Source organism: Paraburkholderia sp. SSBN10T (assembly GCF_056619545.1).
This window is the reverse complement of record NZ_JBWQQI010000008.1, coordinates 57672-114682: the sequence shown is the minus strand read 5'-3', so window position 1 is coordinate 114682 and position 57011 is coordinate 57672. Positions and strand designations below refer to the sequence as shown.

General features: G+C 62.9%; 51 protein-coding genes, 1 tRNA gene and 2 pseudogenes (2 of these 54 cut by a window edge). 26 read left to right on the top strand and 28 right to left on the bottom strand.

What is annotated here, in order from left to right:
• Positions 1-577, top strand: partial view of a hypothetical protein gene (locus tag AC1ECK_RS14860; protein WP_480320332.1) — the 3' portion only. Its footprint begins 971 nt before the window's first position; the window shows 577 of its 1548 coding nt (coding positions 972-1548); the start codon falls outside the window, past its left edge; it ends in the stop codon at positions 575-577.
• A gap of 202 nt (positions 578-779) precedes the next feature.
• Positions 780-1886, top strand: coding sequence for a porin (locus AC1ECK_RS14855; protein ID WP_480320330.1), 1107 nt, complete (start codon positions 780-782; stop codon positions 1884-1886).
• Positions 1887-2083: 197 nt separating this feature from the next.
• Here the strand turns inward: AC1ECK_RS14855 and AC1ECK_RS14850 are convergent, their stop codons facing one another.
• The 5 genes from AC1ECK_RS14850 to AC1ECK_RS14830 form a co-directional block, all read right to left on the bottom strand.
• On the bottom strand, positions 2084-2779 hold the full coding sequence (locus AC1ECK_RS14850; RefSeq protein WP_480320328.1) for a GntR family transcriptional regulator: 696 nt from the start codon (positions 2777-2779) through the stop codon (positions 2084-2086).
• A 192-nt stretch (positions 2780-2971) separates the two neighbouring features.
• Positions 2972-3925 (bottom strand): alpha/beta hydrolase, encoded by a 954-nt coding sequence (locus AC1ECK_RS14845; RefSeq protein ID WP_480320326.1) that lies wholly within the window; start codon positions 3923-3925, stop codon positions 2972-2974.
• Positions 3919-4197 (bottom strand): 2Fe-2S iron-sulfur cluster-binding protein, encoded by a 279-nt coding sequence (locus tag AC1ECK_RS14840; protein WP_480320324.1) that lies wholly within the window; start codon positions 4195-4197, stop codon positions 3919-3921. Before AC1ECK_RS14840 ends, AC1ECK_RS14845 begins: the two co-directional genes overlap by 7 nt.
• 52 nt (positions 4198-4249) lie before the next feature.
• The gene (locus tag AC1ECK_RS14835) at positions 4250-4573 is read right to left on the bottom strand and encodes a hypothetical protein (protein ID WP_480320323.1); all 324 of its coding nucleotides are present in this window, start codon (positions 4571-4573) and stop codon (positions 4250-4252) included.
• Positions 4570-4875, bottom strand: a complete 306-nt coding sequence (locus tag AC1ECK_RS14830; protein ID WP_480320321.1) for a 2Fe-2S iron-sulfur cluster-binding protein — start codon at positions 4873-4875, stop codon at positions 4570-4572. The genes AC1ECK_RS14835 and AC1ECK_RS14830 overlap by 4 nt, the downstream gene beginning before the upstream one ends.
• 271 nt (positions 4876-5146) lie before the next feature.
• On the opposite strand from AC1ECK_RS14830, the gene AC1ECK_RS14825 reads away from it, so the two are divergent.
• The 6 genes from AC1ECK_RS14825 (at position 5147) to AC1ECK_RS14800 (ending at position 11676) form a co-directional block, all read left to right on the top strand.
• The gene (locus AC1ECK_RS14825; protein ID WP_480320319.1) at positions 5147-5878 is read left to right on the top strand and encodes an iron-containing redox enzyme family protein; all 732 of its coding nucleotides are present in this window, start codon (positions 5147-5149) and stop codon (positions 5876-5878) included.
• An 87-nt stretch (positions 5879-5965) separates the two neighbouring features.
• Positions 5966-7423, top strand: a complete 1458-nt coding sequence (locus AC1ECK_RS14820) for an aldehyde dehydrogenase family protein (RefSeq protein ID WP_480320317.1) — start codon at positions 5966-5968, stop codon at positions 7421-7423.
• A 53-nt stretch (positions 7424-7476) separates the two neighbouring features.
• Positions 7477-7956 carry a GlcG/HbpS family heme-binding protein gene (locus AC1ECK_RS14815; RefSeq protein ID WP_480320315.1) on the top strand — a complete coding sequence of 160 codons (480 nt, stop codon included), beginning with the start codon at positions 7477-7479 and terminating at the stop codon, positions 7954-7956.
• Positions 7957-8026: 70 nt separating this feature from the next.
• Complete coding sequence (locus tag AC1ECK_RS14810; RefSeq protein WP_480320313.1) at positions 8027-9031, top strand: 2Fe-2S iron-sulfur cluster-binding protein; 1005 nt, start codon at positions 8027-8029, stop codon at positions 9029-9031.
• 69 nt (positions 9032-9100) lie between these two features.
• Entirely contained in the window at positions 9101-10051 is a 951-nt protein-coding gene (locus AC1ECK_RS14805; RefSeq protein ID WP_480320311.1) for an ornithine cyclodeaminase family protein, read from the top strand.
• A gap of 2 nt (positions 10052-10053) precedes the next feature.
• Positions 10054-11676: an MFS transporter gene (locus AC1ECK_RS14800; RefSeq protein WP_480320634.1), complete on the top strand. Its 1623-nt coding sequence runs from the start codon at positions 10054-10056 to the stop codon at positions 11674-11676.
• 16 nt (positions 11677-11692) lie between these two features.
• Here AC1ECK_RS14800 and AC1ECK_RS14795 read toward each other — a convergent pair whose 3' ends face one another.
• From AC1ECK_RS14795 to AC1ECK_RS14730, 14 genes are all read right to left on the bottom strand, one after another.
• On the bottom strand, positions 11693-13237 hold the full coding sequence (locus AC1ECK_RS14795) for a methyl-accepting chemotaxis protein (RefSeq protein ID WP_480320310.1): 1545 nt from the start codon (positions 13235-13237) through the stop codon (positions 11693-11695).
• 100 nt (positions 13238-13337) lie between these two features.
• Positions 13338-14375, bottom strand: coding sequence for an XdhC family protein (locus AC1ECK_RS14790; protein WP_480320308.1), 1038 nt, complete (start codon positions 14373-14375; stop codon positions 13338-13340).
• A 51-nt stretch (positions 14376-14426) separates the two neighbouring features.
• Positions 14427-15785 carry an MFS transporter gene (locus AC1ECK_RS14785; protein ID WP_480320306.1) on the bottom strand — a complete coding sequence of 453 codons (1359 nt, stop codon included), beginning with the start codon at positions 15783-15785 and terminating at the stop codon, positions 14427-14429.
• Between the two features lie 59 nt (positions 15786-15844).
• Positions 15845-17503: a UbiD family decarboxylase gene (locus tag AC1ECK_RS14780; protein ID WP_480320304.1), complete on the bottom strand. Its 1659-nt coding sequence runs from the start codon at positions 17501-17503 to the stop codon at positions 15845-15847.
• A gap of 122 nt (positions 17504-17625) precedes the next feature.
• On the bottom strand, positions 17626-19098 hold the full coding sequence (locus AC1ECK_RS14775) for an NAD-dependent succinate-semialdehyde dehydrogenase (protein ID WP_480320302.1): 1473 nt from the start codon (positions 19096-19098) through the stop codon (positions 17626-17628).
• 81 nt (positions 19099-19179) lie between these two features.
• Positions 19180-19773: a UbiX family flavin prenyltransferase gene (locus AC1ECK_RS14770; RefSeq protein ID WP_480320300.1), complete on the bottom strand. Its 594-nt coding sequence runs from the start codon at positions 19771-19773 to the stop codon at positions 19180-19182.
• On the bottom strand, positions 19760-21427 hold the full coding sequence (locus AC1ECK_RS14765; RefSeq protein WP_480320298.1) for a UbiD family decarboxylase: 1668 nt from the start codon (positions 21425-21427) through the stop codon (positions 19760-19762). Before AC1ECK_RS14765 ends, AC1ECK_RS14770 begins: the two co-directional genes overlap by 14 nt.
• 123 nt (positions 21428-21550) lie before the next feature.
• Positions 21551-22279, bottom strand: a complete 729-nt coding sequence (locus AC1ECK_RS14760) for an enoyl-CoA hydratase/isomerase family protein (RefSeq protein ID WP_480320296.1) — start codon at positions 22277-22279, stop codon at positions 21551-21553.
• 65 nt (positions 22280-22344) lie between these two features.
• A complete protein-coding gene (locus AC1ECK_RS14755; RefSeq protein ID WP_480320295.1) occupies positions 22345-24711 on the bottom strand; it encodes a xanthine dehydrogenase family protein molybdopterin-binding subunit in 2367 nt (788 codons plus the stop codon).
• 4 nt (positions 24712-24715) lie between these two features.
• Positions 24716-25228: a (2Fe-2S)-binding protein gene (locus AC1ECK_RS14750; protein WP_480320293.1), complete on the bottom strand. Its 513-nt coding sequence runs from the start codon at positions 25226-25228 to the stop codon at positions 24716-24718.
• A 19-nt stretch (positions 25229-25247) separates the two neighbouring features.
• Complete coding sequence (locus AC1ECK_RS14745; RefSeq protein WP_480320291.1) at positions 25248-26129, bottom strand: FAD binding domain-containing protein; 882 nt, start codon at positions 26127-26129, stop codon at positions 25248-25250.
• A gap of 30 nt (positions 26130-26159) precedes the next feature.
• A complete protein-coding gene (locus AC1ECK_RS14740; protein ID WP_480320289.1) occupies positions 26160-26858 on the bottom strand; it encodes an SRPBCC family protein in 699 nt (232 codons plus the stop codon).
• A gap of 113 nt (positions 26859-26971) precedes the next feature.
• On the bottom strand, positions 26972-27766 hold the full coding sequence (locus tag AC1ECK_RS14735) for an alpha/beta fold hydrolase (RefSeq protein ID WP_480320287.1): 795 nt from the start codon (positions 27764-27766) through the stop codon (positions 26972-26974).
• A 164-nt stretch (positions 27767-27930) separates the two neighbouring features.
• Entirely contained in the window at positions 27931-28332 is a 402-nt protein-coding gene (locus AC1ECK_RS14730; protein WP_480320285.1) for a carboxymuconolactone decarboxylase family protein, read from the bottom strand.
• Between the two features lie 136 nt (positions 28333-28468).
• Between AC1ECK_RS14730 and AC1ECK_RS14725 the strand changes: the two genes are divergently transcribed.
• The 5 genes from AC1ECK_RS14725 to AC1ECK_RS14705 all read left to right on the top strand — a co-directional run bounded on the left by AC1ECK_RS14725 (position 28469) and on the right by AC1ECK_RS14705 (position 35010).
• Positions 28469-29155, top strand: a complete 687-nt coding sequence (locus AC1ECK_RS14725; RefSeq protein WP_480320283.1) for a GntR family transcriptional regulator — start codon at positions 28469-28471, stop codon at positions 29153-29155.
• Between the two features lie 429 nt (positions 29156-29584).
• Complete coding sequence (locus tag AC1ECK_RS14720; RefSeq protein ID WP_480320281.1) at positions 29585-30883, top strand: MFS transporter; 1299 nt, start codon at positions 29585-29587, stop codon at positions 30881-30883.
• 162 nt (positions 30884-31045) lie between these two features.
• The gene (locus tag AC1ECK_RS14715; RefSeq protein WP_480320279.1) at positions 31046-32443 is read left to right on the top strand and encodes a uracil-xanthine permease family protein; all 1398 of its coding nucleotides are present in this window, start codon (positions 31046-31048) and stop codon (positions 32441-32443) included.
• A 218-nt stretch (positions 32444-32661) separates the two neighbouring features.
• Complete coding sequence (locus AC1ECK_RS14710; RefSeq protein WP_480320277.1) at positions 32662-33705, top strand: porin; 1044 nt, start codon at positions 32662-32664, stop codon at positions 33703-33705.
• A gap of 207 nt (positions 33706-33912) precedes the next feature.
• Entirely contained in the window at positions 33913-35010 is a 1098-nt protein-coding gene (locus tag AC1ECK_RS14705) for a porin (RefSeq protein WP_480320275.1), read from the top strand.
• Positions 35011-35163: 153 nt separating this feature from the next.
• Here AC1ECK_RS14705 and AC1ECK_RS14700 read toward each other — a convergent pair whose 3' ends face one another.
• The 4 genes from AC1ECK_RS14700 to AC1ECK_RS14685 form a co-directional block, all read right to left on the bottom strand.
• Positions 35164-35664, bottom strand: a complete 501-nt coding sequence (locus AC1ECK_RS14700) for an aromatic-ring-hydroxylating dioxygenase subunit beta (RefSeq protein ID WP_480320273.1) — start codon at positions 35662-35664, stop codon at positions 35164-35166.
• Positions 35661-36947 carry an SRPBCC family protein gene (locus AC1ECK_RS14695; RefSeq protein ID WP_480320271.1) on the bottom strand — a complete coding sequence of 429 codons (1287 nt, stop codon included), beginning with the start codon at positions 36945-36947 and terminating at the stop codon, positions 35661-35663. Before AC1ECK_RS14695 ends, AC1ECK_RS14700 begins: the two co-directional genes overlap by 4 nt.
• Before the next feature lie 71 nt (positions 36948-37018).
• Positions 37019-38236 carry an NAD(P)/FAD-dependent oxidoreductase gene (locus AC1ECK_RS14690; RefSeq protein WP_480320269.1) on the bottom strand — a complete coding sequence of 406 codons (1218 nt, stop codon included), beginning with the start codon at positions 38234-38236 and terminating at the stop codon, positions 37019-37021.
• A 48-nt stretch (positions 38237-38284) separates the two neighbouring features.
• Positions 38285-38593: a non-heme iron oxygenase ferredoxin subunit gene (locus AC1ECK_RS14685; protein ID WP_480320267.1), complete on the bottom strand. Its 309-nt coding sequence runs from the start codon at positions 38591-38593 to the stop codon at positions 38285-38287.
• 345 nt (positions 38594-38938) lie between these two features.
• On the opposite strand from AC1ECK_RS14685, the gene AC1ECK_RS14680 reads away from it, so the two are divergent.
• From AC1ECK_RS14680 to AC1ECK_RS14660, 5 genes are all read left to right on the top strand, one after another.
• The gene (locus AC1ECK_RS14680; RefSeq protein ID WP_480320266.1) at positions 38939-39829 is read left to right on the top strand and encodes a LysR family transcriptional regulator; all 891 of its coding nucleotides are present in this window, start codon (positions 38939-38941) and stop codon (positions 39827-39829) included.
• 63 nt (positions 39830-39892) lie between these two features.
• Complete coding sequence (locus AC1ECK_RS14675; protein WP_480320264.1) at positions 39893-40795, top strand: LysR family transcriptional regulator; 903 nt, start codon at positions 39893-39895, stop codon at positions 40793-40795.
• Between the two features lie 125 nt (positions 40796-40920).
• On the top strand, positions 40921-41253 hold the full coding sequence (locus tag AC1ECK_RS14670; protein ID WP_480320262.1) for a RidA family protein: 333 nt from the start codon (positions 40921-40923) through the stop codon (positions 41251-41253).
• A gap of 26 nt (positions 41254-41279) precedes the next feature.
• A complete protein-coding gene (hutH, locus tag AC1ECK_RS14665) occupies positions 41280-42818 on the top strand; it encodes a histidine ammonia-lyase (RefSeq protein WP_480320260.1) in 1539 nt (512 codons plus the stop codon).
• Entirely contained in the window at positions 42802-42945 is a 144-nt protein-coding gene (locus tag AC1ECK_RS14660) for a hypothetical protein (RefSeq protein WP_480320258.1), read from the top strand. The genes hutH and AC1ECK_RS14660 overlap by 17 nt, the downstream gene beginning before the upstream one ends.
• 158 nt (positions 42946-43103) lie before the next feature.
• On the opposite strand, the gene AC1ECK_RS14655 is transcribed toward AC1ECK_RS14660, so the two are convergent.
• Entirely contained in the window at positions 43104-43907 is an 804-nt protein-coding gene (locus AC1ECK_RS14655) for an alpha/beta fold hydrolase (RefSeq protein ID WP_480320256.1), read from the bottom strand.
• A gap of 296 nt (positions 43908-44203) precedes the next feature.
• Here AC1ECK_RS14655 and AC1ECK_RS14650 point away from each other — a divergent pair.
• The 6 genes and pseudogenes from AC1ECK_RS14650 to AC1ECK_RS14625 form a co-directional block, all read left to right on the top strand.
• Positions 44204-44281: pseudogene (locus tag AC1ECK_RS14650) on the top strand (IS6 family transposase); the annotation flags it as partial.
• Positions 44282-44720: 439 nt separating this feature from the next.
• A complete protein-coding gene (locus AC1ECK_RS14645; RefSeq protein ID WP_480320254.1) occupies positions 44721-45332 on the top strand; it encodes a TetR/AcrR family transcriptional regulator in 612 nt (203 codons plus the stop codon).
• A gap of 67 nt (positions 45333-45399) precedes the next feature.
• Positions 45400-45714: a hypothetical protein gene (locus AC1ECK_RS14640; RefSeq protein WP_480320252.1), complete on the top strand. Its 315-nt coding sequence runs from the start codon at positions 45400-45402 to the stop codon at positions 45712-45714.
• 48 nt (positions 45715-45762) lie between these two features.
• Complete coding sequence (locus tag AC1ECK_RS14635; RefSeq protein ID WP_480320250.1) at positions 45763-46353, top strand: DUF6622 family protein; 591 nt, start codon at positions 45763-45765, stop codon at positions 46351-46353.
• Complete coding sequence (locus tag AC1ECK_RS14630; protein ID WP_480320248.1) at positions 46350-47024, top strand: DUF4410 domain-containing protein; 675 nt, start codon at positions 46350-46352, stop codon at positions 47022-47024. Before AC1ECK_RS14635 ends, AC1ECK_RS14630 begins: the two co-directional genes overlap by 4 nt.
• 124 nt (positions 47025-47148) lie before the next feature.
• Positions 47149-47446, top strand: a pseudogene (locus AC1ECK_RS14625) (IS5/IS1182 family transposase); the annotation flags it as partial.
• Positions 47447-47944: 498 nt separating this feature from the next.
• On the opposite strand, the gene AC1ECK_RS14620 reads toward AC1ECK_RS14625, so the two are convergent.
• Entirely contained in the window at positions 47945-48385 is a 441-nt protein-coding gene (locus tag AC1ECK_RS14620) for a response regulator (RefSeq protein ID WP_480320246.1), read from the bottom strand.
• A 196-nt stretch (positions 48386-48581) separates the two neighbouring features.
• Here AC1ECK_RS14620 and AC1ECK_RS14615 point away from each other — a divergent pair, with 196 nt between their 5' ends.
• Positions 48582-48869: a hypothetical protein gene (locus AC1ECK_RS14615; RefSeq protein WP_480320244.1), complete on the top strand. Its 288-nt coding sequence runs from the start codon at positions 48582-48584 to the stop codon at positions 48867-48869.
• Between the two features lie 69 nt (positions 48870-48938).
• Positions 48939-49015, top strand: a tRNA-Met gene (locus AC1ECK_RS14610).
• Positions 49016-49325: 310 nt separating this feature from the next.
• On the opposite strand, the gene AC1ECK_RS14605 is transcribed toward AC1ECK_RS14610, so the two are convergent.
• The 3 genes from AC1ECK_RS14605 to AC1ECK_RS14595 form a co-directional block, all read right to left on the bottom strand.
• Entirely contained in the window at positions 49326-51074 is a 1749-nt protein-coding gene (locus AC1ECK_RS14605) for a ShlB/FhaC/HecB family hemolysin secretion/activation protein (RefSeq protein WP_480320242.1), read from the bottom strand.
• Between the two features lie 78 nt (positions 51075-51152).
• Entirely contained in the window at positions 51153-51446 is a 294-nt protein-coding gene (locus AC1ECK_RS14600) for a hypothetical protein (protein ID WP_480320240.1), read from the bottom strand.
• Positions 51443-57011: the 3' portion of a hemagglutinin repeat-containing protein gene (locus AC1ECK_RS14595; RefSeq protein WP_480320238.1), read on the bottom strand. The gene runs 3071 nt beyond the window's last position; the window shows 5569 of its 8640 coding nt (coding positions 3072-8640); its start codon lies beyond the right edge, outside the window — the gene reads right to left on this strand; it ends in the stop codon at positions 51443-51445. The genes AC1ECK_RS14600 and AC1ECK_RS14595 overlap by 4 nt, the downstream gene beginning before the upstream one ends.

Sequence of the window (57011 nt, the reverse complement as noted above, 5' to 3'; positions counted from 1 at the left end):
CGGTGGTCTCGCGGCCATGTTGGTGGTGATCGTCGCCGCCGCTCGCGATTACCGTTCCGTGTGCCGAAGTACGGCAGAGCACATCACGGAAGGATTCGTCTTCTCATTTCGCGCGATGAGTTCGGTGTTGCCGATCGCCGGTTTTTTCTTCATCGGCGTCGCGGGAACGGCGGCGCCTATCCTGGGGCTGTCGACAGGTACGGTCGCGCCTGGGCTCCTGGCCGATCTGGTGAAGGCTGGCGAACACATGATTCCGCACGACAAGTTCTTCGTGTCGTTCGGGATCCTGATCTCCGGCATGGTCACGGGCATCGACGGATCGGGATTCGCAGGACTGCCTTTGACCGGGGCGCTATCGGGCGCGTTGGGGCGCGCGGTTGGCCTCGATGTGTCGACGCTAGCCGCAATCGGTCAGATGGGCTCGGTCTGGACCGGGAAGACTTTGACCGCCTGGTCGGCGCTGGCGGCGGTAGCGAGCTTTGCGCGTGTGCCGGTGTTGGAGGCGGTGCGCAATCTGCTCGTGCCGGTGGTGTGCGGCCTTCTGATCTCGACGTTGATTGCGGTTCTGATCTGGTGACGGCAAGCGGGTTCTGACGCTGCGCCTTCGATTTCGAACTACAACTGAACTCGCCGTAAACGAAGAGAGTGCAGAGCGGATCATAAATCAATAAGCTAAACAATAGGTACGACTAATTAATATTCAATGGTCATGAATATGATTGGTAGCAACTGCACCTTGTATTGATGGAAAACACGACAATCTAACGGAGAAAACCCGGATGAAAACACTTGGAAGGTCGATGATCGCGGCAGGTGTCGCATCGGCATTTTGCGCAAGTGCGCACGCGCAATCGAGCGTGACCCTGTATGGGTTGCTCGATGCTGGCCTCACGTTCACGACGAACCAGAAGGGCGGCCAAACCTGGCAGGAAATGAGCGGCATCACGCAGGGGGATCGCTGGGGATTGAAGGGCAACGAAGATCTCGGCGGTGGACTGCATGCGGTGTTTGTGCTGGAGAACGGCTTTTCGATCGCTAACGGCACGTTGGGTCAGGGCGGATTGATGTTCGGGCGCCAGGCGTACGTGGGGCTCAGCAGCGATCAATACGGGACGATCACGCTCGGCCGACAGTACGAAGAAATGGTCGAAAACATCTCGCCGGTCACCACTGATCAATGGAGCGTGCTGTTCGAACACCCCGGCGATAACGACAACACCAACCGCGGCTTCCGCGTGAACAACACGGCCAAGTACACGTCGCCGGTTCTGGCCGGTGCGCAACTGACAGCGATGTATGCGCCGGGCGGCCAGTCGGGATCTATCGCACAGGACAGTGTCTGGAGCCTGGGTGGGCACTACCAGGTCAACGGTTTTTACGCGGGCGCGGCCTATACGCACGTCGATCATCCGGGCGCGCTAGCCACCGGCACGTTCTGGACCACGGCGAACAGCGCCGACGGCAGCTACGCGTTGGCCGCTCATGCGTATGACGTGTTCGGCGTCGGTGCGAGCTACCAGTTCGGGCAGGCGAAGATCGGAGGTGCGTTCACACAATCGACGTTCAAAGGCGGTTTCGAAACGCAGGATGTGACGTTCCGCAACTATGAAATCAACGCGTCGTATCGCTTCACACCGGCCTTTCTGCTGGGCGTGGCATTTGTCTATACCGACGGAAAAGTCGATGCCGGCGACACCCATCCGCGCTATGAGCAGGCGGATCTGTTCCTCGACTACAACTTGTCCAAGCGCACGGACGTATATCTGATGGGCACGGGACAGCGCGCGAGCGGCTCGGCGCGATTCGCACAGGTCAGTCAGTTCCTCACAGCGTCGACGACCGACAAGCAGGCGACGATCGCGCTAGGCATGCGGCACAGGTTCTGACGACGCCCTGCGTGATGGTTTGCCGCGGACGACCGGCGCTCCCGCACGGAGCGTCGGTCGCTGCTGCGTGTTTGTATACTGTATCGGAGTTTTGCGCGCGAACGCGGGCCGTTTGAAGTGAGGAGGCGGCGCCCGTCGTCGGCCAAAGGGAAGGGACGGTTGATGCAGTGCTGTGGCCCCGCGCAAGACATGCTGATCTACGTCTCAGCCTTGCTCAGGTAATACTGCGCGGCGCGCATGACGTGCCGTTCGGCCAGCATGGCGGCCAATGCGCCGTCGCCGGACTGCACCGCGCGCAAGATCGCCGCGTGTTCGTCCCAGGTATGCCGGATCTCTTCATCGCTCGTGGTGAGGAAAAGTCTGCGAGTGCGCTCGCGCAACGAGCGCATCAGATCCGCGAGCATCGAATTGGCGCCTGCCGCATAGAGCAGATCGTGAAAGCGCGAATTGAGTTCCAGGAAACCATCTGCCGGACCTGACTCGATTTGAGTCCGTCCCTGCTCGAGCACCTGCTCGATGCGGGAAATGAGTTCGGGCGTACGGTGTTCGGCGGCGAGGCGCGCATTCAACCCCTCGAGCGTCGCGCGGATCTGGATCATTTCGCGCGCGGCGGCCGGTTCCAGCGACGCAACGACCGCGCCGAGACGCGGTCGTATCTCGACCAGCCCTTCGGCGCCCAATGCTCTTAATGCCTCGCGAACCGGAACGCGCGAGACATTCAGGTCCTCAGCAATCCGACCTTCGACCAGCCGGTAGCCGGGTTCGAGCTGCCCGGACAGAATCATCTCCCGCAGCCGCGACGTGACGAGCTGAGATAGCTGTTGATGCCCGAGCGGGGCGCCCGGAATGCCCTTCGATTCAGGACTCTCGACCGGCGCATCGACGATTTTCATAGGGACACTCAAAGCAGACGCGTACGGATCCTGTGATCTGTACAGCAGTTCCAGCCGACGGGCGCGGCATACAGTCGTCAGTATAATATATCCCCGATGCTATTCACTATGGCTGTAAGCCTAGCTTGACGCCGCGCAAATTGTCTCTGATCCCGCGTAATCATCCGCAGCGAGCGCCGCACGCAACGTGCATCAGTCAATGCTTTCGATGAATTGAAGGATTTCGCGCCCAAGGTATTCTTCGCCCGAGTTGAAATGGGCGACGATCGACGTGTGGTTGTGTCCGCGCATCTGGATGAAGCGGGGAGGGACGCCGCGATGACGGAGCGCTTCCACGAAGCATTGCGCGCCGTATTCGTCCAGATACGGATTTTCGAATTCGGCGACCGCTATCATCAAGGGCACGTTTGAGCGTGCGACATGCGTCAACGCGGAGCGTGCTTCGTACAATCGTTCGTTGTCCCCGAAATAGGCGCGGACCGGATTGGCATTCGGATTGCCCGGACGTACATCGGCGACGAGCCGGGCGCTGATCAACACGAGTCCCGCGACTGTTGGGGCGGGTTGCCGCGCACACAGTGCCGGGTCGAAGAGGCAGGTCGCGGCATGCGCGCCGCCGGCCGAGTGACCGATCAGGAACAGCTTGTCAGGATCGATGCGCCAGTTGTCAGCCTGACGGATCACGAGGTCCAATGCGTCCCTCACATCCTCCGCGCCGCCGGGATAGGGTGCAACATCGGCCAGCCGATATTCGACGTTGATTGCCATCAGGCCTTGAGCCGCGAACCAGTAGCAGACATTGTCGTAAATCTCTCCGTTGACGCTCTTGTTGCCGCGCACGAAGGCCCCGCCATGCACGAACACGACTGCCGCGCGCGGTGCCGATTCGCGCGGATTCTCGTCGAGATCGCGCGGCGTGAAAACGTCGAGGACTTGCCGCGCATGCGGACCGTATGGAATGTCGCGTCGCACGACGACATTGTCCTTGGGCGCCGACGCCACCAGCGGCGTGTAGCAGTCGATCACCAGCTTGCGATGTCCGACGATGTCGCTTCCCCAGCGCGGCCCTATTTCCAGCATCAGACGACGTTCGGCGTCGCTCAGCGAGCCGAGCGGCTCGAGGGTGAGGTTCGAGAGATTCACCATGACACGCTGACGTCCCCGTGGATGAAAGTCTGGCAGGCCATCCGGTAGCCTGCCTCGAAGTCCGCCGCGCTGAGATGGCGCTTTTCCTTTTCCTTCACCGCATCGGTGTGCTCGACGCCTTCTTCAATCCTGCACTTGCAGGTGCCGCAAAGGCCGCCGCCGCATTTGAACGGAATCCCGCCCTGTTCACGGATCGACACGCGCAGCAGATTGCTGTTGACGGGCGCGTCGACTGCCTTGCGATCCTTGTTGATGAACGTAATCCTGACCATGCCAAACCCTGCCGTTTCGAAGTGAATGCTGTTTCTTTTGCCCCGGTCGCAACTAGCGCTGCCTGAGTTCGATCTCGGGCTGTCCGGAACCCAGCAGGACGCCGAGCGCCGCCACAGCCGCGGCGCGGCCGCGATATTTCTCAAGAAACCGGATAGGCATCACGGTGACGGGATATGGAAACCCGGCTTCGTCGGTCACGCGAATTCGGGCGTCTCCCTGCACGACCGCGATCACGAAGGTGGCCAGATGGCGGCCGTAATACAGGTAGTCCCACGCTTCGACCGGGATGAGTTCGCCGATCGGTTCCGTTCGGTACTGACCAGGCTTGCTGGGCAGAATGACGCAGACTTCGCCACCCATTTCGACGCCGTTCATTGCGCGCTCTCCTCGATCTGTTCCAGTTCGACGTCGTGCTCGACCCACAGTTGACACACGAGCCGATACCCCTGCTCGAGCCGCTCGCCGAGCTGCTTCTTTTCCTTCCAGTTAGGCGGAGGCAGGTGTTCTGCGCCGGCTTTGACAAGGCATGCGCATTTCGAGCACTTGCCCATGCCGCATTCGTAGCGCAGATGAGGATAGGGAAACTGCTTTATCCCGGCGCGGACCACGAGGTTGGTGTGCTCCGGCACCTCGTCGCGATGTGTCGAGCCGTTCTTGTGAAATATGACGATGGGCATATAAAACCTGTCTCTCCGACAACACGGGTGCTCAGCCACCCTAAACAAAAACGATTGTATCGATTTCATAGAACATTGTATACTTAAAACTGTTTTAGAGGATGCGGTGGGCAAGGAAGGCTGCCAAGTTGTTGAGAAGCGGTCTTTCACAAGTCTTTCTGGCCGATTGACATCAATAACGGTATACAATATTCTGAAATTGATCTAATCTAGGCGTATCGAGGGTCAAAGGTGCCCATCGAGTCGTTTCCACCCGAATCAGGAGCAAAAAATGGCTGAGTTGATGAACCGTGACGATTTCCGCAAAGCGCTCGAAGAAGCGATCAAGGGCAAGAGCGCCAATAAGGCGCCGTTCAGCATTGCATGGGCGAGCGGCAAGCTGAGCCGCGCCCATCTGGCGCGCTGGGCTGAAAACCACTACCACTATGTCGGCCCGTTTGCCGACTACCTTGCCTATATGTATGCGCGCATGCCCGATCATCTGACGGACGCAAAGGACTTCCTGCTCGCCAACATGTACGAAGAAGAAATCGGCGGTGACCGGCATACCGATCTGCTGATCCGTTTCGCCGAAGCGTGCGGCACCACGCGTGAGCGCGTGGTCGATCCCGACAACATGTCGCCGACGACGCGCGGTCTGCAGGCGTGGTGCTATTCGGTCGCGATGCGTGAAGACCCGATAGTCGCGGTCGCGGCGCTGGTGGTTGGACTTGAATCTCAGGTGCCGTCGATCTATCGCAAGCAGACGCCGACCCTGCGCGAGAAATATCAATTTAGCGACGAGGAAGTCGAGTTCTTCGATCTGCACATCGTCTCGGACGAAATCCACGGCGAACGGGGCTATCAGATCGTCCTCGAACAGGCGAACACGCCCGAGTTGCAGCAGCGTTGCCTGAAGATCTGTGAAATCGGCGCGCAGATGCGCCTGCTTTACACGACGGCGCTCTACTACGACTACGTGCAGAGCGAGCTTCCTCTGCCCGAACTCGGGCTCGCCGCCTGAGCGGATGTCTGCTGCGGACGGCCCCTGGCCGTTCGCCAATTTGTTGTGCAAACGCGTATCAGACGTTATTTGGGCTGAGGTATTGTCATGAGCCAGTCGGCGACAGAATTCAAGAATCTGATTGGGGGCGAATGGATTGCCAGCGTCAGCGGGCAGACCTTTGCGAACATCAATCCGGCAGACACACGGGACGTGGTCGGCCATTTCCAGGCGTCGGAAGCCGCCGATGCACGCGCGGCCGTCCACGCCGCATCTGAAGCCTTTCCGATGTGGCGCCGGACCTCCGTGAGCCAGCGCGCCAAGATCGTCAACAAAGCGGCCGCGTGGCTCGAAGCCCATGCGGATGAATTCGCCATCGAGTTGACGCGCGAGGAAGGCAAGCCCCTCGCGCAGAGCCGGGACGAGATTCTGCGTTCGGCACAGGTGCTGCGCTTCTATGCAACCGAGGCGCAGACCTTCACCGGCGAAACCTTTCCGAGCGACGATCCGGATCAAGCCGTCTACACGCAGCGCGAACCGCTTGGCGTGGTGACGGTCATCACGCCGTGGAATTTCCCGATCTCGATCCCCGCACGCAAGATCGCGCCGGCACTGATGGCCGGCAACACGGTCGTCTTCAAGCCGTCATCGGATGCGCCGTTGATTGGCTACCGGCTCGCAGAAGCATTCGCTCAAGGGGGCGTTCCATCTGGGGTACTGAATTTCATTACCGGAAAATCCAGCTCGATCGGTTCCGTGATCACCACGTCTGCTGCGGTTCGCGCCGTCACCTTCACGGGCTCGACACCGGCCGGCGAATATATCCACAAGTCGGTGCCGATCACGACCCGCACCCAGATGGAACTCGGCGGCAAGAATCCGCTGATCGTGATGGACGATGCCGACCTGGACAAAGCCGTCGATCTGACGATCAGAGGCGGCTTGTCGCTTGCCGGCCAGGCCTGCACGGGTACGAGCCGGGTGCTGGTGATGGAGTCGATCCGGGAGGCCTTCACCGAGAAGCTGGTGGGCCGCATCAAGACGCTCAAGATCGGCAGCGGTATGACGCCCGGCATGGATATGGGGCCGCTCGCCACGAGGCAACAGCTTGAAACTGTCCTCATGTACGTCGAAGCGGGCAAACAGCAGGCGACGCATCTGATCGGCGGCGAACGTCTCACCGGACTGGAATACGAACACGGCTACTACATCACGCCGGCCGTCTTCACGGATGTCACCCAGGAGATGCGAATCTGCCGTGAGGAAATTTTTGGTCCGGTGATCGCGATTGTCTCGGTGACGGGCTATGAAGACGCGATCGCGAAGGCCAACGACACCGAATACGGTCTGGCCGCAGCGATTGCGACATCGAATCCGCGCTACATGCATCGCTTTGCCGAGGACATCGAAGCCGGCACCGTCAAGATCAATCGCACCACAACGGGCAACGTGATCAATGCGCCATTTGGCGGACTGAAGCGCTCGAGCACGTCGACCTTCCGCGAGTCCGGACGCGCCGGGCTCGAATTCTTCACGCAGATCAAGACGGTATATCGCGGCATCTGAGGTGCGTCACGCATGTCGCACCACGACTATCGAAACAAGAGATGACGAATTTCATGAAAACTATCCTCCGACTCGAACTATCCGAAGCGCGCGACATGGTGCGCGCCGCGCTCGAACGGGCGCAGCAGATCGGCGTCCCGGAATCCGTGTGTATCGTCGATGAAGGCGGCTTTCCGATCGTCCTTGAACGGATGGACGAAGGGCGCATCACCGGCCCGCAGATCGCATGGAACAAGGCCTTCACGGCCGCAGGTCACAAGCGTTCGACCCATCTGTTCACCAAGGCGCCGAATGGTCCGGCGCTGCCGGGCAATGAAGCGTTCGGTATCCAGCTCAGCTTCGAAGGCCGATTTGCGGCATTCGTCGGCGGTTTTCCGATCGTCGTAGATGGACGGGTGATTGGCGGCGTGGGCCTGAGTGGCGGCAATGGCGACCAGGACACGCAGTGCGGACTGGCCGCGTTGCAGGCGCTTCAGGAACGTTTGCGAGCGGCGGGCCATACGGTGCTGGTCGAAGCGGACATCAAGAAATAAGCCGTCTGCGCCCGTTCCCGTTGAGTCGTTGAATCACTGGGTTGAGCGTTGTACCGTATTCGAGGCAGATATGGATTTTCAGATCAGAGTGCACGAGACCGGAGCACATTTCGACGTACAGGGTGAAGAATCGCTGCTGGACGGCGCGTTGCGCGCGGGCGTCCGGATTCCTCATGATTGCATGTTGGGCGGCTGCGGGACCTGCCGCGTTCGCGTGCTGGAAGGGCAGCTCGACTACGACGAGTTTCCGATGGCGCTTGCGCCTGAAGAGGCCGCAGCGGGTTTCGCGCTTGCCTGCCAGGCGAAGCCGAAAAGCGATCTGGTGATCGGCAACGCGGATACTTCGACGGAGGTGCCCAAGCCGGTACGCGTGGTAGCGAAGGTGGTCGAGGTGAAAGGCTTTAGCCGCGATGTCACGCATCTCAGTCTGCGCATTCCCGGCGACGAGCCGGCGCGCTTTCGCCCTGGCCAATACGTGAACATCATCCTGGACGACGGTACGCGGCGCAGCTTTTCGATGGCATCGGTGACGCGCTCGACAACACTCGATTTTCACGTTCGACGCATTCCCGGGGGCTATTTCACGGATGGCGCCGTGTCGGCATTGCGGCCGGGGCAGTCTCTCGAAGTCGAGTTTCCGCTGGGCGGTTTCCGCTACCACCACGAGGACTACCGTCCGATCCTGATGGTGGCAACGGGAACCGGACTCGCGCCGTTCAAGGCGATGCTCGAATCGTTGATGGACGATCCGGACTGTCCACCCGTTTCGTTATATTGGGGCGGCAGGACTCAGGCGGATCTCTACCTTCACGATCAGATTCCCGCATGGGGCAAGCGGCTCTACGAATTCCGTTACGTTCCGGTCCTGTCGCGCGCCGGCAGCGGTTGGGACGGACGGCGTGGCTACGTTCAGGATGCCGTCTGTAGCGACTTTGTAGACCTTGCGGAATGCTCGATCTATCTGTGCGGGTCGCCGCAGATGATCAGTAGCGCGAAGCACGCGTTTATCTCCAGAGGCGCCAGCATTGATCATCTTTACGCCGACGGCTTCACGTTCCAGCACGTCACGGCCTGACCGGTTCGCGCCCGCCTCGACGGGTGTGGACGCAATCACTTCAACCGCAAGCACACGAGACTTCTCTTCATGATTCACTTGACCGACAGCCAGATCGACAAGCTGATCGACATCACCGACGCGATTCCGGTGCTGGACCAGGCTTTCAAGGATCTGGCCGGTGGCAACGCGGCAGTTCAAAAGCGCGTGCGCACCGAAGCGAACGGCGTCAAGCTGTCCACGCTCGGCGCGGTGCTGCCGTCGCAAGGCGTGACGGGTGCGAAGGTCTACTCGACTGTCGCAGGCCAGTTCAATTTTTCGATCGTTCTTTTCTCCACGCACGACGGCAGCCTGCTCGCAACATTCGACGCGAACGCGATCACGCGTATCCGCACGGCGGCCACAACGGTGCTTGCAGTCCGTGCACTCGCGAGAAAGAACGCGACGACCGTCGCGATCTTCGGAACAGGCATTCAGGCGCAGGCGCATGCACGTGCGCTGGCAGGGTCGAGCGGATTGACGCGATTCCGGATCGTCGGGATAGAAAAAACAGATGAACTGGCGCAGAGCCTGAACCGGGAATTTTCGAGTCGTGGCGTCGATGCCAAGGTATGCGAATCAACTGATGCCGTGCGTGACGCAGACGTCATCGTGACAGCAACGCGGGCGACAGGGCCGCTGTTCGACGGCCATTCCGTTTCCCCGGGTGCGCTGGTCGCTGCCATTGGTTCGAGTCTTCCGCATACGCGGGAGCTCGATGACGCACTCGTCGCAAGAGCATCGCGTATCGTTGTCGAGCTGAGAGAGCAGGCGCGAGAAGAGGCGGGCGATCTGGTCCAGGTCAACGCAGGCGTCTTCGACTGGGCCGACACCATCGAACTCGGCGACATTCTCGCCGGCAAAGAAAGCGGTCGTACGCATGTCGACGACATCGTGCTCTATAAGGCGGTCGGGATCGGCCTGCAGGACATTGCGCTGGCTGGTTTGGCGTGGACGAAGTACACAGCGCAACCGGCCTCGCATCCGGGGAGTCTACGCTGATGATGAACCGGTCGCAGCCCGCGCACGTGGGTAGCCAGGGTCGAGAGATACATGCCCGAAGCTTCCGGCAATCGCTCCTTGCGATGCTCGGCCTCTCGTGCATCGTCATGATGGTTGCGATCGATCAAACCGTGGTCGGCACTGCGTTGCCGACGATCGTCGCGGAACTGAAGGGCTTCGATCTGTATGCGTGGGTCGCGACGTCCTATCTGGTGACGTCGGTGATCACCGTGCCGATCTTCGGTCGACTAGGCGACTGGTACGGGCGCAAGCCTTTGGTGGTCGCCGCGATCGTGGTGTTTACGGTGGCGTCGGTGTTATGCGGCGCCGCCGGCAACATGACCGCACTGGTCGCCTTCAGGGCGTTGCAGGGCGTGGGTGGCGGAATGCTGGTCGGGACCGCTTTTGCATCGATCCCCGATCTGTTTCCCGATCCCGTCGTCCGGTTGCGGTGGCAGGTGCTGTTCTCCAGCGCCTTCGGCATCGCCAACGCCATCGGCCCGTCGCTGGGCGGCATTCTGAGCCAGCACTACGGCTGGCGGTCGGTTTTCTTCGTGAATCTCCCAGTGGGCGTCGTGAGCCTGTATCTCGCGGCGGCGCATCTGCCGCATATCCGCCATATGCATCTCGAAAGGACGAAGCTGGACTGGCGAGGCGCGCTTTACCTGGCCGTCACGCTGTATGCGCTACAACTGCTGGTGGAAGCGCTAGGACGTGGCGACATCGAACTGCGCGCGGTGACGTATGCAATCGCCGTCATCGGCGGCCTGGCGCTGCTGATTCGCGAGGAACGGCGTGCAGCAAATCCGATCGTGCCACCCGCGCTGGTGCGCGAAAGAGGGCTGGTGATCTTGCTGCTGCTGTCGGCGGCGATGGGCGTCGCGCTGTTTTCGTTGCTCTTTTATGTGCCACTGCTGCTGCAAGGTGGAAACGGCGTCAGCGCCGCACAGGCCGGCATTGCGGTGACGCCGCTGGTGGTGTGCATTACGGTCGGCACGATTACCAACAGCCGCTTCGTGACCCGCCTCAAACGACCCAACACGCTGCTCTATCTCGGGTATGCGTTGCTGGTCCTGTCGTGTGCCGGCGTTGGCTCGACGCACGCCACCGTAGAAGACCCGGCCTTCGTACTTGCGATGATCGCGGGTGGCGTGGGTATCGGTTTCATCATGCCGAATCTGACCGTGTTCGCGCAGCAGGTCGCCGGCAAGCGGCAACTGGGCATTGCGACTGCGATGATCCAGTCCGCACGCATGATCGGCGGCATGCTGGGCACTGCGCTCGTCGGAACGACGGTGCGCGTGAGCTATCACGCGAGTCTTTCGGCCATGCTGGCCAGCCACACGGGTGGGGCGTCGGCGGCGTGGATCGCCCAGTTGCAAAACCCCCAGGTGCTGATGAATGCTGGGACTACTGCTCATTTTGCGTCGATCCCGGGCCGATCCAGCGCCGATGCCGATGCGCTATTGGCTCTCGCGCGTCTCGCGCTGACCCACGCGTTGCACGTCGCCTTTTTTGCCGTAGCTTGCGGCATGCTGCTCGCGTGTGTGGGTGTCGTGCTGGTGCCGATCATTCGACTGGTCGCGCCGGCGGCCGAGACACAACATCTGTCAGTGCCGGAATAGGGCGCTTCCGCGCTGATCACTTCAGCCGGAAGACCGAAACCGCGTCGCGCAACAGATTCGCCTGAGTGTCGAGCGAGGCGGCTGCGGCCGCTGCCTCCTCGACCAGCGCCGCGTTCTGCTGCGAGACCTGATCCATCTGCGACACGGCAAGGCCCACCTGCTCGATGCCGTCGCGCTGCTCGTCGGACGCGTTCGCGATCTCCCGCATGATCGTCGCGACACGTGTGATCGAGTCGCTGATCTCCTGCATCGTCTCGCCCGCGACGTTGACGAGTTGCGAGCCCGACGCCACACGCTCGACCGAAGCGTCGATCAGCGTCTTGATCTCCTTCGCGGCCGTGCCGGCGCGCTGCGCGAGTGAACGCACCTCGGACGCGACCACGGCGAACCCGCGGCCATGGTCGCCGGCGCGGGCGGCTTCCACGGCGGCGTTGAGCGCAAGGATGTTGGTCTGGAACGCGATGCCTTCGATCACGCCCGTGATCTCGGCGATCTTTTGCGAGCTGCGGTCGATTTCCGTCATCGTATGCACGACGTCGCCCACGACCTGCGAGCCGCGGGCGGTCACGCTATGCGCAGATTCGGTCAGCGTTTGCGCGGTGCGCGCGTTGTCCGCATTTTGCCGGACTGTCGCGGTGAGCTGCTCCATGCTCGCCGCCGTTTCCTGCAGCGACGCCGCCTGCTCCTCGGTGCGCTGCGAGAGGTCGTTGTTGCCGGCAGCGATCTGCCGCGTAGTGGCGGCAATGGAATCGGAGCTGCGAGTGACTTGCCGCACCGTCTGTTCGAGGCCACCCTGCATCTGTTCGAGTCCCTCGACGAGCTGTCCCATTTCGTCGCTCGTGCGCGCCTTCAGCGGCACGGTCAAATCGCCTTGCGCAATGCGCTGGAGCGCCGAGAGCAGGCCGGCGAGCGGCACCGCGATCGAGCGGCGCAAGCCGTACGCGCAGCCCACGCACACGACCAGTCCGAGCGCGATCAACACCACGCCCGCAAGGCGCAGCCGTGCATTGAAACGCTGCGCGGCGGCGAACGCCTGCTTGCCGTGCTCGGTCTGCCAGTGGTCGAGTGCGTCGGTGCTGGTCGAGAGCACAAGCGAGAGCGGCGACATCGTCTTCGTTGCGATGCGGTCCGCAGTCTCGCGATCGCCTTGTTTGAGTGCCGCGGCCAACGGCACGATCCCACGCTGTACCAGTGCCGAGCGCGCTTCGTCCACATGGTCTGCGAGCACCTGTTCCTCGGACGCAAGCTTGATGCTTCGGTAGGTGTGCCACGCGCGATCGGAGTCCGAAAGATGGCCGAGCGCCTTCGCGATGGCCACCGGCAGATCCGGCGCCTCAGGGTGCATCAGGGCGCGATCCAGGACCACGCGCGCGATCTCCAGGTCCAGATTGGCTTGCCCCACGGCAATCGATGCCGCCAACTGGTTCGAGTAGGCGTAATCCAGCGCATCGTTCGAACGCTTCATGCCGAGCTGCCCGAGCGCGCCGACCATGATGATCAGCAGGCCCAGCACGGCCATCGTGGCCAAAAGTCGGCCGGAAATGGAGAGACGAGAAAACATGTTGCCCCCGATCGTTATGCTTGTTCTGGAAAGATTTCTGATGCGTGTCGCGCCCCCGCGCTCGCGCCTTGAACGGCGGAATCTTCGCTATCTGCGCAAATCAATGATGCTCAGCCACGGCGCAACCCGTCAGTTCATTCATCGCGACATCCAGCGCAGCTTTTGCCTCTTCGACCCGGAATGCCTCCGGCAATGCCACACCGTTCTTGACCGCCGTCACCTCGGCGAGTATCGACACCGCGATTTCCGGTGGCGTGCGGCTGCCGATATAAATACCCGCAGGCCCGCGCAACCGGGCAACTTCGTCTTTGCGAAGATCGCAATGCGTTGCGAGCCGCTCGCGTCTCGCGGCATTGTTGCGGCGGGAACCCAGCGCGCCGACGTAGAACGCGGGCGTTCTGAGCGCTTCCATCAGCGCGAGGTCGTCGAGCTTCGGATCGTGCGTGAGCGCAATCACGGCGCAGCGCTCGTCGAGTTTCATGTCCAGCACGGTGTCGTCCGGCATCGTGCGCACGAGCGTCGTGCCCGGCACATGCCATACGTCGGTGTATTCCTCGCGCGGATCGCAGACGCTCACCTGATAGTCGAGCCCGAGCGCGATCTGGCAAAGATACTTCGAGAGTTGTCCGGCGCCGATCACGAGCATCCGGTAACGCGGACCGTGAACGGTCAGGAGCCGGCGCCCGTCGAAATCGACGCCGTCGGTCGAGTGCGCCGGCATGAGCCGCGCCGCGCCGCTCTTCATGTCGAGCGAGCGCGCGACGAGCTGCCCGGCAACCACCCGGCGGCACAAATCGTCGATGCCGCTCGCGCGCGTCAGCGGTTCGAGCACCAGCTCGATCGTGCCGCCGCACGGCAAGCCGAAGCGGTGCGCCTCGTCGGCGGAGATGCCGTATTTGAGGGCTTCCGGGCGCGTCTGCTCGATGCCGAGCCGACGCACGCGGTCGACCAGGTCGTCCTCGATGCAGCCGCCGGATACCGAGCCGACCACCGAGCCGTCCTCGCAGATCGCCAGCATGGCCCCTTCGGGCCGCGGCGACGAACCCCACGTCCTGACTACGGTGACGAGCAGCACGCGACGGCCGCTTTCGATCCAGCGAACGCTCGCCTTCAGCACTTCGAGATTGACGCTATCCATGAAAATATCGAGTGGTTGCCTGACCATAACCCGGGCTTCGGAAAAAACCCGTTAGTGTCGCGACAGCGCCGAGCGCAAGGACATTTCTCGTGCTGCTTCCGGCGTGATGGTTCTGTTGAGCATGAAGCAGGCGACACCGGCCGCCAGCAACGGCAACGCACCGAGAAGAAAGATCGTTCCGATCGGCGTTCCGATGGCGATCAGGACACCGGCGAGCAGCGGGCCGACGATGGCGCCGATGCGCGCCACCGCGAAGGAGGCGCCGGTCGCGGTCGAGCGGATGAAGGTCGGATAGATCATGCTCGAAATGGCATTGAGGCCGATATTCCCACCCAGGACCAGCAGACCCGAGACCAGCGCCATCACCATGGTGAGAGCGGCGCCGGTACCGACGGCCAGCCCGATGGCCGCCACCGGAATGGCGCCGAGGATCATCGTCAACGTCATCACCCGTACACCCTTCCTGTCGATCATCCAGCCGAAGAACCAACTAAAGCCGGCACCGAGTTGGAACAGGGCCTGGCTGCGGGCCGCATTGGCGAAGCCGATTTCGTCGGTCAGCAGCGTCGTCATCCACTGCGACAGGAAGAAGTGGGTGACGAAGGAAAAGCCAAGCGCGAGCCACAGGAAGGCGGTCATGGCCGAACGGCCCTCGGTGAAGAGGTGCCGCACCGGCACACCCGTGCGCGCCTGCTCCTGGATGATGAAGCGCGTGTCGTCCGCAAATTGCGCGCTAGGTTTCAGCTTGCGGGCATAGGCCAGGATGCGCTCGCTGGTGGGGTTGCGCAGGCTCAGGTAGCGGATCGATTCAGGCAGTCCGGCGAACAGGATGATGAGCGCCACCACGGCGCCGGCGCCACCGAGATAGAAGACCGAGCGCCAGCCGTATGCCGGGATGATCTCCGCCGCGAGAAGGCCGCCGCCGGACGAGCCGGCGGTGTAGCCGAGATAGAGGAGGGTAATGATCAACCCCCGCTTACCCGAGCGGGCATAGTCCGTGATCAGCGAGACCGCCATCGGCATGCCGCCGCCGATGCCGAGCGCGGCGCAAAAGCGCAGGATCGACAGTTCGACCAGATTGTGGGCGAACGGCACGGCGAAAGTGAAGCCGCCGAACAGCGCGGTCGCCAGCAGGATGGCACGCCGCCGGCCGATGCGGTCGGCCAGCATGGCGAAGACGACCGAACCCGCCATCCAGCCGACGATGCTGATGTTAAACACGGGCGTCATCAGGGCCCGGTTGATGCCCCATTCCCTGATGATGCCGGGGGCGGCGTAATTCAAAGCCTGATTGTCGAAGCCGTCCGCCAGCATGACGAGGGCGCACAGAACGAAGAGGGTCACGGTGAACCAGCTTCGTTCCTGCGTCTCGACGATCTGGGCGATATCGACGGTATTCTTTTGAGTCATGTCGGTCTCCGGATGCCTAGGCTCCTGGGGTTGTTCACATTCGACTGGCGCGTTGGCGCTCACTCGCTGTGGCTGCCCGAGGCATCGCGTACTGGCGTTTCCGGCTTCACGCCGCCGCGCCGGTTGGCCCAGGTCCGCTCGCCCGTCTCGCGCCAGCCGCCGGAGGTAGCCGCTTCTGCATACTCATCCCAGCGCTTGTCCCAGTCGCCCAGGTGATAGCCATGCCATGGCGGCTGCGGTGTGAGGACGGGGAGTCCCAGCTCTTCCCAGATCTTGCGTGCCGCGCTCATGTACTGCTCCTTCGGCAGGGCCAGCGGCGGCATCGCGTGCTTCAGCGTCGCGTCGATCAGCAGCGTACTTTCGAGCGGCGCGCGACCGGACTTGGGGCCGTGACCGCTGGCGCGATAGGGCGTCACATGCAGGTCATGGGTGAAGTCGGCCCGATAGGCCAGCGACCAGAAGATCGCATCGGCATTTTCCGGGTTGATATCCTCGGAGACCGCGATGACCAGCTTGCCGCACTGCGCCTGGAGCGTCGCGGCCCCTTGCAGGCCGCGCCAGACCTCCGCCTGCGGCGTGCCGCGCGCAAACTGGAGGAAGATCACCTTGCGCAGGTTGGTCAGCGGCTCGTGCATCACCACCCGCTCGATGCCGCGCACGCCCATCACCTTGCGCAGATGCTCGAGGTACAAGGGCTCATACGCCACTTTCTTCAGCACGGAGCTTTCGCTGGGCGTGACCTGGCTGATGATCGAGACGAAGACGGGCTTCTTCTTCATCGTGATCGCGGTGACGTGCATGGACATGTTGTAGTCTTCGAGCGCGATGTGGCCGTGGCTTTCGCCGAACGGGCCTTCGGGCTCCAGCGCATCGGTGTCGATCAGGCCTTCGATCACGATCTCGGCATCGGCGGGAACGACGAGATTGATGGTTTTACAGCGCACCACCTCGACCGGCGCGCGCATCAGGCCGCCGGCGACAGCCATCTCGTCCTGGTCGATCTGGAGCTTCTGCGGCCCGGTGAACAGCACGGCGGGCGCGCAGCCCAGCACGATGGCACACGGCATCTGCTGGCCCTTGGCCCGATATTTCTCCCAGTGGAGATAACCTCCGGCTCCCGACAGGCGGCTCGCCATGCGCACACCCAGCCGGTTCTCCGACTTCAGCGCGGCGCGGTAGGTGCCCATGTTCTGGACACCGCTCTCGGGATCTTTGGTCACGCAGAGCGTCGCGGTCAGATAGGGCGCCGCGTCGAAGCCGGGCGTGGAAACCGGCACCGGCAGGCGCGACAAGCCTTTTTCCTGCAGCGCCGCGCCGCTGATCACCACCTCCTGGCAGGGCGCCTGCGCCACCATGACGGGTGGAACCGGCTCGGCGATCGCCTCCGTCCAGGCCTTGCCGATCTGCTCGACCGGCAAGCCCAGGCCGGTGGCGTAGATCTCCGGCGAGGCGGCAAGCCCGCCGATCAGCACCGGGATGTCATAAGTCTGGCCGTCGCCGTCGACCACGTTGGTGAACAGGAACGCGCGGCGCTGATCTTCGTGCAGCCCGCCCTGGAACTGCCAGCGCGCCAGCGGGTGCAGCTCCGTATCCTTGTTGATCGGCCGCTCGATGCGGGTCAGCAGCCCCTTGGCTTCCAGCCGGGCGATGTGTTCCTGCAAGTCGCGCGGGGCGCCGTCGGCTGCCGTTCGCGAGAGATTCTGAGGCGATGAGGACATTCCGTCTCCTAAATGTGAGACTCAGCAAGTGAGTGTATCAGTGTGATTGTATGATTGCATGGCGATACTACGAGTGTCAACGCGACTGGCAGTCGGTGGCCGGGCTGCCGAAGCGGCGTCGCTCAGATGCCACCCATGCACAGGTATTTGATTTCGAGGTATTCCTCGATGCCGTACTTCGAGCCTTCGCGACCGAGGCCGGACTGCTTGACGCCGCCGAACGGCGCAACTTCATTCGAGATCAGGCCGGTGTTGATGCCGACCATGCCGTATTCGAGCGCCTCGGATACGCGCCAGATCCGGCCGATGTCGCGGCTGTAGAAGTAGGCGGCGAGACCGAACTCGGTGGCGTTCGCTGTCGCGATGGCCTCGTGCTCGTCGCGGAAGCGGAACAGCGGGGCGACCGGGCCGAAGGTTTCCTCGGTCGCGAAGCGCATCGACGCCGTGACGCCATCCACCACGGTCGGCTCGAAGAAGAGCTTGCCGGCCGCATGACGCTTGCCGCCGGCGAGCACGCGCGCGCCGTGTGCCACCGCATCGGCGATATGCGCTTCGACCTTCTCGACGGCGGCCTCGTTGATGAGCGGGCCTTGCGTGACGCCGCTCTCGAAGCCGTTGCCGACCTTGATGCGGGCGACCGCCGCAGCGAATTTTTCGGCGAACGCGTCGTACACGCTGTCCTGCACGTAGAAGCGGTTCGTGCAGACGCAGGTTTGACCGGCATTCCGGTACTTCGAGGCGAGCGCGCCCTCGACTGCCGCATCGAGGTCGGCATCGTCGAACACGATGAACGGCGCGTTGCCGCCGAGTTCGAGCGAAAGCTTCTTGACCGTCGGCGCGCACTGACTCATCAGTGTCCGGCCCACCGGCGTCGAGCCCGTGAACGAGAGCTTGCGCACGATCGGGTTGCTGGTCATCTCCGCGCCGATCGCGCGCGGATCGCCGACGACGACGCTGAACACGCCGGCCGGCACGCCCGCGCGATGCGCGAGTTCGACCAGCGCGAGCGCCGACAGCGGCGTGGCTTCAGCGGGCTTGACGATCATCGCGCAGCCGGCGGCGAGCGCGGGCGCGACCTTGCGCGTGATCATCGCAGCCGGGAAGTTCCACGGCGTGATCGCGGCGCAGACGCCGATCGGCTCCTTCGTCACCAGCATCCGCTTGTCGGCGGCCGGCGAGGCGAGCACGTCGCCGTCGATCCGTTTGGCCTGCTCGGCGAACCATTCGATGAACGACGCCGCATAACCGATCTCGCCTTTCGCTTCGGCGAGCGGCTTGCCTTGCTCGGCCGACATGATGGTCGCGAGGTCGTCGGTGTTCGCGACCATCAGCGCGTGCCAGCGCTTCAGGACCGCCGCGCGCTGCGCCGCGGTGAGCGCGCGCCAGCCGCGCTGCGCGCGTTCGCCGGCTGCGATCGCGCGGCGCGTCTCGGCGCCGGTCATGAGCGGCACATCGGCGATCTTCTCGCCGGTGGCGGGATCGTTGACGGCGAACGTGCGCGCATCGTCGGCGCCGCACCATGCGCCGTCGACATAGGCGAGCGTGCGCAACAGGCTCGGGTCCGCGAGCCGGGAAAGCGGATTGGATTCAGTCATGATCATCGCAAAGAGCGGCCGGCCGGCGCGCGCTGCGCGGCGGGCCTGTGAGGGGTTGGTGAAAGCGGGGCGGCGCGTGCGTCACGGCTCCTGTTGCTGCTCTTTCCAGCGCTTGACCACACCGGTTTCGATGTCGAACAGATCGAGCATGCGGCCAACCGTGTGATCGACGATGTCGGCGATCGTTTGCGGCTTCGAGTAGAACGCCGGGACGATCGGCGCGATGACCGCGCCCATGTCCGAGAGCTGCACGAGCGTGCGCAGATGTCCGCCGTGCAGCGGCGTTTCGCGCACGCCGAGCACGAGACGCCGGCGCTCCTTCAACACGACGTCGGCCGCGCGGCTGATCAGCGAGCTCGTGATGCCGGTGGCGATCTCGCTCATCGAGCGCACCGAGCACGGCACGATCAGCATTCCCTTCGTCTTGAACGAGCCCGAGGAAATGGCCGCGCCGATGTCCGCGGGCGTATACCACTTCGATGCGCGCGTGCGCAGATCGGCCGCGCGGATGTCGGTTTCGTAGGTCATCGTCAGTTCGGCGGCCTTGCTGATCACGAGATGCGTCTCGACGCCCGCCTCGGCGAGCAGTTCGAGCGCGCGAATCCCGTAGATCACGCCGGATGCGCCGGTGATACCGACGATGATCCGTTCCGGAGTGCCGTTATTCGTCGCCACGATCGCCCTCGATGCCGCGCACCGGCGAATTCGGTTCGACGCCGCTTCTGCGGCGCGCCTGGTAGGACGCGTCGCGCTGCATCCATTCGCCGCGCGTCGCCTGCTCGGCGTTGCGGTCCCATTCCTCGGTCCAGTCGCCGAGCGAGTAGCCGTACCACGGCGACTCCGGCTTCAGCTTCGGCAGGCCGAGGCGTTCCCACAGCACCTTGGCGTTCTCCATGTATTCCTTCTTGGGCAGCGCGAGCGGCGGCATGGGTGCCTTCATCGTCGCGTCGATCAGCATGGCCGAATCGAGGCCGCTCGCGTGGTCCGAGCGCGGACCGTGGCCCGCCTCGCGGTACGGAATCAGCTTCACGTCCTCGACCGGATTGCAGCGGTAGCCCATTGCCCAGAACACGGCGTCCGCGTTATCCGGATCGATGTCGTCGTCGATGGCGATCACGAACTTGCCGATCGCGGCCTGCAGCGACATCGTGCCGTACAGCGCGCGCCAGACCTCGGTGCGTTTCGCGCCGCGCTCGAACTGCAGGAATACGAAGCGGCGCAGGTTCGTGAGCGGCTCGTGCAGCGACACCTTCTTGATGCCGCGAATGCCGAGATGATCGCGCAGGTGGCGCAGGAACATGGGCTCGTAGGCGAGACGCTTGATGACGCTCGACTCCGACGGCGTGACCTGCGAGATGATCGAGGTCAGCACCGCGTCCTTGCGGCGCGTGATCGCCGTGACTTCGATGGCGAGGTTGTAATCCTCGAGCGCGACGTAGCCGTGGCTTTCGCCGAACGGACCTTCCGGTTCGAGGTACTGCGGATCGACGTAACCCTCGACGACGACTTCCGCCTCGGCCGGCACCAGCAGATCGACGGTGCGGCCCTTGACGACGCGGATCGGCGCACCGGCGAGGCCGCCTGCGACACTCAGCTCGTCGACGTTCGGGCGCAGCTTCTGCGGGCCCTGGAACGCGACGACGGGCGGTGCGCCGAGCACGATGGCGACCGGCATCTTCTCGCCCTTCGCCGCGTATTTGCGCCAGTGGTCGAGACCGCCCGCGCGCAGGTTCACGAGCATCATCATGCCGAGACGCGTCGCCGACTTCAGGTGGCCGCGATAGGTGCCCATGTTCTGCACGCCGGTTTCCGGGTCGCGCGAGATCACGCCGGTCATCGTCATGTACGGCGCGGCATCGAAGCCCGGCGTCGAGATCGGCAGCGGCAGCGCTTCGAGTCCGTTGCCCGGACCTTCGAGATCGCGGCCTTCGATCACGATGTCATGCACGGGGCCGCTTGCAACGACGACGGGCGGCACCGGATTGTCGATCGCGCGGTTCCAGGCGTCGCCGATGTCGTCGAGCGACGGCACGTTCATGCCGATCCGGTAGATCTCCGGATTCGCGGCGATGCCGCCGACGATGACCGGAATGTCGTACTTGCGGCCCTTGCTGTCGACGATATTCGTGAAGAGGAACGCCTTGCGCTCGGCCTCCGGGATGCCGCCGCGGAACTGCCAGCGCACGAGCGGATGCATTTCGGTGTCCTTGTTGACGGGCTCGTCGATCCGGTACAGCAAACCTGCCGCTTCGAGGCGCGCGATGTGTTCGTGCAGGTCCGCGTAACCGGGGTTCGCGGAAGACGTGGAAGTGGTGTCTTGATCAGCCATGGCTAGAAGTCCCGTGTAGCGCCGCGTTGCGCGGCGCCCTTGTTGCTTGAAGTGTTGCCCTGCGTGTTCGATCCGTTTCGCACGTGCCGCGCGCCTGTGGCGCCACGGCACTTCGGTGGCGCATCAGCGGCGCATCGACGTCATTGCGTTGGCGAGCGAGGCTCCCGCCACTTCGCTCGCGAGCGAGAAGTCGGGAATCGTGATCTCGCGGAAGTACGTCTTCAGCGTCGCGATGGCGATCCGGTCACGCGTGCAGATCGAGGCGACCATCGCATCCGCGCGCTCGCTCAGGCTCGCGCCCGGCACGACTTCGGCAACGATGCCCCACTCGCGCGCATTCGCGGCGTCGATGGTCTCGGTCAGGTAAACCATGTGCGCGGACGCTTTCGGCGGCACCTTGTGGCGCAGTACGGACAGTACGAGCGTCGGCGGCAGGTTTTTTTGCAGCTCGGGGAGACTGAAGCGTGCGCTGTCCGAGGCGACGGCCATGTCGCACGCGGTGACGAGCGCACAGCCAAAACCTTCCGCATCGCCTTGCACTTCGGCGACGAGCGGCACTTCGCTTTCGTGCATCGCGCGGTAGACGTCGAGAATCGGCTCGGCCACGTTGCGGCGGAACTGCGCGGAGGTCGGCGGCGTGGCGGGCGGCGCGCTGACCGCGCGGCCGCGGCAGAACGCGGCGCCGGACGCGCGGATCCGGATGATTTTCACGGCGCTGTCGCGGCCGGCCTTGCGGATCTCGGCGGCGAGCGCGCGCATCGCGTCGAGCGTCAGCGTATTGCCGAGCTCCGGCTGGGCAAGGGTGATCCGGTATTCGGAATCGTGGAGCGCTGCGGTGAATTCGGTCGTCATGGATAAGAGGTCCTAACAATGAAAACAGGGGATTGGCGCCGGCGATGAGCGGGCGCCCGCGCAGGTCAGCGCGCGTAGGCGCCGGCCTCCTTGAGTTTCTGGAATACGCGCTGCGGTACGAGCGGCGCTTCGGTGAATTCGACGCCGTATTCCGAGAGCGCATCCTCGATCGCCGAGACGATCGCCGCCGCGGCCGGAATCGTGCCGCCTTCGCCCGCGCCCTTGACGCCGAGCGGGTTCAGCGGCGACGGCGTTTCGAGGTGCACGATGTCGATGTTCGGCACGTCGGTCGCCATCGGCAGCAGGTATTCGCCGAAGTTCGTCGTGGTCGGCTGCGCGTTCTCGTCGTACTGCATCCATTCGAGCGTCGCGTTGCCGATGCCGTGCGCGACCGAGCCGATCACCTGGCCGTCGACGATCATCGGATTGATGAGCTTGCCCGAGTCGTGCGCCATCACGTAGTTGAGGATCGTGATGTGGCCGGTCTCGCGATCCACTTCGAGTTCGACGACGGCGGTGCCGTTGCAATAGGTCGACTGCGCGGGCGAGAAGTATTTCGTTTCCTCGAGGCCGGCGGTGAGGCCTTTGGGCATCGTGAAGCCCGGCATGCCCTGCGAGATCTTCGCGAGCTGGCCGTAGCTCATGCGCTGCTCGATGCCCGAGCGGCGCGCCACGTGACCCTCGACGAGCATGAGTTCGCCGGTTTCGCACTTCCACAGGTGGGCGGCGAGCGTGAGCATCTTCGCGCCCACCGCCTGGGCGGCGATGTAGACCGAGTTGCCGGCATTGACCGTCACGCGGCTCGCGAACGTACCGACGCCCATCGAGATGCCGCCCGTATCGCCGGTAATGACGTCGATCGTTTCGAGCGGCACGTTCAACTGCTCGGCGCAGATCTGCGCGAAGGTCGTCTTGTGGCCCTGGCCTTGCGGCGATGCGCCGGTGATCACGACGATGCGGCCGTTCGCCTGCACGCGCACCGTCGCGCCCTCGAACGGGCCCATGCCGGTGCCTTCGACGAAGCTCGCCATACCGATGCCGACGAAGCGGCCCTGGCGGCGCGCCTCGGCCTTGCGCGCGGCGAAGCTCGCGTAGTTCGCGCGCTCGAGCGCGGCTTTCTGGCAGGCCGGATAATCGCCGCTGTCGTAACGCAGCGGGCTGCCGTCGCGATAGATGAAGCCCGCGTCATACGGCATCTGCTCCGGCTGGATCAGATTGCGCCAGCGCAGCTCCGCGCGGTCCATGCCGAGTGCGCGCGCGGCCTTGTCGAGAATCCGCTCCATGGCGAACACCGCCTGAGGACGGCCTGCGCCGCGCACCGGCGAGGTCGCGCACTTGTTCGTGTAGACGACATCGAGCTTTGCGGCCATCGCTGGAATCACGTACGGGCCCGGCGTCGTCGTAATCGAGATGTACGGCGTGATGATGCCCCACGGCAGGAACGCGCCGTTGTCATGCACCATCTCGAGCTTTACGCCGCGAATCTTGCCGTTGGTGTCGAGCGCCATGCGCACGGTCCACCACTGGTCGCGCTCCTGCGTAACGGCGAGGAAGTGCTCGCGCCGGTCCTCGATCCATTTGACGGGACGCTTGAGCGCGACCGCCGCGATCGCGACGAGCGCCTCCTCCGGATAGAACGGCAGCTTCGGACCGAAACCGCCGCCGACGTCGTTCATCAGCACGCGCAGCTTCTCGGCATCCCACTCGAGCAGCTCGACGAGGTTCTTCTTCTCGTGATGCGGCGCCTGACCCGACGACCAGACGGTCAGCTCGCCGTTGGTCGGGTGATATTCGGCGAGATAACCGCGCGTCTCCATCGGATGCGCGGAACCGCGGTTCTGCCAGTACGTTTCCTCGACGACATGCGGCGCATCCTTGAAGGCTGCGTCGATGTCGCCGAAACCCATTTCGATATGCGCGACGACGTTGTCTTGCGCGTCGGTGTGGCAGAGCGGCGACTCGGGACGCAGTCCGTCGCGGCAGTCGGCGACGGCGGCTAGCGTGTCGTACTCGATCTCGATCAGACCGCACGCGTCTTCCGCGATATAGCGGTTGTCCGCGACGACGAACGCCACCGCTTCGCCCGCGAACGTGACTTCCGTCGAGGCGAGCAGTTCCTGGGTGCGTTCGAAGCGGATCGCCGGGTTCGGCAGCATCGACGGCGCGCGGCCACGGGCGCGGCCGGTCAAGTCCGCGTGCGTGTAGACGGCATGCACGCCCTTGAGTGCGCGAGCGGCCGTGCAGTCGATCGAGACGATCTTCGCGTGTGCATGCGGGCTGCGCAGCACCGCGGCCTGCAGCATGTTCGGCAGATGCAGGTCGTCCACGTAAGAGCCCTGGCCTTGCAGCAGCTTCTTGTCCTCGGTGCGCATGACGCGCTTGCCGATGTAGCGCTGGTCGGTGGGGGCGCCTTTCAGGTCGGTAATTCCCATCGCGTTACTCCGTTGCTTGTGCCGCGGGTGCAGCGGCACGCTGATCGCGGATGCGCTGCGCGGCGAGCAGGGCAGCGGCGACGATCGGCTGGTAGCCCGTGCAGCGGCACAGATTGCCCGTAATCGCTTCACGGATCTCGGCTTCGGTCGGCGCATCCGTTTCGTTCAGCAGTTCGGTCAGCGTCATCAGCATGCCAGGCGTACAGAACCCACATTGCAGCGCGTGCGTTTCGCTGAAGGCTTTTTGCAGCTCGTTGAGCGTGCCGTCCGCGTGGGCGAGCCCTTCGACGGTGGTCAGCGAGCGGCCGTTCACCTGGGCGGCGAGCGTCAGGCAGGCGCGCGCGGTGCGGCCTTCGATCAGCACGGTGCAGGCACCGCATACGCCGTGCTCGCAACCGTAGTGCGTGCCGGTGAGATTGAGGTCGTGACGCAGGAAGTCACCGAGCATGCGACGCGATTCGACCTCGCATTCATAAGCGGTGCCGTTGACGACGACTCTGACGGTACGAGTCTCCATGTCCATCTCCTTGGTCACTTTACGAGTGTCTTGCGACGCGCGAGAACGCTGTCTTCAGCGCTCTCGCGGTCAGGACGCCGGCGAGATGCTGGCGGTAGTCGGTACTCACGTGCGCGTCGGTCATCACGTCGAGCGCGCGTGCGGCGTCGCTCGCGATGTGCAGCGCGTCTTCGTCCATCGGGCGGCCGCGCAGGGCGGTCTCGACGTCATGCATCCGCACGGGGCCGGGGGCGACGCCGCAGATCGTCAGCGAAACGCGCTCGAGGCGCTTTTGCGCATCGGCGGTGCAGAGCGCCGCGACGCCGACGATGGCGTAATCTCCATGGCGCCGCGCGAACTCTTCGAATGCGTAGCCATGGCCTTCGGGCCAGATCTCGAGCGAGATGCCGGCGAGCAGTTCGCCTTCTTCGAGCGCGGGCGTCATGTACATCAGCGCCCAGTCGGACATCGGCAGCTCGCGGGTCGTGACTGCGCCGTCCGCGTAGTGAGCGATCGTCAGTACGCCGTCGAGCGCGGCGGTGAAGCACGGCTGCTCAGACGACGGATCCAGCTGGCACAGGCTGCCGCCGAGCGTGCCGCGGTTGCGGATCTGCTTGTGGCTCACGAGCTGGTACGCCTCGCGGATCAGCGGCGCGCGCTGCGTGACGAGCGGCGACAGTTCGATGTCGCGCTGCCGCGCCATTGCGCCGATGTGAAGGCGGCCGTTGCGCTCCTCGATGCGGGTCAGCGCCTCGACGCCGTTCAGGTCGATCAGGTGACTCGTCATCAGATACCGGAAGTTCATCATCGGCATCAGCGACTGGCCGCCGGCGAGCACCCGCGCATCCTCGAGTGTGCCGAGCAACTGCGCGGCTTCGTCGACGGTGGTCGGCGCGTGATACTGGAATTCACTGGGTTTCATGCGTGCTCCGATAGTGCGGCGGTGGCTTCTTCAGTGCTGCTGCTTGATCCCGAAGAGCCGCGCGAAGTAATTCCGGATCGACTGCCACATCGCCTTGCGCATGAGTGCGCCGGCGTCGAGAGGCACGACCGGCGCCGGTGCGGGCGGCGGGCGGCGCGCTTCGGTGGCCGGTATCGGGGCATCCGGCTCACCGGTCGTGTTCGACGCACCCGGCTCACTCGCGGTGTTCGGCGCGGCGGCCGGAGTGGCCGTGGCGGAGTGCGCTGCGTCTGCCTCGATGAGCGCGGTTAGATTCTTGGCGAACTGGTTCAGCAGTTGCTGCGAGAGCGCCTCGATCATCCCGGCGCCGCGTCCGTACTGCGCGACCGTACCCGACAGGTTCACGTCCGAGACGACGTCGACTTTCGTCTTGCCTTCGCCGGCGTCGGTGACGGCCGCGTTGATCTGCGCATCGGCGCCGCCGCGGCCTTTCGTGTCGGTGCCGCTTGCGGACACCACGACGGTGCGGTTGGCGTCGTTCTGTTCAGCAATCTTGAATTTGCCCGCGAACTTCAGCGTGAGCGGGCCGAGCTTGACGGTGAAGCCGCCCTTGTAGCTACCGTCGGGCTGCTGTTCCTTGAGTTCCGCTCCCGGAAAACACGGTGCGGACCGTTCGATGTCGATCATGGTCTTCCAGACGTCCGCAGGCGGTGCATCGACGGTGAAAGATGAACGGATGGTGATTGCCATACTGCCTCCTTGGGGCGATCGGCCCGTGCGGGCGCCGCTCCACTTATCTGGTCACTACTGAGCCGCGCGGCGCGTGAAACTGTTCCAACGCGCGGGCGGGCTCGCGTTTCATTTCATTGAACGAGGGTCGACAGGAAATCGTCGAATACCGCTGCAAAGATTTCGCGCATGTCGAACGCTCCAAAGTGCGCCGCGCCCGGAACCGCGACGAAACGGCTGTTCGGCAGCGCGTCGGCGATCTTCTGCGATACCGCTGGCGGAATGCTCGCATCGGCATTGCCCGCGACGATGAGCGCCGGTGCCGACACGCCCGGCAGTTCGCCGAGATTGTCGAGCAGCGAGATCGCCTGCCAGTTCGCGCTCCAGCTATACCAGTCATCGGCGGCGAGACGCTCACGACACTTCCGGACGAGGTCGGGGCGCGGCGTGTCGGCGGCGAACCAGCGCGTGATCGTGTCGTCGATCACTTCGGACATCGAGCCTTGCCGGCTCATGTCGCCGCGCGCAAGAATGCGCGGGCGCACTTCGTCGGGAAATCCGCCGGCCGTTCCGCAGAGAATCAGCGCGCCGACAAGCTCGGGGAACTGGATCGCGACACGCTGCGCAATCATGCCGCCCATCGATACGCCTATCAGTGTGGCACCGGTAAGGCGTTCGTGGCGCAGCACCGCGGCGACGTCGGCCGCATGGTCGGCGAGCGTGACGGGGGCGCTGACGACGCTGGAGTCGCCGTGGCCGCGGATGTCGAGCGAGACGATGTCATACGATGCGGCCCAATGCTCGACGTATTCGTCCCACCAGCTTCGATCGACGCCGATCGGGTGAAGCAGAACCAGCGGCCGGCCCGTCCCGCGACGGGAGTAGGCGATGCGGCCGGCTGGGATTTCGCAGAAAGTTGAATGAGACATGACGTATACAGGTAATGCGCGGGGGCCGGCAGGTGCTTCGCGCGATCGGCTACCGGGGCGGCAACCCACAGCGCGAAACGCCTGCGACCCTCTGGACCACCAGGCGTGCGCGCCTGGGATGAGATGACGGATCGCGGAGCGTCTTCACGAACCGCGAGCCGTCTTCAGGCAGCAGCGGCTTTCGCCTTCAGGTCGAGCACGACAGCCTTCGCGCGACGCAGCCCTTCGGCCGCGACGGGAATGCCTGCGTAGACGCCGGCCTGCAGCACCACCTCGGCGATTTCCTCTTCCGTCACACCATTGTTCACCGCACCGCGCGTGTGCACTTCGAATTCGTGCCAGCGGCCGAGCGACGCCAGCATCGCGAGGTTCAGCATGCTGCGCGTCGCGCGCGTGAGGCCCGCGCGGTTCCACACATTGCCCCAGCAAACGTCTTCCGTGTACTCGAGGAACACGGTGTCGAAAAGATGGGGATTGGCGTTGCTCTGCGTGTGGCTCGCGCCCAGCACTTCCTTGCGGATCTTTGCGCCGATGGCACGACGTTCCGTTAGCGTGATGTCTTCCATGAGTATCCTTCGGGTTCAAGCAGCTGTTGTAGGATTGTATAATGAGAGGCAGTATCGGAGCTTCGCCAATGAATGTCAATATGATTGTATTACGAAGTTTGGCGAGGCTCTCCAATTCATATGGCAAAGGGATGGAATGAATACCAACAGACTGGTAGTGCGGCCGGTGGCGACGCTGCGTCAGCAGGTGATTGACGGATTGCGCTCGTGTATTAGCGACCTGACCTTCAAGCCGGGCGACCGGCTGATCGAACGCGAGCTGTGCGAAATGCTTGGCGTGAGCCGCACGCTCGTTCGTGAGGCGCTGAGTCAACTGGTGGCCGAGGGGCTTGTGCAGATCATTCCGCACAAAGGTCCGATCGTCTCCGTGATGACAGGAGACGAGGCGAGAGGTCTCTATGAAGTGCGCGCGGTACTTGAGGCGCTGGCGGGCCGCCAGTTCACCGAGCGGGCGACGGATGATCAGCGAGTGGCGCTGAAGCAGGCGTTGAAAGAGCTGGCGTCGATACGGGACATGCCAGGCGAGGAGAGCACCATGCTCTTCCTGAAACAGAAGGCGCAGTTCTATGACGTGATGCTCGAGGGCGCCGGCAACCCGGTACTCACTGAAATGCTGCGTCTCGTTCATACGCGCGTGATGATGCTGCGCGCGACGACGCTTTCTCAGGAAGGGCGCCTCCTGCAAAGCTACGACGAAATCGCGGCGATCGTCGACGCAGTGATGCGCAATGACGCCGAGGCGGCCGCAGCAGCGTGCAAGCGGCATGTCGAGCAAGCTGAAAGGCTCGCGGTCAAAGTGCTCGCCGTAGAGGCCGCCGACTGAGTCAACTGAAACACCCCTGAAACACCTCTTCTGCCGCCTTCTTTCGTGCCCGACACGTCGGGCACGAAAGAAGGCGGAATCTTCGCGTTGCTGCGTGTTGGCTTGCGGACCGGTCCGGCGAACGGCACGCAGGTCGATGCGCTCTTTTTTACCTCCTCGTCCGCATCGTCATGGTTTCCGCAGCGTTCTTTTGCCCGGATCTAGCCTGACTACGGGCTGCGGAAATCGTCCGTTTCTTCTGATCCTCCCCTTGCGACGCCGCGCGGTGGACCCCGCACATCGGTAGGGGTTTGCCATACAGTAATACAATAATCTGTATTGCAATCTAATTGCCTTACGCTATACTGCGCCAAATGATGAAATCGGGCGAGACGACCCGCATCACGTAAGTCGCTCGCCTTTGCGGCGGCAGATCAGGAGACAGGAACAATGGGCATAACGCAGGGCGTCAAGTCGGGGGCGGTGGCTTCAGCTGAGCCACAGGGATTCAGGTTGTCGCGCTACCAGTGGCTGGCGCTGATTTCGGCGTTCCTCGGCTGGATGTTCGACTCGATGGACCTGAATCTCTTCACCCTCGTGCTCGTGCCGAGCGTCGGCCAGTTGCTGCACAGCGCCGACGCGACCGAAATCAGCAAGATCGGCAGCTACATCATTGCGGGCAAGCTGCTCACGTGGGGCATCGGCGGCGTGCTGTTCGGCGTGGCCGCCGACCGGTTCGGCCGCTCGCGTGTCATGGGCTGGACCATCCTCATCTACGCGGCCTTCACGCTGCTGAGCGCATTCTCGAAGACCTGGCCCCAGCTTGCTATCGCGCAGGCGATGGCGGGTTTCGGCATCGGCGGTGAGTGGGCGGCAGGGGCCGCGCTCGTTGCCGAATCGTGGCCGGGCCGGCAACGCGCCCGTGCCATGCAGATCATGCAGATGGCGTTCGCGTTCGGCTTTCTCGCGGCGGCGCTAGACAACCTCCTGCTCGGCCGCTTCGGCTGGCGCGTCGTGCTCGGCGTGGGCGCCGCGCCCGCGCTCGTCACGATTCTCGTGCGCCGTTTCGTGCCTGAGCCGCAACGCTGGGTGCAAGTGCGCGACAGCGTCATCGCCGAATCGGCGCTGCAAACTTTCACCGCCATCTTCGCGCCGGGACTGCGCCGCAAGACAATCATCGGCGTGGTCGTCTCGTCGGCCGCCATGCTTGGCTGCTGGGGTGGCCTCACGTTCCTGCCGAGCTGGATTCATCAGTTGTCGGCTGCGGCCGCCAATCATGGTGACATCGGCAGGACGGTCAGCTACGCGTTCATTCTCATGATGATCGGCGCGACGCTCGGCTACCTTACGCTGATCTGGATGCTCGACGCACTCGGCCGGCGGATGTCGTACTTCATCTTTTCGGCAGGGTCGCTCGTGGTGTCGCTCGTGCTGTTCATGACGGTGCATGACATCGGCCGGGTGCTGTGGCTGATGCCGCTGTACGGTTACTTCGTCATTGGCGCGTTCGGTACGTTCGCCGCTTATTTGCCAGAGCTCTTCCCGACCCGCGTTCGCGCGACGGGGCAGGGCTTCTGCTGGAACATGGCCCGTGCGCTGACAAGTATCGGCCCGATCGCCGGCAACGCGGTGGTCGCGAAGTTTGGTTCGTTTCCGGCGGCATCGGCGGCGGTCTCGCTGCTCTTTATCGTTGGCATGGTGTCGATCTGGTTCGGTCCCGAGACAAAGGGCGTTCCGCTCGACAACTGAGGATCACTGAAGACTGCAGGGCGGGCGAGTTGTCTGCCCCAGCGATACAGGTGTTTCCTTCGTGCAACGGCGTTTGAAGGGAACGGGAGCGGACGCGGTCTCAGTCCGCGTCGTCAGACAGAATTTTGTTTTGGTCTAATGGAACTCACCTTGAGTACAGACATGCCGAAACCCGGCGCTTCAACCCGGGAGGCCACCGCAGAAAGTCCGTCCGCGCGCGTCTTCGACGTCGGAATCAACGAGCGGTTGCCACTTCCGCAACTGGTCGTGCTCGCGCTGCAGAACGTTTTCGGAATGACGGGCATGTTTGTGTTCCCGGGACTTCTCGGCCGCGCATTTCATTTGTCCGATCCGCAGATCGCGTACCTGTACGGGATGACCTTCATGGCGTGCGGGATCATCACGATCCTGCAATCGGTGCTGCTGTTGCGCCTGCCGATCGCGCAGGGCCCCTACGCAGGCAGCTTCGGTGCGCTCCTGACAGTCGGTCATTTGCAGTCGGGCGGGCTCGGTACGGCATTCGGGTCGTTCTTCGTCGCTTCGCTGATCTGGTGCCTGCTTACGGTGCCGATCCGCGGACGCAGCGTGGCGGGCATGTTCGCGCGGCATCTGCGTCTGCCGATCATCTCCGGCATGATCGTGATGTTGATCGTGGTGCAGATCGCCAGCGTCGCGCTGCCGACCTGGATCGGCAGTCCTAAAAGCCCCGGCTTTCCGGTCGTGAACCTGCTTTCCGGCGCGGTCGCGGTCGCCGGTATCGTGTTCGCGATGCTGTGGGGCGGCCGCCGGCTGCGTCGCGTCGCGATCCTGCTCGGCCTCGCGCTCGGCACGCTGGCCTACACGCTGTTCCAGCCGGTTTCGTTCGCGGCGGTGGCCGCTGCGCCGCTCGTCGTCGAGCCGCGCATCTTTCCATTCGGCTTCGGCGTGCGCCCCGATCTCGTCGCGGTGTTCCTGCTCGTGCTGATTCCGGCCGGGATGGGATCGATGGCCCTCTACCAGACTGTCGCGGAATGGGGCAAAGAGACGCTGAGTCCGGGCCGTATGTCAGAAGGGCTGTTCGGCGTCGCGCTCGGCTCGGTCGTCGCGGCGGTGTGGGGCGGCTTCAGCACCATCGCGTATCCGGACAACATCGGCATTCTGCGCGCGACGCGCGTCGGTTCGCGCTTCGTGACGCTCGCTGCCGGCATCCTGCTGATCGTACTCGGCGGCTGCGTGAAGTTCGACATGCTGCTCGTCGTCGTGCCGATTCCGGTGATCTCGGCCGCCGCGACGCTGCTGTTCGGCATCGTCTTCATGCACGGCGTACACATTCTCGCGCAGGTCGAGTGGGACGATCGCCGGCTGATTGCGTCGGGGCTCGCGTTTCTCGTTGGCCTCGGCGGTCTGTTCATCTCACCCGAAGTCATCCATGCGATGCCGCTGATGCTCCAGCTCGTGCTTCAGCAGCCGGTGATCTCGGGCGGTCTCACGCTCGTCGTACTGCACTCGCTGCTTTGCTCGAAGAAGCAGTCGTCGAGCACGTCGTCGGCCGTGCCGTCCCACGCGCAGAAGCGGGCGTAAGTACAGCCGTAAAACACGTCCGGGCCGGCTGCCCGAGCGGACCCTTCGACGCCGGGCACAGACATCGAAGAAACGTCGGCAATACAGGTTTTATATTTTGCAGTGCGTATCAATAAAGAGAGCAAGCCTTCGGGGCGTGATTCGACACATGCCAACGTGTGCGAAGGCGCTCCGCTTCGCAGCCATAAGTCACAGGTTTGGAAGGGCAGGAGACATAGATGAAAATAAAATTGGGGTTGAAAGCGCTCGTTCTTGGCGCCGCGCTGTTCGCTGAGGCGGCCCACGCGCAATCGAGCGTGCAGCTCTACGGGCTCGTCGATGCGTTCGTCGGCTACAAGAAGCCGATGAACGGTCAGTCGAGCGTGATCGCCGGTAACGGCGGCATGACGGCGCCGTATTTCGGCCTACGCGGTTCAGAGGATATCGGCGGCGGTACGACGGTCATCTTCGATCTTGAAGGCTACTTCAATATCCAGAACGGCTCGATGGGCCGCACTGGCTTCCCGCATGACGGCCTGTTCTCGCGTAACGCGTATGTTGGCGCGAACGGCCAATACGGTACGGTGACTGCCGGTCTGATCCCGCCGCTGCTGTGGTTCTCGACCATCACGTTCAACCCTTTCTGGAATTCATTCGTGTTCTCGCCGATCGTGTTGCACAGCTATATCGGCGTGAACGGCCAGGGCGTATTCGGCAATGCGGGCGAGTGGTGGAACGCCGTGTACTACGCCTCGCCGTCGTTTAACGGCCTCGTCGGCCGCGCAATGTACTCGTTCGGCAACGACCCGGGTCATCTCGGCCAGAACAAGTGGAGCGGCCAGGTCTCGTACAACAACGGCGGCTTCGCGACGTCGGTCGTATATCAGCAGATCAAGTACAGCCTGAACGCCGGCGACCTCGGCACCGTGCTATCGGGACTGACGACGCAGTCGGTGGTGAACCTCGGCGTGTCGTACGACCTGAACTTCGTGAAGCTGTACGGCCAGTACCAGCACGTCTGGGATTCGATCTCGAGTGGCGACGTCGGCATCGATACCGGCCAGATCGGCTTCGCGATCCCGGTGGGCGTCGGCAGGATTCTCGGCTCGGACGCGTATTCGAAGAGTACCGGCCATAGCTCGGTTTACCGCAACACCTGGGCGCTCTCGTATGACTATCCGCTGTCGAAGCGCACTGACGTCTATGCGGCGGTGCTGTCCGATCGCGCGAGCAGGATGTCGAGCGGCACCACGATCGGAGGTGGTCTGCGCACGCAGTTCTGACCGACTGCCGGCACCGACGACGCGCGAGACCTGCTGATTCAGCTCCACGGGAGAGAGCGGCGGGCGCGTGAATTCGGACAACGGAATGGCAGCTCGTCGCACGCAGTTCGAACTCGAGCTTCGTGCAATCCATGGTTGACGGCGGGGGACGTGCAGCGCACCGCACATCCCCCGGCCCACAAATTTAACGATGTCAATGGAGGAGATATGTTTGAGATTGGAGGAGCAGGTCGCGGCGCGCGCAGGATCGGTCTGAGGGGCTCGCTGGCCGCAATGACCTTGTTGGGGCTGTCAGGCGGTACCGCTTACGCGCAAAGCAGCGTGACATTGTATGGCTCGCTGGACGGCGGCCTGCGCAATGTCGTGAACGGCACGAAGGCAGGCGGTGCGGCGTTGACGATGGCGTCGAACGGCGTCTACAGATCGAATCGCTGGGGTTTTCAGGGCATCGAGGACCTGGGCGGTGGATACTACGCGCGCTTCGATCTGGAAGCGGGCTACATTCTCTCGACAGGCGCCAACAGCAGCACGACCAACCAGTTGTTTCAGCGTAACTCGACGGTCGGGTTTGGCGGCCCATTCGGCCAGGTCGACATCGGCCATCAGTTCACGCTGCAACACCGGCTGATCAGGGACTTCGAGCCATTCAACCTGCGCTATCTGGGCATTACCGAAGCGGCGGCGGTTTCGGGCGGCACCAGCGGCCGCGACGACAACGCGATCCACTATCACGGCGACTTCGGTCCGTGGACGGCACGCGCGGTTTATGCACCTGGCGGCATTGCAGGCAGTCTGGCTAGCGGCACCATGCTCGCGGGCGGCCTGAACTACCACACCCAGATGTTCAAGTTCGGCGCAGGCTATACGCACCGCTCGAACCCGTTTTCGACCACAGCGACCACGACCCCGTATTTTGCCAACGATCAATACACCGCGGGCGGTGCCGTGACGCTCGGTCCCGTTGATGTGATGGGGGGTTATTCGCTCGCCACACAAGCCGTTCCGTCCACGGTGCACGGCGAGACGCGCAATCAATACCTGTGGGGAGGTTTCCGCTATCAGGCCTCGACGTTCTTCAACGTAACGGCCGCGTATTACGACAACATGAACGCGACGGCCGGCGTGGACGGCAGAAAGGACGTCGCCATTCTGGGCATCACCTATGCGCTATCGAAAAGGACCCTGCTTTACGCTGACATCGACTACACGCATTTCACGGGTGGCTACGTCACCAATGCAACGCTGAACCCGTCCGGGCATGGCAAGCAGACGGGCGTCTCGTTCGGTATGAACCATGATTTCTAAGCACCGCTAACACACGCTGAACGTGAGGCGGGCAGGCATCTGGTACCCGCGGGTACGTGCAACGCGTGCTTGAAGGCGTGACTGATGTTTGCCGGTGAGGGGGCGTCGAACGCGCCCCCTCACCGCTACGAGTCGCCGCGCTTCGCAACCGGATCAAATCGGCGCCGCAATCGAAGTCGGATATAGCAGCGTATCCGTCACGCAAACCCGGCTTTCAAACAGGAACCGGTGATCGTCGACCACGACGCGGTCGATATAGCGCCCTGACATCACGATTTCCGTCATCCGGTCAAGCATCGTCTGCAGGATCAGAAAATCCGCGCCGACGCGGTAGCCGTCGCCATCCGCCCGAACCGACATGCCACTGACGATGTGTCGCAGCGCTCGCGGCTGCGAGATCGTCGTCTCCGATGTCGTGAACGCCCGGTCGTCGATCATGCCCTTGCCGTCGCAGTAGATGATCGCAATCGGCAGTCCGCGCTCATGGTTTTCTCTGGTCGTCAGCCGGTACTCGGCGTGGGGGGTGAAGCAATCGGCCCAGTCCTCGTAGCGGCCCTCGTCGAGCGCTGCGCTGTACGCCGCGTATAGATCCATGATGCCAAAGCGTATCTCCGCCGAAACGGCCTGCACGCGTTGATAAGTCAACGTACTCATAATCCCATCACCTTGCGATAGTGTTGGTACAGGCCGCGTACGGCCACCTCGGTAATCGTATGATCGTGGTCCTCGACCGTGCGTCCGGCCATCTCCGCCACGCCCGCGCGGTCGTTGTAGGGCGTCACGCCCTCTTGGGACATCACCATGACTTCGCTGTCGTCAACCGACACGAAGCCCGCCGGCCCCATCAGGTTCGCCTGGCGGATCCGGTGTGCGCGCATCCCCGGTGTATCGTCCGCGTAGCCGAAGAATGTCCAGTGCAGGTCGTGGCTGCCCGGTCCGCGCGGCACCAGATGGCGCATCGCAAGCGTGTTCGATTGCTGCTGGATGATCAGGTTCGGCCAGAATGTGCACATTACCGCAGTCACGTCGCCCGGATATTCGCGGATCAGGTCGAGCACGCGCGTATCCTTTAGCTGCATGTCGCTGCGCAGCGTCTGCCGCATTTCATGTGCGGCCACTTCGTCGAGCTTGCCGCCGCGCCGGTTGATCATCGCGCAGTGGCGTCCGGTCTCATCCATCTCGATTGCCGACTCCGCATCCATCCGGAAGAGGCCAAACGTCACGAAAAAGACGTGCAGCAGGCTCGCGTGATACGGATCCTTCAGATTCTCGAACATGAACTTCCAGTTGCCGTCGATCCGCTGCCGCATGTAGCCGAGCAGTTCGAGCTTGCGCCCGTCGAACACACGGTCGAAATACGACAGCATGCGCGGGCCGAGATAGTCTTCGAACGACTCGACGCCCGCGTCGAACGACGCAAAGATCGCCCCGTTGCGCACGTTCACCGCCAGCGGCTGGGCGCGATGCTGGCTCAGATCGAAGTCCGCCGGCATGCCACCCTTGCCCTTGTAGCCGCGGCGGAAGGGCAGGCCGGTGACGTTGCCCTTCAGGTCGTAGCTCCAGTGGTGGTACGGGCACGTGAACGACTTCGTGTTGCCGTGCTCGCTCTGGCAGAACGCCACACCACGATGCGCGCAACTGTTGCTGAATGCATTGACGCTACCATCGGTGTCGCGAACGACGACGATCGGTAGGTCGCCGACGAAGCTGCGCTTGAAATCGCCCGGGTTCGGAATCTCGCATTCGAGCGCGACGTAGGCCCAGTTCGGTCCGCGGAAGATCCGCTCCTGTTCGCGGCGATAGATCGCCTCGTCCGTATAGACCCAGAACGGAATGCGCGAGCAGCCGCCGTCGGGCCAGACATAGTCGGGCGTGGCGTGATCGCCGGCGCCGGTAGCGGCCGTGGTGCGCCTGGCCCATTTGATTTCGGTCTCCATATCTCATCTCCACAAAATAGGAATGCAATGCGAGCTGAACCCACGCGCGAGGCGTGCGGGTGCAGCCCGGTTCAGTCGCGCAGCAGTCTGGGAAGCGGCCGCGCCATATCGCCAATTTCCGCGCAGTCGATGCGCTGCTGCGTATCGATCAGTCGTTTGACGTTGCGCCGCTCGCGTCCCGCGTTCATCAGCACTGCGCCGCGAATCGTGCTGTCGGCGACGAAGAACGCGCACCATGAAGGCGCTGCGACGTCTCCCCGCATCACGACGACGTCGTCGGTCGTGCGGCCACCCAGCATCTGGATGTTGCGGTCGTATTGGTCGGTCCAGAACCATGGCGCAGTGGCGGCATCAGGGGCGATGCCCGCAATCGTCTTCGCGGCGGCCTGAGCCTGCAGCTCGGCGTTTTCCCACGATTCGACGCGCACTGATTCGCCCAGCCAGTGCGTGCGTTGTCGCGTGACATCGCCAACGGCGTAGACCGAGGGCAGCGACGTGCGCGCCTGTGCGTCGACAAGCACGCCGTCGGCGCATTCGGCGCCTGCCGTGCGGGCGAGTTCGTCGTTCGCTACCGCGCCGATCGCTACGACAACGACATCGGCCGCGAGCAACGTACCGTCTCCGAGCCTGACCGCCTCGACACAGGCATGCCCTTCGAGCGCGGCAACTGTCACGCCGGTGCGAACGTCGACCTGATGCGTGCGATGCAGGTCCGACAGAAACTGACCCAGAAAGCCGCCGAAAATCCGCGGCAACAGCTTGCTGCTGCTTTCGAGCACGGTAACGGCACAGTGTCGTGCGATGGCCGTAGCCGCGATTTCGAGTCCGAGAAAGCCACCGCCGATCACGACGACTTTCGCGCCGGCCGTGAGCCGTGCCGACAGGTTCGTGCTGTCGCCGATCGTACGCAGCGTCAACACGCCATCGAGCGTCGCGCCCGGCACCACAAGCGGCCGAGGTCGCACACCGGTTGCAAGCACGAGATCATCGTAGGCAAGCGATTCGCCGTGAGCGAGCGAGACCTGTTTTGCACGCCAGTCGAACCCGGTGACATGCACGCCGGCACGCAGCGCTATCCGGTGCTCCTCGTACCAGGTGTGCGGAAAGATGGTCGCTTTTGACGGCGAACCGCCGTTCAGCACTTCCTTCGACAGCGGCGGCCGCTCATACGGCAGCTCCTGTTCTTCACCGAGCAGTATGATGTCGGCGGCCTCGTTCAGCCGGCGCAGCGCTGTGGCGGTTCTCGCGCCGGCCTGTCCCGCACCGACGATGACGGTTCGCCCGCTCATGTCGTCACCCGCTGCACGAACCCGAATGACGGCCGGCCGCCTGTAGCGTCATTCGACATTGACAAGAACCTCATCGCCTTCGATGCGCACTGCGAACGTCTGCAGGTCGACGTCCACCGGCCCCGACAAGGCCTTGCCGGTCCGCACGTCGAATAGCCCCTGGTGCATTGGGCATTCGATCTTGCCGTCTTCGAGGTAACCGTCGGACAGGCACGCGTGCGCATGCGTACAGATATCGTGCGTGGCGAAGAATTCGCCGTCGAGGTTGTACAGTGCAACGGGAATGTTTTCGATGCGGCACGCCTTGACGGTGCCGGACGGGACGTCGGCAACATGCGCCATCGGTTTCCATGTCATCAGATCAGTCTCCTCATGGTGGGTACGAAGCCGGCGAGACCGGCATCGCTTCATACGGGGACGCTGCAATCCAGTATTGACCACATCGTCCGTTGACGATCCGTATTCTGCGTGAGCGGGTTATGACCCGCGTCGCTATTTCTTTGACTGAGCATTCGCCGTTCGCGAACGCTCGCAGCACACCTGGCTGGATCACGGATATCCGCATCGTGTGGTAACGTCGCCGCGATACCGGGATTCGCGCCAGTGGCAGCGCACCGGTTTTGGCGACGGTTTGCCGGCGCGTGCGCGGCCGAGGCCGAAGACGCAACGGAGCCGCTCCGCCAGCAATACGATGGAGACACCATGCGGTTCGATCTGACCGATTTGAGGTTATTCGCGGCTGTTGCCGCGTGCGGAAACATCACCAAAGCGGCGGAGAGCCTGCCGATTGCCGTGGCGGCGGCGAGTTCGCGCATTCGCGCACTGGAGGAATCCGTCGCCGCGACGCTGTTGTCGCGCCACAGCCGTGGCGTCGAGCTGACGCCGGCCGGCGAAGTGTTCCTGCAACATACGATCACGATGTTGCGGGAAACGACGAAGCTACGTCACGATCTGTCGCAGTTCGGCGAAGGTATGCGAGGCAACATCCGGCTTTTTGCCAACACAAATGCCATCCACGAATTCCTGCCCGCGTTGCTTGCGCGATTCCTCGCGGACAACCCCAAAATCAATGTCGACGTCCAGGAACATACCAGTCCGGAAACCGTGCGCGCGGTCGACGAAGGCAGCGCGGATCTCGGCATCATCGTCGGGCTCGTGAACACCCGGAAACTCGCAGTGGTGCCGTTTCGCGACGACAGATTTGTTGTCATCGTCCCGGATAATCATGCGCTTGCCCGTGAGCACGCGATTCGTTTTCATCAGGTGCTGGAGTGGAATTACATCGGGCTGAACGAGCGCTCATCCCATCAGCAATACGTATCGAAGACTGCGCTGCTGCTGGGCCAGAGCATTCTGCTGCGCACGCAGGTCGAAAGCTTCGAGGCGGTCTGTCATATGGTGGCGGCGGGCGTCGGCGTATCGATCGTACCTGAATCGACAACGCGCCGGCTGCGAGATACGCTGCCTTTTTCCGTCGTCGAGCTCGACGAGCAATGGTCGAGCCGCGAACTGAAACTCGTCTCGCGCACGCAGGAAACCTTGGCGGCGCCTGTGCACAAGCTGTTTGATGCGCTCGCGCTGGGTGTTCGCTAGCGCAGACCGATAACCGGCACGGGCTGGCTCGGACAGACCAGACAACGCCGGCCGTTCGTTGCCATGAGGCTGAAAATGCTCGACCTAAGATTATTGAAAACCTTCGTGACGGTGGGAAAGCTCCTTCATTTCGGCCGGGCGGCAGAGGCGCTCCATTCAACACAACCCGGGGTCACGCAACATATCGCCCGCCTCGAGGAGCAGCTAGGCGTTGAGCTTCTGCGTCGCAACAAGCGAAGCGTTGCGTTGACCGAAGCCGGCGTCAACCTGCTGAGGCACGCGACGGAAATACTGTCGCTCGCGGAGCGCATGCAGGACGAAGCGAAAGCGATAGGCGAGGGGTTTGGCGGGCAACTGTCTATCGGTCTGTCGTCTGTGATCGTGCACAGCGAGATACCAGAGCAGATCGCAGCGTTCCGGCGTGCGCATCCGCTGATCGACGTCAAGCCGACCGTCGACAGCGCTGACCGGTTATATGAAATGCTCGACGCGTCGTTGATCGACGCAATGGTCACTACGCTGCCGTCTACCGACGACGCGCTGAGCATCGTCCAACTGAAATCCTATATTTCCATGGGTGTCGCATTGCTGGCGACGCACCCCCTGGCGAATCGCCGCACTTTGTCGGTTGCCGATCTGCACGACGAACCTTTCTACACAGTGCCTCGCGACAAGCATGCCGAAGTCTACGATGGTCTGATTACCGTCCTGCGCAAGCGCGGTCATACTCCGCGCTTTGCCGGCCACGACGTCTCCTTCATGAACCTGCTGGCGCGCGTTGCGATGGGCGACGGCGTCGCACTGGTGCCGACCCTCTATTCCAGCATAGCCACGCGCGCGGTTAGCGTGGTTCCGCTCAGCGACAAATCGCTCGCTACCCTGAAGATCTACCTTGTGTTCCGGCGTGACAACCGCCGCCTCGCTGTCGAGCAGTTCGCGAATTCCCTGAATCAGCCAGCCGGCTAGCCCCCTCGGTAATAAAATTCCATTATTAAACGGCGCCAAATGATAATTGGCGCCGCTTTTCCGGTGCGTTCAACATTCTGACTATCGATTCGCGTCCACGCGGCAGGCGGAACAGGCCGGCGCCGATGGGCCATTCAGCTCAGAATGGCCGAGATGGAATTTATTCGCTGTGGGAAGTTATATCCGGGGATCGCTCACAAGGTATCGCCGCGCTCAAAGGCACGCCGGCCGGCGCGACATACTCCGACTGCGTGCGCGTGAATCTGCCTGATCATACATTGCTGTTTATCTCCGGTAAGACCGGCACGAAGCATGGAGAGCTCGCAGGCCGTACGATGCGCGAGCAGGCTACCCAGGTACTGCTCAACATTGCCGATACCCTGCGGGAGCAGGGCGGCAGTCTCGCCGACGGCCTCGATACGCTGCGTACGTGCATTGTTGCGTCGGTGCAAAGTTGAGCTTTTACTTTTCAGGAAGAACGGACATGGTTATTGAAATTATCCCGGGCGCCAATACGCTTGCCGACTGGTACGCCGTCTATGCAGAGGGGGCGACGGTTGCGCTAGGCGAGCTCGCGCGCGCGAACGTGCAGCGATCGGCGGGGCTGGTCGATGCGATGATTGCGAAGGGCGCTCCGGTCTACGGCGTCAACACGGGGTTCGGCAAACTGTCGCACCGTCGTATCGACGCCGCTGACCTGACCACGCTGCAGGAAAATCTGGTGTTGTCGCATACGGTCGGCGTGGGCGATCCGCTGCCGGAAGGCATCGTGCGCATGGTCATCGCGCTGAAACTTGCTGCGCTGTCGCTCGGCGCATCCGGCGTGCGTACCGAGGTGGTCGCGATGCTCGAACAGATGCTCGCGCGTGGCGTGATTCCGGTCTTGCCGAGTCAAGGGTCGGTTGGCGCTTCGGGCGATCTCGCGCCGCTCGCGCATCTGTCGGCCGTCATGATCGGCAAGGGGCGCGCGACTTTTGGCAACGAGGTATTGCCGGGCGCACAGGCACTTGAGCGCGCCGGCTTGAGTCCGATCCGCTTCGGTCCCAAGGAAGGTCTCGCGATGCTCAATGGCACGCAGGTGTCGACGGCGATCTGCCTTGCCGGGCTATTCGAAATCTGGCGCGTATTCCAAAGCTCGCTCGCTGTCTCGGCGTTGACGTGCGAGGGCGCGCTGGGATCGACCGCGCCGCTTGATCCACGCATTCACGCGCTGAAACCGCATCGTGGACAGATCGCTGTGGCGGCGACCCTGCGCGCCTTGCTTGCCGGCGGCGATTTCCGCGCGCTGCAGCAGACCAATGGCCGGCTGCAGGACCCATACAGTCTTCGCTGCGTGCCGCAGGTGATGGGTGCGTGCTACGAAGTGTTCCGCTTCGCGTGCTCGATGCTGGAAACCGAGGCACGCAGCGCGTCTGACAATCCACTCGTTTTTGCTGAGAACGGGGATGTCATTTCAGGCGGCAACTTCCATGCGGAACCGGTGGCCTTCGTTGCGGATATGCTCGCGAACGTCACTGCTGAAATCGGCGGCATGTCCGAGCGGCGTATTGCCTTCATGCTCGACGCGAGCATGAGCGGCCTGCCTGCATTCCTGACCGGTAGCAGCGGTCTGACTTCCGGCTTTATGAGTTTGCAGATCACGGCTGCGGCGCTGGTTGCCGAGAACCGTCAGCGTTCACATCCGGCTTCGGTAGAGAGCGTGCCGACCGTCGGCAACCAGGAAGACTACGTGTCTATGGCGACGCATGGCGCGCGGCGCTTGCTGGACATGTCGCGCAACGCAGGCGCTATCGTCGCGATCGAACTCCTTGCGGCCGTCGAGGCGATGGATAGCCACGGCGCACTACGTTCGACGTCGAAGCTGGAATCGCTACGCGCGGCAGTCCGCGCACGCGTGCCGTCGATGGCAACCGACTGGGAGTTTTCAGAAGCGATCGAGGCCGCGCAGTCGCTAGTGACGAGCGGACATATCGTGACGCTCGCCGCGCTTGCGCCGGCGCCGTTTCTTGACGAACTGGCCTGACACGCGCGAAACGCGAACGGCCGTCTATGCGGCCCGTCTGGAAGGAGAAAACGCTCATGTCCCCGACAATCTGCGGGCTGACCGCCTGCGCCCGTTCACCGGCGACGAGTATCTGGCGTCGCTGTGAGACGACCGTCACGTTTATATCCGCGGTGCGCGCGTCGTCGACGTCACCGTCGGTTTGCGGCACGCGTTCCAAGAGCATAGCCCCTCAAGACAGTGCGCACGGCCGTTTGCCCGACTGACATAAGGCAAACGGCCATGTCCGAAGATGCCTTGCCACGTTTACCGGATGGGACTTGCTGATGAAGCGCCCGGACTATGGCCTGCAGCGGCGAGAATCAAATTAGCGATTTCCTGTGGGTGAGATACGAGTGAAAGGTGGCCCGCGTCGAGTTCCACCGTCGTCGCGTTCATGCGTTTCGCAAGAAACGCTTCCAGGTCAGGAGAAATCGTTTGATCGAATCGGGATACCGCGTACCAGCTTGGCTTGACATGCCAGGCTGCCATTGTTGTGCGCTCACCGAATAGTGATGCTGCCGTAGGCCATTGCGCGGCGTAGAGCGTTTTCGCTCGTTCCGGGGTGACGCCATTTGCGAAATATTTCAGGAAGGAATCCTCAGATATCACCGTTTGTCCGTCGTGGTTCTGGACACCGGCTCGGACCGGCATGGTGGGGAACTTGCCGGAGAGGGCGACAAAGTCCTCATTTGCGTCCGGTGCGCGAGCGGCGACGTATACAAGCGCCGATACTTTCGGGTCCGTTCCCACGTCACTGACAACTGTGCCACCCCACGAGTGTCCGACGAGCACGGTAGGGCCATCTTGCTGGGCAAGTGCAAGACGTGTCGCAGCGTCTGACTCGGATAGCGATGACAAGGGATTTTGCACAGCGGTCACGTGCATGCCAGCCGCCTGCAGACGCGAAATTACCTCACTCCAACTGGAGCCGTCAGCCCAGGCGCCGTGCACCAAAACCACATTGTTTGCCACGACCGGCTTGCTGCTCTGCGCGAATGCCTGAGCGGAAAAGAGCGACGCGGCAACCGCGGCGAGGAAGATCGTTTTCACGGCATTGAATCCTTTCATGTTTAACTCTATAGATGAGGCATTGATGGACCTGCGGCGTCTCGCTCTTAGATACAGCCAGGACGTCTGCATAATTTGAGGCGAGCCTCTGAGGGGCGAACACACCGTTTGCGGTTCTATTCCGGGAGAGGTAATTATTTGTTTGATGTGTGCTGAGGCGACGCACTGCGACGTTTTCAGAAAGGTACGCGGACGTCGTCGGATGGAGCAGCGATGGCCCATCGACCAACGTTACCGGTGCAAATAGGTTCAGCGAATCAGTTGAAGTATTTAGCGTGACAAACTGATGGCCGGTGATGAGCAAGCGCAAAGATCTGGAGGGGATGTTCGGTGGGCGGCATCTCGATCGGGGGATCATCATTCTCTGCGTACGCTAGTACCTTCGCTACAAGCTCAGTCTGCGTGGTCTGGTCAAGATGATGCGACGCATTCGCAAGGGGCAGTTCTATTTCTCCGTCCCCGCACTCAAGGGCGCCGCTGCGCCTTCCGTCTGGAACGCTGTCCTTTTCAATTGATAAGGCATCCTCATATATGGATAATTTCTCGGCCTATCCACCTATTTGCACCAGGGCCGTGTAAAGAGCGTTTAGGCTGGGCCGTGAGCACCGGAGCGAGCGCATTCGGACAGCATCGAGATGGAACGGCTGGCCTTGCGCAGCGCTAGTCGGGGCGTCAACGCGTGAGATCGCGCGCCGGGCCCGCTTTATCTCCTGCGTTGCGCTTGCGAATCCCAGTACCCGATGACGCGGTTGAGCCATCGCTTGACTAACCTAATGACATTAGGTTAAATTTTATTGTCATTAGGTGGATGCGATGAAGATCGATATAACGCGAATTTGTGCTGAGGCGGGCGCGCTCGCCAACCGGAACGGGCTGGAAGGTCTCTCCATGAGTGGTCTGGCAGAGGCACTCAAGGTGCGAACGCCCTCTCTCTACTCCCATGTCTGCGGCATCGCAGACGTTCGCCGCATCCTTGCTCTGCACGGTTTGGCTGAACTGGAGCGTGGGGCGGCGCGATCCACAGTTGGCAAGTCAGGTCCGGAAGCTTTGCGGGCCCTGCTTACTGGGTATCGTGACTGGGCGGGCAGGAATCCTGGAATTTACGAGGCGACGATCCCCACGCCAGACCCCTCCGACGTCGAATGGCGAGCGGCGGTGGACCGGTTGATCGAAACGTGCGCGGCTGCGATTCAAAGCTACGGCCTGCATGGTGACGAGTCGACTCACGCGCTCAGGGGACTGAGAAGCGTCGTCCACGGCTTCGTTTCGCTGGAGGCGGCGGGCGCGATGCGGGGCGCCGTCGAGCGTGACGCCAGCTTTGCCTGGCTCGTCGAGTCCTTCCTGCTGGCGATGGAGGACATGGCCAGCCGGGCGCGGCGCGCACGGGGCGAGGACCGGTTGCCGGCAAGCTCTCAGCGCGACTAGCTCATCTCGGGGCGCGGCATCTGGTGTTTCGCGCCCCGCCTGAACAACAGTTCCCATTGGTGAATCTATGAGATTAATTGCTTTGTTCTTCGTCGGCGCGTTGCTGTGCAACTGCATCCCACACCTGGTGGCTGGCCTGCAGGGTTCGAAGTTTCCAACTCCCTTCGCCAGGCCGCGAGGCGTCGGAGAGTCCTCGCCGTTGGTTAACTTCGTCTGGGGAGCCGCCAACCTTCTCACAGGCCTGACCATCCTTGCGCGCCGCCCGCTGCAACTCGGCGCCAACTTCCAGTGCCTGGCGCTGGCGGCCGGTGCTCTGCTGCTCGGAGTCTACCTGTCCCGACGTTTCGGAAGGGTCCGTGCGCAACGCCGGGCCGCGCCCTGAGTGGCCCTCCCCACGCCGTCAATCCAATTGTCGAAATAGAGCGCAAGCATGCTGTCGCCTGAACACATTCTGATGCACACCCCCACCTGGGTGGTCCTGGTCCTGGCCTACCTGCTCTGGCAAGGCGTCCAGTCCCTGCGCCAGCGGACTCTGCCGCTCTGGCGGGTCCTGGTGGTGCCGGCGCTGTTCATTGCCTCGGGCGTGTCGCGGATCTTTGGGAGCGACTCCGGCGGAATCAGCGCGCTCCTGCTTTGGGCCGCCGCACTCGCCGTGTTCATGCCCCTGGCGTTCATTAGAGGACCCAGACTGCTCGCCGTCGACCGGCGCAGCGGTGAAGTGACCCGGCCGGGCAGCCCAGTTCCGCTTGTTCGCAACGTGTTGGTGTTTATCCTGCAATATGCCGCTGCCCTCATGACCCGGGGCGGGATGCACGGCTCCGATGAGGCCGCGCTCGCCTCACACGTCATCTCTGGCGCGACTGCGGGCTATTTCATCGGCTGGATGATCGTGGCGCTACGTCATTACTTCACCGAGCCAGAACCTGCTAGCGCTGCCCCGGCGCCCACCGATGTTTCCACTCCGGTAACGCGTCGGACACGGCCAAGTACTTCTGAACAGGAAGAGGGCACTCTGAAATGAATCGGATAGTCGCACGGATCCATCTCGCCGCGGTTGGCGGCCTCGCGCTGGCGCTCGGGGCCTGCTCCACCGCCAAGGTAACGTCTGACGTGGCGCTGGCGTCCAACCTGAAGTTCCGGCCCGCGATGATCTATGTCGCGCATATCGATCTGCCGGACGGCGCGATCCAATCGGAAAGCCCGGCGGCTCGTCATCCCTTGCATGCCTGGCGCGAGCAGTCCCAGGCTCACTCACTCGCCGAGGACATGGAGCAGGACGTAGTCCAGGATCTTGTGAAGAAGGGTCTGGCAGCCCAACGCCTGGCGCCGGGCGAGCCTCTACCCACTCAAGGCTGGCTCGTGCGCTCGACGATTCTGCAGATGGACGAGGGCGATCGACTACGCCGGACGGTGATTGGCTTTGGTGAAGGCCAGACCAACTTGCAGGTCGCGGTCGCGATCGACAACCTCTCTGCAGGCCAGCCGCCAGTGCCCCTCTACCAAATGCAAACAGGGGCGCAGAGCGGCAAGAGCCCTGGTGCGGTCGTGACCATGAACCCGTACTCGGCCGCGGCGAAGTTCGTGCTGGCGGGGCACGACCTCGAGCACAACGTCGAAAAGACGGCGTCACAGATCGCGGACAGAGTGGTGGCCCATGTGAACGAAGCTGGCCAGACTCCACCCGCCCCCTAGGCTCTGTTTTCATTTGCTGAAATGTGCTTATACCCTGCTTTCTGCACGAGCGAGACAGGATGGTCCGAACGCTGCTGAGTGACGAAGCAGGGAAGAAAGTCGAAGCAATCGCGATGGTGAGCGAAACGGCCCAGCCATCCGCAACTTATGCAGCCGTTTCGTCGAGCTGTGTCACGGACTGAAGCTGCTATCGAGCGACATGGCGGCAATTGAGGGCAGCAAGTTCAACGCGGTGAACAGCCGCGACAGAAACTAAACAGCGGGCAAGATCGGAAAACGTTCAGCGATATCTCGATCAGATCGAGACCGCCGATCAGACCGGTCCGACAGTTCTCGACGTGAAGACCGTGCGCCTTTACGAGAGGATCGCGATCTCGCGCCAGCAGATGCGTGATCTCGGTCAGATCGATGCCCGGTTGCGGGCTCCTGGCTTGCGGAACTGATAGCCAAGGTGAAAACGGCGGTGGCTCAGAGCCCGAAACACATAGGCATCCTGAATGGTGCGGTAGGCTGACGTAGCATGAGCGATGAAACGAGCGGAGCCGCGTGGGCCGTGTGCTCCACTATTCTCGTTGCGATTTAGCAACGCTGCACGCGAGCACCTGACGATGCTGGAGCGCTGACCCGGTGCGGGTTTCCCGCCGACAACCCAACCCTCAGACCAGATACCCGATTGCGCGCAGCTATAGCCGGGGTACGCTGAGTCCGCGCGGTGATTTCCGCGCGACGTGTGTTTCTGCCGCGACGAGGTCGCGGCTTTTTTTAGGTGGCGACGGCTCGGTTCGGATCGGTGGGCGGCGTTTCTTTACACTGTTCGTCGAACGATGCCTCGCCGCATTCAGTTCGGCGTTCAGCCTTTCGACACTGGATTGAAAACTTTACACGCGAGCCCCACACAGGACACGAGTTCAGAGCAAACGCTAAGCCGGCACTTGCCGCGGCTGCAGATACTCCCGGATCAGCTCGATCAACCGGTCGTGGTCACACGGTTTGACGAAATAGGCGTCGAACCCGCAGCTTTCAGCACGCTGCCATTCCGACTGGGTCGAAAATCCAGTATGGGCGATCAGCAACATCTGCGGCGCCTCGTCGCGCAACGTTGTGGCGGTATCCCAACCGTTGCCGAGCCGCATCGACAGGTCGAGGATCGCCACCGCCGGCTGAGCGGCCCGCGCAATCCGCAATGCTTCCTGCCCGCTGTACGCGGTCAGCACCTCAAAGCCCGCATTGCGCAGAATCTGCGCGGCGGACTCGCACGCAAGCTGGTCGTCGTCGGCAATCATCAACAACCGGTTCTGCAAAGACGCAGGGCGCGGCAGGCGCCACACGGTGACTTTGGGCGCCGCTGCAAATGGGTCCATGTCTCCTTCTCCCGATGAGTCTGGCTGAGCAACGTTCGTGCCCCGCCGAGCGCCGATTGTGCCGGAAGAGTGTGGCAGAACGCTGGTGTCCGGCGCAGTTCGATCCGCCCGTGCGGCGACAGGCGGGAAAATAAATAACGGGCGGCTTCATTGTGCAGCGTATAGTGAGATGATACTCACGTATCGGGGAAACATCATGGCTGAACCTTATCCGGCCCTCTATAAGGACTTCGAAGTGCATCCGCTGGTTTTCTCGCGGGAGTTCGACAAGTTCGACGGCCACAAGCGGCACGCCGAAGGCTACGACGTCGCCGTGCGGGTCTGCCGTCCTGGGGCGATTAGCGGTTCGAAGGCGAGCCGTGTGTTTCGCCTCGTGCTTCCCGCCACGTTTTCCGATTTCGGCATCGCAAAGCGCAGCGCCAGCCAGTACGGCGCAGACATCATCGACGGCAAGATTGAAGGTGCTTCAGTCGCCGATCTTTGAGGCCAGAAAAATAATTCACATGATTGTTTGACGATTTGCCGACATCTCTATACAATCCGTTTTCTCTGACGCGGGGTGGAGCAGTCTGGCAGCTCGTCGGGCTCATAACCCGAAGGTCGTAGGTTCAAATCCTACCCCCGCAACCAGGCAGATCAAAGGGTTACAACGCATTGGCGTGTAACCCTTTTTTGCTTTTCTACGCCCGTGTAGCCCAGGTGTAACCGGCAGTGGGCAACGTTCGGCAACACCGCTGCGGCAAGCTATCTCTCAATGCGGGCCACCGCTCCGGCAGGGCGAGCAGATTGTCTGTCTTGCTCCCATCGGCAACGGTCTGGGCATACTTGATGCGCCCGTTGCCATGCACATGTACCCAGGCACCGTTCTTCTTCGGATCGCGATCAGGACACCAGACACCTTCCGTCCCGTTCGTCCCGATGCCCCGTACAACGCACAGAATCAGAATTGCCCCGTCAACTGGAAACCTAGTGTTATCCGCGACGCCGGAAAACCGGCAGGCTTATAGACCGGTGTGCCTGCAAACACGTCGTAGCTGAACGTGCCCAGTTTCGTCGGCACCGCGCCTTTCAGGCCAATGGCCGCACCGGCCAGTTGTGTGCCCGCGAGCCAGGCCGCGGACGGTCCCCAGACATGACCGTAATCGAGGCCCGCATAGAGCGCCTGGCCGGTCTCTCCGAGCGCGTATTGCAATTCGTTGCGCCAGTAGAAGCCCCGTTCCGCCGCCAGCATCGTTTCGCCGCTGAAACCGCGCACCGTGTAGCGGCTGCCGAGGCTCAGGTCATCGATATAGTTCAGCTCATCGTTTGTGTACTGGCCATGCACGGTGCCGACATAGCGCAGCGCCTGCCCGGCGAGCGCGAACGGCACCGAGAGGTTGGCATCAAGCAGCGCCATGTGAAAGCGGTACGTCGGGCCGCTGGTGGTGTCGGGCGTCGCGCCCAGCCCGCCGGTGCCCTGGCGGTAGGCAAGCGAACCGTCGAACTGTGCCGTGCCGAAGTAGTGCCGGTTGGTCAGACCCGCCTCGATGAACGTGTTGTCGCGCCGCTGCTGGGCAATCTCGATGTCTTCGATGAAGCTCGCACCGAAGCGCTTGATGAGCTGGAACTCCACACCAGTCACATCGTTCTGGCTGCGGGACAGGACGCGCTCCAGTTTCAGGCCCGCTGTCTGCGAGTTACCGCTCGCCATGAAGGTCTGGTTGACCCCGGCGATACGCTGGTAATAGGTGTTTGTGTAGCCGAACAGCGTACCGGTCCAGTAGCCCCACGGCACCGAATACGAGGCGTTCCAGCCGTGGGTGCCCAGGCTATGGTTGCCGAATTGCAGATCCTGGTTGAAGCCTGCCGTCAGGATGTCATTCAGGCCGAGCAGATTGTTTAGGCCAAGCGTCACGCTGCCGAGATAGCCGCCCGTCTCGCGCGTGCCCGAGTTGTCCGCTGACATGACGAGCGACCACGGTTTTGAACGCTTCACGGTGACCAGCACGTTGCTCTCGCCTGGGACATCACCCGGTGCGATCTGCATCGTCGCATCCTGGTTCGGTACGCGCTTCATCTGCTCGATGCCCTGTTCCAGATCGCGAACGTTCAGCAGATCGCCGCCTCGCGCCGGGAAGGCGGTCTTCCATGTTCCCCATATCGAAGGATCCGCGAAGCTGATATTGCGCACGATACCGGGCACGAGCGCGAACGTGAGGGTTCCGGTCGCCAGGTCTTGAGGTTGCAGGAGGACGCGTGTCGTGACATAGCCGCGGGCGAGAATTGCCTGCTGCAATCCTTTTGTGAGCACGTCGATGCCTTCCTTGCCGACGCAGTGCCCCTGGTAGTGGTCGAGCCATTCGCGGGCGAAAGCGAACGGGTCTTGCGGCAAGGCTGACGCGCCTTTCGTTCGCGTGGTTGCTGGTAGTGTTTTGGGCACGTCCAGCACGAAGCGGTTGATGCTGAAGCACAGCGACTCGTGAGGCAGTACGGGATACGCTTCGAGCTTCGGCAGGTCAGAGCGCACGGCGGGCGCCGACACCGCAGCCTCGCGCTGCTGCGCGTCGCGTTGCTGCTGGATCTGCTGCTTCTGCTGGGCGTTGGCGTGCTCGGCTGCCGCTGCCCCGCTGTGGGCTGGTGCCTGCTGCGCGTGGGCGAGCGATACCAGGGCTGTAAGCGGCAGTAGAGCGAGCCGCTGTCTGATTTTCATTGTTGATTGAATCCCTGATTCGGGTTGTCGCGTGGCAAACCGCCTTTGGTAGCCGCCGCTACATCGGCTTTTCTGTTGTTAGAAGCGCTCTCGCTTCGCTGCTCGTCGTTTCCTGAGAACCGTGTAGGTCAACCTGATTGCCTCGAACGCGAGTGCGAAGCCGAAGGCGATTTTGAAAACGAACAGGATCGCGCCGTGACGCTCTATCTGATGCGCCGACATCGGTGTCAGGCTCGAATGTGTAGATGTCCAGGTAACGGCGTCTGGAAGGTATTTCATCCCGAGATAGACAAGCGCGATTCCAATAACCCGCGTTAGCGTCCCTTGCCAGCCGCTATCAAGAATCAGCCGATCAATGTTAAAACTGTTCATTTCGGTGTCTGTTTTCCTGGAACAAAGGATGATGTGCCAGAGGCTATACCGCCAATTGTGGCGCCTGACAAACCCGGTATAGGATTTACAACCCGTGGCTGTAACAGCGCGGGAACAGTAGAGTTAAAGTTCTCGTAGACATATGGTTTCATTGCATTTGCCAATCCTGCTGTCGTAACGGCCCCAACAAAATACCCTCCCGCGCCTGCCAAGGCACCTAAGGCCGACGAATAAGCGGCACTATTCGACTCTCCATAGAAAGCATTGTTGAACGCCGTGTTGATGCCTGCTCCGGTTGCTCCCAAAAGCATATTGTTGAAGAAGCCTACGCTGGCTCCGATCGAACCAGTGACCGCGCCCGTTGCTGCGGCAAATGCCGATTCAGCGGGGCGGATCACACCTGATTGGGCATACTGTCCCGCGGCATCCATGCCACCACCGGCAGTGGCTCCGATGACCGCGTAACCCATTCCTCCCACGGCAGTCGCAACGGGACCGCCCGCAATCAGTACGCCACCGGTTGCTGCTGCGATAACCCCACCGCCCATGAGGTTGCGATTCGCCTGTTCTCTGTTCACGCTATCGGTGATGCTTGCTGACGACGGATTGTTCGGCCCGACGCCATTCGCGTAGTACCCCGCATACATATTCGCATTAGCCTTCTGCTCGGGTGTCGCATAGAACATATAGCCCGGTCCGCTGTTGCCATCGGCTGGCAACATGCCGTGCGCTTGGCTCAAGAAGTCGCTCGCGCGCTGATTCCATGTGCCTGGCGAACCGTTCTGCACTTGCAGATTGGCTTGCGTTGTCAATTCGTCATGTGCCTGTTCTGCCGTCAGACCATATTTCCTCGCATACGCCGCTTCCTTCTCACTGATCCACTTCTTCTCCTGCGGATGCAACTGCCTGTTGTAACGGTCGACGTTATACCCCGAGGTTGCACCAGCATTTCCACCAATCGCCCCTCCTGCTGCGGTCGCAATCGCGTTCGTGATGATGTTGCCAAGCGCGGCGTTCGCGTCGGCATTGCCAGTCGGGTCCGCACCCGCAATCGCGCCGTTCAGTTCGTTCAGCTTACCCGCAGCGATAGAGGCGATAGCCGCGCCCGCAGCGCCTCCGACCGCATTACCGCCCGCGAGCCCGGTCACGATAGCCGCACCCGCCGCCTGCATCGCTGCGCGCGCCGTGCCGCCTTCCGCCCATGCCGGATCGTTCGTTTCCTTGTACTTCTCGCTCGCATAGTCGCCAATGCGCCGCGAGACCGTTTCGCCCGCCGCGCTCGCCGCCGCCATCATGTCTGCCTGCCGGTCGAGCAGGTTGCTCACGTCCGGCAGCTTCGCCACCGTGCCGTTCGTGTCCGACGTGTCCCGGTTCAGGCTCGCGATATCCTGCGTCTGATTCGCCTGGTCAGTGACGTTGATCGTGCCTGCGCTGATGCCGCTTTTCGTGGTCGCGCTATCACTGCCGCTATCGTTCTGGCTCAACATCGGTGCACCGCCGCCCGCGTTCTTGCCCGATGTGGCGCCATGCGTGCTGTAATTCGCACCTCCGTCGCCGGTCGTCACGCCCGCGCTGAAGCCACCCGTATGCGCGTCGTAGCTCGACGAGTTCTCTATATCGGAGAACGTCAGCGTGCCCGTGGACAGGTTGTTCTTCGACGCATCCGCATCGCTGGCGATCACCGCACCCTTGAGGTCCGTATTCCCCTTGACGCTGATGTTGAACCCACCGTCACCGGCCTGGATGCCGGCCTGTTCGTTCACGCCCGCATAGCTGCCGTTCGCATTCGCATTGGTGTGACTGCCGCTCGCGCTGCCGCCGCCCTGGCTGATGGCAAAGCCACCGCCCGAGCTTTCCTGATGCGCGGCACTCGACATCGTGTCCTGCACGCTCGCGATGTTCAGGTTGCCGCCGACGCTGGCGTTCACCTGATTGCCGCTTACGTTCGCGCCGATGATGTTGGTATCGCCACCCGAAATGATGGTCGCGGTGTTCGCCGCCGTCACATGCGTGTTGTTCTGCATCGCCGCGTCGCTGTTCGCATCGCCGTGTGCTTGCGCCATCGACGCGGATACGCCGAAGCCCTGCGTTCCGTACGAGACGCCCACGCTCGCGCTGCTCGATTCGTTGCTGCTGCGCGTCGAACCGGTATCGGTCGTGTTCACGAGATTGACCTGGTTCTTCGCTGCCAGGATCACGTCGTTCGCGTTCACGTTCGAACCTGCAATCGTCAGGTTGCCGCTCCCCGGCGTCCCGTCTCCGGTCGCCACAAATGCTGCGGTGCCGCCCGCCGTCACGTTTGAACCCCGGTTCGTGGCGGAGTCTTCCGTGAACGTGCTTTTCGAATGGCTCGTCCCGTAGCTCAGTTCGATTTTCCCTTCGGGCTTCTGTCCGCTCGCGAGCGCTCCCAATGCCTGGTCGCCTGCACCGAGTGCGTCATAGGCGCCGCTTGCCGCCGCCATCCCGTGCAGTGCCGCCGCGCGGTCGTCCTGACTCTGGTCCGTTGCCTTCGACTGCTGCACGGTGTTCTGCAACGCATCGAGCACCGGAGCCTTGACCGCGAGCGTGAAACCACTCTGTTTCACTTCGTGGGTCTCGTCATGATGCTGGCTGTTAGTCGCCGCATCGATCGTCACGTTCGCGCCCACGCCGGTCATCTTCTGCGCCGCAACCAGGTCGCTGCCCGTTACATGAAGGTCGTTGCCGGCGTTCAGGCTCACACTACCGTTGAGACTCCCCACGAGACTACCGTTCTGCGTGACCGAGCTGTCGTGCGTCGTGTCCTTCTGATTGAGGCTACCGTACGAGATGCCCGCACCGCCCGTGCTGCCGAGACCTGAATGCGTCTCCTCGTGGAACGTGCTGCTCTGGCTCGTGTCCTGTGAAGTGGTGATGGTCAGGTTGTTCGCTGCCGCGAGCGTTATGTCATGCGTGGCCGCAACCGTCGAACCCGCGATCGTCAGGTCATGGCCCGCGCTTGCCGTCACCGTCTCGCCCGCCACGGTCGAACCGTTTGCGATGACCTGATGCGACGCTGTGGCATCGGTCTGCGTTTCCTTCGAGAGGACGCCCGAATGACTGCTGTGCGACCAGCTCTGCGCGTCGTGCGTCTCCGTCACTGCGCCGATGTTGATATCGCCCGTCGAAACGAGATTCGTCGCACCCGTGTCCGCCGTCACACTGGAACCGAGCACGGACAGCATACCCATGCCGTTCTGGCCTGCCGCAAGAGTCGCGTTGCCGCCCGCGCTCACGATGCTGCCCAGGACCGTCTCGTCGTAGGTCGAATCGGCATGCTGATAGAGCGAGCCGCCCATCGACTGCCCGCTGTACGACGCCGTATCCTTCGCTGCTGTCACGCTCAGGTTGCGGCCTGCGGCGAGCGTCGCATCACCGCTTGCCGCAACCATTGAGCCGGTCAGCGTGACATCGCGGCCGGCGAGCGCCGTCGCGTTGCCGTCCGCCGCAATCGCGCTGCCGACGTTGACGGTCTGCCGCTGGTGTCCGCCGTTCAGCCCGTCTGTGGTTCCCGCGTCCTGCGTGAAGTCGAGCGCAACCGTTCCGGCGTTGATGTCGCGCGCCGCCGCCACGGTCGTGTCGCCCTGCGACGTGATGAGCGAACCGTTCAGGTTCACGTCGCGGCCTGCCATGGCGGTCGTGCTGTGCGTGCCGGAAATGGTCGCCACCGACGCCACCGCCATGCCGCTCGCGTCCGAGCGGAACCCGCCATTGCCGCTGCTCACGTTCGCCCGCTGCGTCACCGATACGTTGTTGATGTCGCGACCCGCGCTCACCACCGTATCGACGCCGCCAATGCGCCCGCCGAGGTTCGTGACGTCCTGCACGGCGACGACCGCCGTCGTGCCGCCGCTGCCGATCACGCCCCGGTTGACGATGTTGTTGCCGATCACCGTGGTCGCCACGTCGCCCGCGACATGCCCGCTGTTGCTCACGTTGCCCGTGGCGTTCAGGTTCACGCTGTTACCTGCCACCAGTGCGCCGCTGTCCTGCAGGTCCACCGTGCTCGACTGGGCGAGATACAGCTTCGGCACGAGCACGGTCTGCTGCGTGCCGTCGGGCAGCGTCACGGTCTGGCTCACGAGCCATACCATGTCGGTGGTGAGCTGCGCCATCTGCGCGTCGGTCAGGCCGACGCCCACGGTCAGGCTGAACGCCTGCGCATACCGGACACCGTTGTTTAACAGTGCCGTGTATTCGTCCAGGTTGCTGGTGTACGGGCCGAGTAACGTGCGCCCGGTGAGTTGTGTCACCTGGTTCATGACGAGTTGCTGTTCGTACAGGCCGTCGCCGAGGCGCTTTGCCGTGGCCTGCGGATTCAGGCCAAGCTGGTCGAGCATGTAGTCGCTCGAAATGAACTTCGTGTAACTCGTAAAGCGCGGGTCCGTCTCGATCAGGTAACCGGCGCCGGGCGTGGCGTGATACGTGTAGAGCGCATTGGCCGGCAGGGCGAGGCCAGGGATGCCGCCGCCCGCGCCGCCCAAGGTCTGCGGGCGTTTGCCCGGGGTGCTGTCCAGTTGCGTGCCGGTCGCGTTGCCCCCGTTGACGCCCGCGCCCGTGACCGTCTGGCCCACGCGGTCCACCGAGCCGATGGTGATATCCCGCGCGCCGGTCTCGACCGTCTGGCCGGCCGTCGCAATGGCGGGCAGCGAGGCGATCGTGGTGGACGGCAGCGGGACCGTCACATCGTTGACGGTCTGCGTGTCGGAGCTGCCGCCGGTCTTCTGGTGCCAGTAGAACGTCGAGGTCGCCGTTTCCGTGCCCGTCTGCTGCAGCAGGATGCCGGTGTCGTTCACCGTGCCGCCCGTCGCGCGCCGGATCAGGTCGCCTCCTGCGGCCATCGTGGACGATGCATTGTCGATGCTCCCGCCGTCCGCGTTGATGCGGATCGAGCCCTGCGCCTGGATCGTTGCCGGTGTGCCTGCGTCAAGAAGCTGGTCGGTCGTGGTGGTGGTCGTGACCGTGCGGCCCAGTTCCACGTAGTCGTGGCTGTCCGGCCCCAGGTCATTGCGTACCTGGACCTCGTCGGGACGAATGTGCCTCGCCGGATCGAAGTCCGGCCAGAAGGTGACCGAAACCGTACCGTCTGCATTCTGCGTCAGGCTCTGGTAATACTGAACCGCATTGCTGGTGATGGTCCGGGTCTGCGAATACGACATGTCACAGACACCCCGGCAGAGCACGTAGGTGTCGGTCAGCGGCGTGGTGAGCGAGAACGTCTGGCTCGTTGTGTTGATCCCGGTTACCTGCGAGGCAGGCAGCGTGACCGTGAGAGGCTGCGTGAGCGCCCCGATTGCCGCCGTGCCGATCGCTCCCGCCGTGAAGCGCCATTGCGCATAGGTGAGGCTGATATAGGCGCCCAGATCGCTGACCGGAATGCCTGCGGTCCACAGGGTCAGCGTCGGGCCAGTCGTCGTAACGGGCGTACCGGCCTCGGTCTGCACGCCCGTGCGCTGGTTCGTCAGCGTATGGGCGGCGACGTCGATATTGCCCGCCGCCCCGATGGTGGCCGCGCGGTTCGTGATAGTGCCGGTCTGGTCCGCCAGC

What these genes read in the sequence shown, in the direction of transcription:
- AC1ECK_RS14855 (WP_480320330.1), top strand. Translation starts at nt 780, where the DNA reads ATGAAAACACTTGGAAGGTCGATGATCGCGGCAGGTGTCGCATCGGCA.
- AC1ECK_RS14850 (WP_480320328.1), bottom strand. Translation starts at nt 2,779, where the DNA reads ATGAAAATCGTCGATGCGCCGGTCGAGAGTCCTGAATCGAAGGGCATT.
- AC1ECK_RS14845 (WP_480320326.1), bottom strand. Translation starts at nt 3,925, where the DNA reads ATGGTGAATCTCTCGAACCTCACCCTCGAGCCGCTCGGCTCGCTGAGC.
- AC1ECK_RS14840 (WP_480320324.1), bottom strand. Translation starts at nt 4,197, where the DNA reads ATGGTCAGGATTACGTTCATCAACAAGGATCGCAAGGCAGTCGACGCG.
- AC1ECK_RS14835 (WP_480320323.1), bottom strand. Translation starts at nt 4,573, where the DNA reads ATGAACGGCGTCGAAATGGGTGGCGAAGTCTGCGTCATTCTGCCCAGC.
- AC1ECK_RS14830 (WP_480320321.1), bottom strand. Translation starts at nt 4,875, where the DNA reads ATGCCCATCGTCATATTTCACAAGAACGGCTCGACACATCGCGACGAG.
- AC1ECK_RS14825 (WP_480320319.1), top strand. Translation starts at nt 5,147, where the DNA reads ATGGCTGAGTTGATGAACCGTGACGATTTCCGCAAAGCGCTCGAAGAA.
- AC1ECK_RS14820 (WP_480320317.1), top strand. Translation starts at nt 5,966, where the DNA reads ATGAGCCAGTCGGCGACAGAATTCAAGAATCTGATTGGGGGCGAATGG.
- AC1ECK_RS14815 (WP_480320315.1), top strand. Translation starts at nt 7,477, where the DNA reads ATGAAAACTATCCTCCGACTCGAACTATCCGAAGCGCGCGACATGGTG.
- AC1ECK_RS14810 (WP_480320313.1), top strand. Translation starts at nt 8,027, where the DNA reads ATGGATTTTCAGATCAGAGTGCACGAGACCGGAGCACATTTCGACGTA.
- AC1ECK_RS14805 (WP_480320311.1), top strand. Translation starts at nt 9,101, where the DNA reads ATGATTCACTTGACCGACAGCCAGATCGACAAGCTGATCGACATCACC.
- AC1ECK_RS14800 (WP_480320634.1), top strand. Translation starts at nt 10,054, where the DNA reads ATGAACCGGTCGCAGCCCGCGCACGTGGGTAGCCAGGGTCGAGAGATA.
- AC1ECK_RS14795 (WP_480320310.1), bottom strand. Translation starts at nt 13,237, where the DNA reads ATGTTTTCTCGTCTCTCCATTTCCGGCCGACTTTTGGCCACGATGGCC.
- AC1ECK_RS14790 (WP_480320308.1), bottom strand. Translation starts at nt 14,375, where the DNA reads ATGGATAGCGTCAATCTCGAAGTGCTGAAGGCGAGCGTTCGCTGGATC.
- AC1ECK_RS14785 (WP_480320306.1), bottom strand. Translation starts at nt 15,785, where the DNA reads ATGACTCAAAAGAATACCGTCGATATCGCCCAGATCGTCGAGACGCAG.
- AC1ECK_RS14780 (WP_480320304.1), bottom strand. Translation starts at nt 17,503, where the DNA reads ATGTCCTCATCGCCTCAGAATCTCTCGCGAACGGCAGCCGACGGCGCC.
- AC1ECK_RS14775 (WP_480320302.1), bottom strand. Translation starts at nt 19,098, where the DNA reads ATGACTGAATCCAATCCGCTTTCCCGGCTCGCGGACCCGAGCCTGTTG.
- AC1ECK_RS14765 (WP_480320298.1), bottom strand. Translation starts at nt 21,427, where the DNA reads ATGGCTGATCAAGACACCACTTCCACGTCTTCCGCGAACCCCGGTTAC.
- AC1ECK_RS14760 (WP_480320296.1), bottom strand. Translation starts at nt 22,279, where the DNA reads ATGACGACCGAATTCACCGCAGCGCTCCACGATTCCGAATACCGGATC.
- AC1ECK_RS14755 (WP_480320295.1), bottom strand. Translation starts at nt 24,711, where the DNA reads ATGGGAATTACCGACCTGAAAGGCGCCCCCACCGACCAGCGCTACATC.
- AC1ECK_RS14750 (WP_480320293.1), bottom strand. Translation starts at nt 25,228, where the DNA reads ATGGAGACTCGTACCGTCAGAGTCGTCGTCAACGGCACCGCTTATGAA.
- AC1ECK_RS14745 (WP_480320291.1), bottom strand. Translation starts at nt 26,129, where the DNA reads ATGAAACCCAGTGAATTCCAGTATCACGCGCCGACCACCGTCGACGAA.
- AC1ECK_RS14740 (WP_480320289.1), bottom strand. Translation starts at nt 26,858, where the DNA reads ATGGCAATCACCATCCGTTCATCTTTCACCGTCGATGCACCGCCTGCG.
- AC1ECK_RS14735 (WP_480320287.1), bottom strand. Translation starts at nt 27,766, where the DNA reads ATGTCTCATTCAACTTTCTGCGAAATCCCAGCCGGCCGCATCGCCTAC.
- AC1ECK_RS14730 (WP_480320285.1), bottom strand. Translation starts at nt 28,332, where the DNA reads ATGGAAGACATCACGCTAACGGAACGTCGTGCCATCGGCGCAAAGATC.
- AC1ECK_RS14725 (WP_480320283.1), top strand. Translation starts at nt 28,469, where the DNA reads ATGAATACCAACAGACTGGTAGTGCGGCCGGTGGCGACGCTGCGTCAG.
- AC1ECK_RS14720 (WP_480320281.1), top strand. Translation starts at nt 29,585, where the DNA reads ATGGGCATAACGCAGGGCGTCAAGTCGGGGGCGGTGGCTTCAGCTGAG.
- AC1ECK_RS14715 (WP_480320279.1), top strand. Translation starts at nt 31,046, where the DNA reads ATGCCGAAACCCGGCGCTTCAACCCGGGAGGCCACCGCAGAAAGTCCG.
- AC1ECK_RS14710 (WP_480320277.1), top strand. Translation starts at nt 32,662, where the DNA reads ATGAAAATAAAATTGGGGTTGAAAGCGCTCGTTCTTGGCGCCGCGCTG.
- AC1ECK_RS14705 (WP_480320275.1), top strand. Translation starts at nt 33,913, where the DNA reads ATGTTTGAGATTGGAGGAGCAGGTCGCGGCGCGCGCAGGATCGGTCTG.
- AC1ECK_RS14700 (WP_480320273.1), bottom strand. Translation starts at nt 35,664, where the DNA reads ATGAGTACGTTGACTTATCAACGCGTGCAGGCCGTTTCGGCGGAGATA.
- AC1ECK_RS14695 (WP_480320271.1), bottom strand. Translation starts at nt 36,947, where the DNA reads ATGGAGACCGAAATCAAATGGGCCAGGCGCACCACGGCCGCTACCGGC.
- AC1ECK_RS14690 (WP_480320269.1), bottom strand. Translation starts at nt 38,236, where the DNA reads ATGAGCGGGCGAACCGTCATCGTCGGTGCGGGACAGGCCGGCGCGAGA.
- AC1ECK_RS14685 (WP_480320267.1), bottom strand. Translation starts at nt 38,593, where the DNA reads ATGACATGGAAACCGATGGCGCATGTTGCCGACGTCCCGTCCGGCACC.
- AC1ECK_RS14680 (WP_480320266.1), top strand. Translation starts at nt 38,939, where the DNA reads ATGCGGTTCGATCTGACCGATTTGAGGTTATTCGCGGCTGTTGCCGCG.
- AC1ECK_RS14675 (WP_480320264.1), top strand. Translation starts at nt 39,893, where the DNA reads ATGAGGCTGAAAATGCTCGACCTAAGATTATTGAAAACCTTCGTGACG.
- AC1ECK_RS14670 (WP_480320262.1), top strand. Translation starts at nt 40,921, where the DNA reads ATGGGCCATTCAGCTCAGAATGGCCGAGATGGAATTTATTCGCTGTGG.
- hutH (WP_480320260.1), top strand. Translation starts at nt 41,280, where the DNA reads ATGGTTATTGAAATTATCCCGGGCGCCAATACGCTTGCCGACTGGTAC.
- AC1ECK_RS14655 (WP_480320256.1), bottom strand. Translation starts at nt 43,907, where the DNA reads ATGAAAGGATTCAATGCCGTGAAAACGATCTTCCTCGCCGCGGTTGCC.
- AC1ECK_RS14645 (WP_480320254.1), top strand. Translation starts at nt 44,721, where the DNA reads ATGAAGATCGATATAACGCGAATTTGTGCTGAGGCGGGCGCGCTCGCC.
- AC1ECK_RS14640 (WP_480320252.1), top strand. Translation starts at nt 45,400, where the DNA reads ATGAGATTAATTGCTTTGTTCTTCGTCGGCGCGTTGCTGTGCAACTGC.
- AC1ECK_RS14635 (WP_480320250.1), top strand. Translation starts at nt 45,763, where the DNA reads ATGCTGTCGCCTGAACACATTCTGATGCACACCCCCACCTGGGTGGTC.
- AC1ECK_RS14630 (WP_480320248.1), top strand. Translation starts at nt 46,350, where the DNA reads ATGAATCGGATAGTCGCACGGATCCATCTCGCCGCGGTTGGCGGCCTC.
- AC1ECK_RS14620 (WP_480320246.1), bottom strand. Translation starts at nt 48,385, where the DNA reads ATGGACCCATTTGCAGCGGCGCCCAAAGTCACCGTGTGGCGCCTGCCG.
- AC1ECK_RS14615 (WP_480320244.1), top strand. Translation starts at nt 48,582, where the DNA reads ATGGCTGAACCTTATCCGGCCCTCTATAAGGACTTCGAAGTGCATCCG.
- AC1ECK_RS14605 (WP_480320242.1), bottom strand. Translation starts at nt 51,074, where the DNA reads ATGAAAATCAGACAGCGGCTCGCTCTACTGCCGCTTACAGCCCTGGTA.
- AC1ECK_RS14600 (WP_480320240.1), bottom strand. Translation starts at nt 51,446, where the DNA reads ATGAACAGTTTTAACATTGATCGGCTGATTCTTGATAGCGGCTGGCAA.